We start from the raw sequence: 56,702 nt of genomic DNA, 5'->3' as shown, positions 1-56,702 counted from the left end.
GCGGCGGTCGCCACCCCCACCTGCAGCCCGGACCCGTCCGCCGCCACCGTCAGGCTCCCGGTCGCCTGCCCCAGCCGCACCATCCACAGCACGGTGAAGCCGAGGACGACGACCCCCGCGCACGCGACCAGCAGCCGAGACCGGAGCACCACACCCACCACCGTCACGGCCGCGGCGAAGAGAAGCGGCAGCCAGACCGACCCCCACAGTCCCGGCCGCGCACCGCCGATGCCGTTGAAGAGGTCCACGATCCGGTACTGCCGCCCGAGGCGGCCGTCGTACCAGTCACGGAAGGGGCTCAGCACGGCGGCCGCCGCTCCTGCGAGAGCGACGATCGAGCCGAGGATGTTGCGGATCATCATCGGCCTCCTGCGGTCGTGCGGACCGGCATCGCGCATCAGCACCGCTCTCGGCGTCGACGCTACGCCGGGCCCCTGACCCCCGCCACCAGGGGCGCACCGGCCGGACGGCCCTTCCCGTGCGCCATGCGTTACGGTGTCGCGCGATCGTTCGACAGCAACATGACAACAACACAAGGGGGGCTGCATCGATGATGCGGCAGCATCTGAAACTCTCGGCGGTCCTGGTGGCGGTGGTGCTCGCACTCACCGGCTTCTCGACCTCGACCCACGGCAAGAGCCGTGGCGGCAAGAGCCGTGGCGGCAAGAGCCACGGTTCGAGCAGTAGCGGCGGCGGCTGCTCCAACTCCAAGAAGAGCAACGGCAGCTACCACCACTACGACGACGATGACTACGACGACTCGTCGAGCAGCTCGTCCGGCGGCTCCACCTACGAGACCGAGACCCCCGGCGCCACGGCGACCGACGCGCCCCAGGTGACCGTGATCCGCTGCGCCCAGCCCCGCAAGGGCAAGCGGCGGGCCGTGACGTCCTCCACCGTCCGGGTCAGTTCGAGCGAGCTCGGCACGCATATGTACAAGGTCGATGTCACCTTCCTCGACGCGCTCGGCAACACCGTCGACACCGGCGAAGCGAACGTGGAGCTGACGGGCGTCGACAGCGCGACCGTCTTTGTGCGGATGGACAGCCCGAGCAAGGTGTCCCGGGTGAAGAAGTGCCGGGCCGAGGCCGAACTCAGCTACTGACTTCTGCTGGCGGGGGGTTCCGGTTCACCGCAGCCGGAACCCCCCGCTGCCCCGCCCCCGCCCCTTGAACAGCTCGCCCTGCCGCTCCGCCGGCAGGTTTCCGAGTGCGATCAGGTGCGGGGCGTGGGCCAGTGCCTGGGTGCGCGCCGCTTCCTTGGCGGACCACACCGCCCGCACCGTTCCCTGCACCGCCCCGGTCGGGTACGAGGCGATGACGGCCGCCGCACGCACCGCCGCCGCCACCGCGCCGCCGGGCGCCGTCACCTCGCTGACCAGCCCGGTCTCGTACGCACGACGGGCCGTCACCTGTTCGGCCGTACCCATCAGGGACATCCGGGCGACCTCCCCGAACGGCATCCGCTGCGCCATGTGAATCGCCTCGTACGCGCTGACCATGCCGTACGTCGTATGCGGGTCGAAGAACGTCGCTTCCTCCGACGCGATGACGAACTCCGCCTCGCCCAGCAGATAGAACGCCCCGCCGCACGCCATCCCCTCCACGGCGGCGATCACCGGCTTCCACAGGTCGTTCGCCTTCGGTCCGATCGCGAGCAGCGGATCGTCGATCGTGTACGGGGACGAGGGCTGCGGCACCTCCACGCCCCGGTCGATCCCCGTACAGAAGGCGCGCCCGCCCGCACCGGTGACGACGACGGCCCGCACCCCGTCGTCGAAACGGAACGCCCGCCACGCGGCGGCGAGTTCGTCCGCCGTCGCCAGGTCGATCGCGTTCAGCTTCTCCGGCCGGTCGAGGGTGACGACCGCGACCCCGGTCTCCTTGTCGGTCTCCGTCCGCAGCGCCATCGTCGTCCGCTCACCGTTCCAGCAGCCAGCGGACCACGGTCAGCTCCGGGCTCACCGGCGCGAAGACCGCCCGCACCGGTGCCCCGATCCGCAGCCTTGCCGGATCGACCGAGTTCAGCGGTGCTTCGGGGCCGCTGACCGCATTGCCGACCAGCCGGATGCGCGGGGCGTCGGCGAGCTCGACGACGACCGCGTTGTACGGGGCCTGGGCGGCGTACGCGGGCAGCAGCGGCGGATGCGGCAGCACGTACGACCAGATCCGGCCGCGCCCGCTCATCGGCCGCCACTCGCTCTCGAAGGACCGGCAGTGCGGGCAGCAGGGCCGCGGTGGGAAACGGAGGGCGCCGCACGCGGGGGCGGCGCAGGCCTGGACGCGGAGTTCGCCCCGGGCGGCGTACTCCCAGAAGGGGGCGCCGTCCTCGTCGGCGACGGGCAGCAGCAGCGATTCCATCCGTGGTCTCAGCTCCTCAGCAGTACGGCGGAGGTGGGCACGCCCTCGCCGGCGGTGACCAGGCAGGTGGCGGCGTCCGGCACCTGCGCGGTGGAGGTGCCGCGCAACTGCTTCACGCCCTCGTTGATGAGGTTGAACCCATGCACGTACGCCTCGCTGAGCCCGCCGCCCCCGGTGTTGATCGGCAGCCGGCCGCCGCTCTCCAGCGCCCCGCCCTCGGTGAACGTGGCACCCTCACCGCGTCCGCAGAAGCCGTACCCCTCCAGGGAGAGCGGGATGAGCGGGGTGAACGCGTCATAGATCTGTGCGACATCGACATCGTCCGGCCCGAAGTCGGCGTGCTTCCACAGCTGCCGGGCGGCCGTCCAGGCGGGGCCGGTGAGCGGGTCGTCGTTCCAGTAGTTGACCATCCCGTGGTGCTGGGCGGGCAGCCCCTGGGCGACGGAGTGGATGTAGACGGGCTTCCGGCGGCAGTCCCGGGCCCGCTCGGCGGAGACGACGACGCAGGCCAGTGCCCCGTCCGTCTCCAGACAGTTGTCGAAGAGACAGAGCGGCTCACTGATCCAGCGCGAGGTCATATACATGTCGCGGGTCAGCGGCCGTTCGTACATCACCGCGTCAGGGTTCTGGTTGGCGCGGTTGCGGCAGGCGAGCGCGACATTGAAGAGATGGTCGCGGGTGGCCCCGTACTCGTGCATGTACCGCCGCGCGAGCATCCCGATCTCGTCAGCGGGCCGCAGCAGACCGTACGGGCGGGTCCACTGGGCGGGGGTCGGCAGCTGGACGGTGGTGTTCTTCCAGGGCCTCGGCCCGGAGCCACGCTTCCGCGAGCGCCAGGCGACCCCGACGCTCGCCTGTCCGGTGGCGACGGCGGCGGCGAGATGCGCGATCGTCGCGCACGAACCACCGCCTCCGTAGCCGACCTTGGAGAAGAAGGTGACATCACCGGCCCCGATCGCCTTGGCGACCTCGACCTCGTCCGTCTCCTCCATCGTGTACGAGGCGAACCCGTCGACCTCCGACGCGGCGATGCCCGCGTCGTCGAGCGCCGCGACGATGGCCCGGCAGGCCAAGGTCTTCTCGGATTCCGGGAGTTGTTTCGCGAAGTCCGTCTGTCCGATCCCGGCTATCGCCGTCACGTCTTTGAGCGTCGCCACCCGCCACCTCCGCGATCGTCATGACTGCTGACAGCGGCAGACGCTACAGCTAATCTGACGGATAGTCAGCTATTGCGGTTCGGCGGGAGGGCATGCGATGCGCGGCGACGAGGAATGGGGCAGCATCCCGAGGCTGGTGCGGGCGGCAGCGCAGCGGTACGGGGACCGGGAGGCGGTCGTCGAGGGCCGCACCCGCATCTCGTACGCCGAACTCGGCGACCGCGTCGAACGCGCCGCCGCCGCGTGCATGGCCTCGGGCGTGGAGCCCGGCGACCGGGTCGCCGTCTGGGCGCCGAACACCCTGGACTGGATCGTCTCCGCCCTCGGCGCGGTCACGGCGGGCGCGGTCCTGGTCCCTCTCAACACGCGCTTCAAGGGCCCCGAGGCGGCGTACATCCTGGAACGAAGCCGGGCGAAGCTGCTCTTCATCACCGGCACCTTCCTGGGCGCGTCGTACGTGGCGTCGTTGCGCAGGGCGGAGGCGGAACTTCCGTACCTGGAAAGGGTGGTGGTGCTCGCGGACACGGCACCCGAGTCCTACGTCACCTGGAAGGACTTCCTGGCGACGGGTGAGCGGATATCGCCCGCGTCGGTACGGGAACGTGCCGACGCGATCACCCCCGCCGTCCCCTCCGACATCATCTACACCTCGGGTACCACGGGCCGCCCCAAGGGTGCGGTCATCACCCACGCCCAGACCTTGCGCTGCTATGCGATCTGGAGCGAGCTGGCCGGCCTGCGCGAGGGCGACCGCTATCTGATCGTGAACTCGTTCTTCCACACCTTCGGCTACAAGGCGGGCATCATCGCGTGCCTGATGCGGGGCGCGACGATGATCCCGCAGCCGGTGTTCAACGTGGACACCGTCCTCGCGAACATCGCCGCCGAACGCATCTCGGTCCTCCCCGGCCCGCCCACCCTCCACCAGTCGCTCCTGGACCACCCGGCGCGGGCGACGCACGACCTCTCCGCCCTGCGCCTGGTCGTCACGGGCGCGGCGGTCGTCCCCCTCCAACTGGTGGAACGCCTGCGCACGGAGCTGGGCATCGAGACCATCCTCACGGCATACGGCCTCTCCGAGGCGAGCGGCATCGTCACGATGTGCCGAAGGGGCGACCCGCCCGAGACGATCTCCTCCACCTCGGGCCGCGCGATCCCCGGTACGGAGATCCGCGTCCTGGCGGACCCCGGCACCCCCGGCGAGATCCTGGTCCGCGGCTTCCATGTGATGCAGGGCTATTTCGAGGACCCGGACGCCACGGCGGCCACGATCACCGAGGACGGCTGGCTCCGCACCGGCGACATCGGCGTCCTGGACGCGGCGGGCAACCTGCGCATCACGGACCGGATCAAGGACATGTTCATCGTCGGCGGCTTCAACGCGTACCCGGCCGAGATCGAGCAACTCCTGGGCCTGCACCCGGACGTGGCGGACGTGGCGGTGATCGGCATCCCGGACCCGAGACTCGGCGAGGTCGGCAAGGCGTACGCGGTCCGCCGGGCGGGCGCGACGCTCACGGCGGACGACCTGATCGCCTGGTCGAGGCGCGAGATGGCGAACTACAAGGTGCCGAGGGCGGTGGAGTTCGTGGGGGAGCTGCCGCGGAACGCGAGCGGGAAGGTGGTGAAGGGGGAGCTGCGGGGGCGGGGGTAGGGGCCGCTCAGGCCGAAGGCCAAGGAGTCACCTGGAGCACGTAGACGCACTAGTGCCGGATGACGGTGAGGTAGAGGAACAGCCCGCCCGGCACGAACGTGGTCTGCATGCCGTCACCAGCCCCCCGGAAGGATGCCCCGTCGAGATGCAGCGCGGACGCGGCCCGCACGAGCTCATCGGCGCGCTTCTCGACCTCGGCGACAAAGACGGGCGGCGGTGGCGTCGCTCCGCCGATGACGTGGGTCTCGTCCGGGTCGTACTCCCAACGCCATTCACTCACGGGTGAGGGATTCCCTTGCGGACGCGAGCACGTGACGGATCTCGTCCATGGCTGCCCGCCAGGCAGGGTCATCCCTGTCGAGGTTCTGCACCGCGTACTCGGCAGAGTGCAGGCGGGCGGCGGCAACAGGCAGCCGGGCGATCTCCACAGCGACGGCCCACGACTCCAGGAACTGCATGATCGGCCCCAGGCTGCCGGTCTCCGCGGCCAGGGCGATGGCCGCGTCCTTCTGCTGCTCCATCTCTCCCAGCCGGTGCGGAGCCAGCTGTGCGAGGGCGATTCGGAGCGCCGCCGGGGTCCGCTGCGGGCGGGGGATGAGGGGCCCCGCGGGGTCGATGTGCTGTGCGGTCATTCCGGTCCCTTCGCGCGGCTTCACAGCCACGGTACGGGAGAGGCGTGCAGCGGCGCATGCGCTTCACCGGATGGGGTGAATAGGGTGATGCGGGCACGATCGCGGCAGTATGGTGATTGGTATGGCAACCAAGAAGTACACGGTCACCCTGCCGGAGGAGCTGGCGGAGGAGATCCGCAGCGAGGTCGGTCCGGGCGCCTTCAGTGCGTACGTCACAAGGGCCATCGAGCGCCAGCGCGAGCATGATCGGCTGGGGGAGCTGGTCACGTGGATGCAGGAAGAGGGCGGACCGCTCACCGAGGAGGAGCAGGCCGCGGCTGCGGCGGAGCTCCGCGACATCGAGCGGTGGTTCGAGGAGCGGGAATCCGGGGCGCAGGACGGGGTTCAGGGCGGGGCGGAGGCGGCGTGATGCTGGACATGTCGTTCGTGCTGGACAGCGAGGCCTTGTCCAGGGCCGTACTTCGGGACCGGGCGATGACCGGCATTCTCACCAAGGCGCACCAGTCCGGAATCCGCGTGGTGACGAGTTCCATGACACTCATCGAGGCGTACCACAGCAGGATCCGGCGGCCTGTGTGGAACTGGGCGATGTCCCGGGTCGTCGTGGAGCCGGTGACAAGAGACGTCGCGGACGAGGCGATCGGGCTCCTGGGGGCGACCGGGCTGCACGGCCATAAGTACGCCATCGATGCGGCGCTCGCGGTGATCGCTGGGCGTCAGCCGGGCCGGGCGGTGGTCTTCACCTCGGACGAGGACGACATGGGGAAGCTGTGTGGGGCGGGGGTGCAGGTGCGGGGGCTGTAGGCCGCCGGACGCGGAAGTGGCCCGAGCTGTTGGCTCGGGCCAATCTCGTGTGCGGGTGGGCTCAGCTGGCGTGGTTGCCCTGCGGGGTCACCACGGTGGCGTGGTTGTCCGCCAGCGCCGGGGTGGCCGCGCCGAGGCCGAGGGTCAGGGCGAACGCGGCGGCGACGAGCGTCTTCTTCGTGCGGGTCGTTCCAACTCCTGTGTGTGGAGCGAGCTTCCGGACGTGAAGTAACGGTAGGACAGGGGGCGATGGGGGAACCCCGTTGGTGCGAAGCGGTCGAACGGTGACGCGATTACGCTGACCGGTGCGCGGACATGCAGCGGCCGCGACGGCTCCCCCTCCGCGCCGCCGCGGCCGCTTCCCCCGTGCGGGCTAGGTCTTAGTTGGCAGGCTCGCTGGTGGCGTGCGTGTCCTGAGGCTTGATGTCGCCGCCGGTGGCGTGGGTGTCGAGGGTTGTCACCGCGTCGGATTCCGCACCTGTGGCGTGGGTGTCCTGCGGCTTGATGACGGGCTCTGTCTTCTTTGCTTCACCCATGATGGTCATCTCCATTACTGGCTTGCGTGCTGGGTTGGTGAGGCCCGCCCGGCTGTTCCCCCGTGGACTGCCGGACGGGCCTCTCAGGGCCGCTCACCTTAGTGGTGTGGCCGAGTGTCGCCCCTGTCTGCCCCCCGACGCGACGGATCGACAGGCATGAGCATGCCGCTCGGCGATAAACGAACGATGAACGCCCTGGCGCGGATCCCGTCTTAAGGACGGTGTCATGCCCGCGTGACTGTGATGCGGCTCAGGAGGTCACGAACCTCGACCGCTTCGTCTGAGCCCAGTTCGTCGTAGATGCCCAAGGCTTCGCGCCAGCAGACCAGTGCCCGGCCTGACTGCCCTATTCCGTTGAGGGCGTGCCCGAGGGTGGTGAGCACATTGCCTCGGCGCCATGCCCCGCCGATGCCGCGCAGGACGGCCAGTGCCATCTCCGCGTTGGAGGCGGCCTGTGCCGCACGGTTGCCTGCGAGGTCGGCTTCTGCGAGGCGGAACAGCGTCATGCCTTCCCAAAGCCGCTGGCGGCTGTCACGGAAAACCTCCAGTGCCTCGTGGAACCGGGTTGTGGCGTCGGCCAGATTTCCGCTCTCTGTCAGAGCTATCCCGAGGGCATATCGGGCGTTCGCTCCCCGAAGCGCGTGGCCCATGCTGTCGTAGATGTCGATTCCCTTCTGGGCCAGGGCGACAGCGCTGGATGTGCGGCCCATCGCCAGATGGACGCGCGACAGATTGCACAGTGAGGAGGCCTCTCCCGGCAGGTTCTCGCCAGCACGGAAGTCGTCGATGGCCTGGGTCAGGTACTTTTCGCCGTCCTCATGGCGGTGCTGGTAAATGGCAATCACGCCACGGTGGTTGTATGCCCAGCAACCGGCCAGCGGGTCGCGAGCATCGTGCGACAGTTCCAGCACTTGCTGCGCTTCGCGGTCTGCCTGATCGAAACGCCCTGCGACGAGGTGAGCATTGCTCAATGTGACGAGGGCACGCCGCTCGGCCCGGACATCGGCGCACGAACGGGCATTGTCCAGCATGAACGCGGCAGCCGCCTCGTACTGCTTGGAGTTTGCCCCGGATTCGGCGAGGTCAAGCGCGGCCCACAGCAGATCGACGGCCCGCCGGAGTGTGCCCGAACCTGGCGACTGGCACACACAAGCCAGAAGCGCTCCCGCCTCCGTGTAGAGCCAATCCTGCGCGTCGTGCCGATTCGTGAACTGGAGGCCGGGGTGTTCCGTCGGCTCCAGTTCGTCCACCAGCCGATCCCCCGGCCGCTCCAGCGCATACACCCCCGCCGCCGTGGCCAGGTAGAAGTCCAGCAGCCGCGACAGCGCAAACTCCCGCTCCTCCGGCGGCTGTTCGTCCCGTTCCGCGCACGCTCGCGCGTAGAGCCGCACCAGGTCGTGGTAGCGGTACCTGCCCGGCGCCGCCGACTCCAGCAGCGACGTGTCGACCAGGGACTCCAGCAGGTCCTCCGCCGCATGCACCTCCAGGTTCAGCAGCGCTGCCGCTGCCGCCAGGGAGATGTCCGGGCCGTCCGCCAGGCCCAGCAGGCGGAACGCGCGGGCCTGGGCCGGTTCCAGCTGGCCGTAGCCGAGTTCGAAGGTGGCCTTCACCGCCAGGTCGCCCGCCTGGAGCTCGTCCAGGCGGCGTCGCTCGTCCGCGAGTTTGGCCGCGAGGACCGAGACCGTCCAGGTGCGGCGGGCGGCCAGGCGGGAGGCGGCGATGCGGATCGCCAGGGGGAGGAAGCCGCACGCGGCGACCACGTCCAGGGCCGCCTCACGCTCCGAGCCGACCCGTTCCTCGCCGACGATCCGGGTGAAGAGCTGGAGTGCCTCCTCGGGGGACATCACGTCCAGGTCCACCAGGTGCGCGCCCGCCAGGTCGACCATCCGGACGCGGCTTGTCACCAGGGCCGCGCAGCCGGCCGTGCCGGGTAGCAGGGGGCGGATCTGCGCCGCGTCGTGCGCGTTGTCCAGGAGGACCAGGATGCGGCGGCCGTCGAGCGTGGAGCGGTACAGCGCCGCCCGTTCGTCGAGGGAGTCGGGGATCGCCGAGTCGGCGGTGCCCAGAGCGCGCAGGAAGGCACCCAGCACCGTCTCCGGCTCCGCCGCCCGTGCGCCGGCGCCCTGCAGGTCGACGTAGAGCTGGCCGTCCGGGAAGTGCGGGCGGGCCTGGTGGGCGACGTGCACGGCCAGCGTCGTCTTGCCGACGCCGCCGATGCCCGCGAGCGCCGACACGGCCATGACCGAACCCTCCGCCGTCGCCAGCCGGTCGCCCAGTTCGCGTACGAAGGAGGCGCGGCCGGTGAAGTCCGGGACCGTCGCCGGGAGTTGGGCCGGGCGGACGACGGCGGGTGCGGGCGCCGCCTCGTCGGCCGGGTGGGCCAGTTCCTCGTCGGCCTGCAGGATCCGCTGCTGGAGCTGAGAGAGCTCCGGGCGCGGGTCGACGCCCAGCTCGTCGGCGAGCAGCCGGCGCGTGTCGGCGTACACCGCGAGCGCTTCCGCCTGACGGCCGCTGCGGTACAGGGCGATCATCAGCAGTTCGCGCAGCCGCTCCCGCAGCGGGTGCGCCGCGGTGAGTGCGGTGAGTTCGGAGACCGCCTCCGCGTGGCAGCCGACCTCCAGATCCAGGTCGAGCCGGGTCTCGGTGAGCTGGAGCCGCCACTCGGCGAGTCTGGTGCGCTGGTTCTCGGCGTAGGGGCCCGGGACGGAGGCCAGCGTTTCGCCGTCCCACAGCGCCAGCGCCTCGTTGAGCAGGGTGCGGGCCCGGCGCCGGTCCCCGCCCGCCCGCGCCTTCTCCGCGTCGGCGGCCAACTCCTGGGCCGTCGTGAGGTCGAGCGCTTCGGGGCTGGTCCGTATCGCGTATCCGCCGGCGTTGCTGATCAGCGTGGACGGGTCGAGGATCTTGCGCAGCCGGGACGCGTACGTCCGTACGGCGGCGAGCGCCTGTGACGGGGGCTCGTCGCCCCAGATGGCGTCGATGAGTTCGGCGGCGGTGGCCGTGCGTCCGTCGCGCAGCAGCAGCGCGACCAGCAGGGCCCGCTGCTGTGGCGAGCCGGACGCCAGCGGTTCGTCGTCGCGCCAGGCGCGTACGGGGCCGAGCACGGCGAACCGCAGGCCGGTCCCGGTCGTCTGCTGCTGAGCAGCGCGCTGCTCCGGAACGCGCACACGTGGCCCGTGGTCACGGTCCATTGATGCCCCCTGTCCTGCTCGCCCCGCCAGTCCTGTCGGTCGCGTTGATCCCGCTGGTGCTGCTGATCCTGATGGTCCCGCTGGTGTCTCTGCCCGGAACAACCGCCGCTGCACCGATGTGGTCCGGGTGGATCCGGATGACGACCTACCGCTGGTATCGCGGTCAACAGTCTGCCTTGTTATGGGCGGACACGTCAGCAGTGGGTGACGCTCTGCAGCGAGCCCTCGACAACGATTTGGAACCGAGGCCCGGTCCGGAGAGCTGACGGTACGTCAGATCGACGCTACCGTGGTGCACATGGAGACCTTCCCGAAGATCATCTCGGTGGACGACCACACGGTGGAGCCCGCACATGTCTGGCGGGACCGGCTCCCGTCCAAGTACCTCGACCGCGGCCCGCGCATCGTCCGCGCCCCCCTGAAGGAAATGACCTTCATGGGCGGCAGGTTCGCACCGGTGATGGGTGCAAAGGGTGACGAGGGGCCGATCGGCGACTGGTGGGTGTACGAGGATCTGCACCGGCCGCTCACCCGGCTCGACACCTCCGTCGGCTACGACCGGGACGAGATCAAGCTCGAAGTCATCACGTATGAGCAGATGCGCCCCGGTTCGTACGCGGTCCCGGACCGGCTCGCCGACATGGACATCAACCACGTCCAGTCCGCGCTCTGTTTCCCGACGTTCCCGCGGTTCTGCGGTCAGACGTTCACGGAGGCGAAGGACCGTGAACTCGGACTGCTCGGCGTGCGCGCGTACAACGACTGGATGGTGGAGGAGTGGTGCGGCCCCGATGCGCAGGGTCGGCTGATCCCGCTGACCCTCGTCCCGCTCTGGGACGCGCAGCTCGCCGCCGACGAGGTCCGGCGGAACGCCGCGCGCGGGGTGCGGGCCGTCGCGTTCTCCGAGATACCCCCACATCTGGGACTCCCGTCGATACATACGGACGAGTGGGATCCGTTTCTGCGGGCCTGCGACGAGACGGGCACCGTGATCGCGATGCACATCGGCTCGTCCTCGAAGATGCCGTCCACCTCGGCCGACGCCCCGCCCGCGGTCGGCTCCACCATCACCTTCGCCAACTGCTGCTTCTCGATGGTCGACTGGCTGATGAGCGGCACGTTCGAACGGTTCCCGAACCTCCGGATCATGTACGCGGAGGGCCAGATCGGCTGGATCCCGTACATCCTGGAACGGGCCGACGTGGTCTGGGAGGAGAACCGGGCCTGGGGCGGTGTCGCCGACAAGGTGCACCGGCCGCCGTCGGAGCTCTTCGCCGAGCATGTGTACGGGTGCTTCTTCGATGACGCGTTCGGGCTGAAGAACCTGGACGCGATCGGCGTCGGAAACGTCCTGTACGAGACCGACTACCCGCACTCGGACTCGACCTGGCCCAAGTCGCGCGAGGTCGGCGAGGCACAGATGGGGCACCTGGACCCCGACGTGGTGGACCGGATCGTGCGCCGCAACGCCATCGATCTGCTGGGGCTCACGGACGAGGGGCTGTGGGCGGGGCCGGGGGCCGTGAGGCCGTAGGCCCCGCCGGCGGGCGGTACGGCACGGGGCCCACCGTCTCCGGCGGGCCCCGCGGGCCGTGGTCAGGCCCTCGTCACCGGCTCCTGGAGCTCCGTCACCCACATGTCCTTGTCCCCCGGGCACTCCAGGTTGATCTCCCGGGTGTACCCCAGTGACCGGTATCCGTTGGTGTCCAGCCAGCGGGCCAGCGTCTGCTCGGTGGTGAGGACCCCGTCCATCGAACCGCGGTGGACGATGGTCGCCGCCTCGAACGCGGGCAGGTCGACCACCGTGACGCCGGTGTCACCGACCGGGCCGACCTGGGCGGAGACCGTCACCCCCGCATGCACGGTGATCGCGCCGTCGCCCGCCGGGGCGTCCTCGTAGCGCGCGATGCCCGGGCCGGTGGCGCTGATTCCGGCCGCCTCCAGCAGCGGGAACAGCCGGTCGTACAGCGGTCCGATCACCGGAGTGATGGCCTGCGGCTCGTAGCCGGCCGCGGTCCCCGTCAGCTCCGCCACCCGTACCGCGGGAACGTTCTTGATCACAACGTCGTCCGTGGGCATGTGCCCCTCGCTCTCGATCGACCGGAGCCTCGCCTCGACCTGCGCCAGCCGCGCCGCCGCTGCGGCCATGGCCGCCTCCAGCTCCGCCTGCCGCAGCCGCAGCATTCCGCGGAGCTCCTCGGGTCCGACCTGTTCGTCCAGGACGGCCTGCACCTGCTGGAGCGTGAAGCCGAGATCTTTGAGAGCGATGATGCGGTTGAGGCGGGCGAGCTGAGCGGCGCCGTAGAAGCGGTAGCCGGTCGCGGGGTCGGTGCGGTCGGGAGGCAGGAGTCCGATGGCGTCGTAGTGACGCAGCATCCGGGCCGACACCCGTCCGTACCTGGCGAAATCTCCGATGGTGAACATGTGCCTCCCAGTGCACGCCCTCACACGGTGTCAAGGTCAAGCTCCCGTCCGCGGCGGCACCGGGGCGGGGCACCACAAGGCAGGAGCCCCGCTCCCCCGCCGAGGCGGGGGAGCGGGGCTCCTTGGGTACTGCATGCCGGCCGCGATCGGCCGACCCGGGCAACTAGGCCGGGCTGACGTTCTCAGCCTGCGGGCCCTTCGGCCCCTGAGTGACGTCGAAGTTCACGACCTGGTTCTCCTCGAGGGAGCGGAACCCGGACGCGTTGATCGCGGAGTAGTGGACGAAGACATCCGGGCCGCCGCCGTCCTGGGCGATGAAGCCGAAGCCCTTTTCAGCGTTGAACCACTTGACGGTTCCGGTAGCCATAAGCCCTCCTTGGGCCAAAGGGTTGCCCTGCTCCAGAACCTGCAAAGAAGTCTGAAAACTACAAAAGCCTGCGGGTTACATGCTCCGCAGGCTCTGTACTGCAAGGGAAACCAAACTGCAACTTGCGTCGAGCCTAGCACGCAGCGTGTGCGGAACGGTAGAGGGAAAGATCACTTCACCCGGATGTTTGATTGCCCTGCCGAGAGGCTGACGGAGATAGCGGCAGGAAGGGGGCCCGGGGGTGTCGTTCGGGTGGTGCGGAGGCGCGCCGGGGCGCGGACCGGCAGGCACGGAGGGGCGGGACCGGGCGAGCCCCCGAGCCCCGGTGGCGGCCCGATGCCCGCACGGGTCTAGCCTCGCGATGTGGACAATTCAACCGTCTCCCCCGCAGCAGGCGACGACCGTCGCACCAGGCCGCGCGTCGGCCACATCCAGTTCCTCAACTGCCTCCCCCTCTACTGGGGCCTCGCACGGACCGGAACCCTGCTCGACCTGGAGCTGTCGAAGGACACCCCGGAGAAGCTCAGTGAGCAGCTGGTGCGCGGTGACCTCGACATCGGCCCCATCACCCTCGTCGAGTACCTGCGCAACGCCGATCAGCTCGTCGCCTTCCCCGATATCGCGGTCGGCTGCGACGGGCCCGTCATGTCGTGCGTGATCGTGTCGCAGCTGCCCCTGGAGCAGCTCGACGGGGCCCGGGTGGCACTCGGTTCGACCTCGCGCACCTCCGTACGCCTCGCTCAGCTGCTGCTCGCCGAGCGGTACGAGGTGACGCCCGACTACTACACCTGCCCGCCCGACCTCGGCCTGATGATGCAGGAGGCGGACGCCGCCGTGCTGATCGGCGACGCCGCGCTGCGCGCCTCGCTGCACGACGCGCCGCGCCTCGGTCTGCAGGTCCATGACCTGGGGCAGATGTGGAAGGAGTGGACGGGGCTGCCGTTCGTCTTCGCGGTCTGGGCGGCTCGCAAGGACTATCTGGCCGCGCACCCGGCCGTGGTGGAGGAGGTGCACCGGGCGTTCCTCGCCTCGCGGGACCTGTCGCTGGAAGAGGTCACCAAGGTCGCCGAGACGGCGGCGCGGTGGGAGGTCTTCGACGCGGAGCTGCTGGAGCGGTACTTCACGACGCTGGACTTCCGCTTCGGTCCGGACCAGCTGTCGGGCGTACGTGAGTTCGCCCGCCGGACCGGGGCGACGACCGGTTTCCCGGTGGATGTGAAGGTCGAGCTGCTCGACCACTGATCCGGCACCGGCCACTGCGCGGGGGAATGGGCCCGGGCAATAGGTGAATGCTGAACCTTCTTCTGGCTTCCCCGTTCCCTCCCGTGCTGTTTATCGCACCGCCCTGCGGATTCCTTTCCGGCGAATGCCACGAATGCCGCGGCCGGACAGCTCGCACGTCCTATCCCGACTATCCCGAATAGCGGACCGCGTACGGGGTGAGTCCAGGTCGAGTCCCGGATTCGATCGGGTGAACGACTCATTCGCGCCTTTTGCTGTGTCGAAAACCGCGGTTCGTTCCCATAGGGGCGAAATCGGCCGATGGTTTCTCTGTGATCGCACGACCTCCGACCTCTAGGCTTCGGTCGGAGGTCCGGCCGGCCCACAGGGGGAGTCCATATGCAGCCGCTGGAAGCCGGCGAACCGCCCACCATCGGCGGCTACCGGTTGCTCGGCAGACTCGGTGCGGGCGGCATGGGCCGGGTGTATCTGGGACGCAGCGCGGGCGGACGCACCGTCGCGGTCAAGGTCGTCCATCCGCACTTCGCACTCGACGAACAGTTCCGTGCCCGGTTCCGGCGCGAGGTCGACGCGGCGCGGCGGATCGGCGCCCAGTGGACGGCGCCCGTCCTGGACGCCGACCCGGACGCACCCGTGCCGTGGGTCGCCACCGGTTATGTCGCCGGGCCCCCGCTGTCGGCCGCGGTCACCGAGCACGGGCCACTGCCCGAGCAGGCGGTACGGACCCTGGGCGCCGGACTCGCGGAGGCCCTGGCTGCCGTGCACGGGCAGGGGCTCATCCACCGCGACGTGAAGCCGTCCAACGTCCTGCTCGCCCTCGACGGCCCCCGCCTCATCGACTTCGGCATCGCCCGCGCGATCGACGCCACTGCCTCGCTCACCTCCACCGGGGTCTCGGTCGGCTCGCCCGGCTACATGGCGCCGGAGCAGATCCGGGGTCTGGAGATCTCGGGTGCCGCCGATGTCTTCTCGCTCGGCGCGGTGCTCGCGTACGCGGCGACGGGCGACGCCCCCTTCCTCGGCGACTCCTCGGCGGTGCTCCTCTACAAGGTGGTGCACGAGGAGCCGGAGCTGGGTGAGATCGAGGGCGAGTTGCGGGACGTGATCGCCACGTGCCTGGCGAAGGACCCGGCGCGACGGCCCACCCCGACGGAGCTCGCCCGGCAGCTGGTACCCGGCGGGGCGGCGGCAGCGGTGGCGGCGGGCTGGCTGCCCGGACCGCTGGTGCGCGAGGTCAGCCGCTCGGCAGTGGCGCTGCTGGACCTGGAGCCGCAGGACGGGCCCGTGCAGTCGGGACCGGTGCCGTTCAGCAACGCCTCCCTCACCGCCCACGGCTCCGCCGACAGCAACGGCGCGCTCGGAGTGTTCGGGCCGCCGGTCGAGCCGACCCACCCGCCCCGGATGTTCCCGTCGGCCGAGGCCGGGGACCACAACTCGGGCGGGCTGCCCGGCCCCCGTACCCCCGACGCCCGGTTCTCCGTCACCGTCGGCGCCGACTCCGGACCCGGCCCCACCGACCGGAACCGCGGCCGCAGGCTCAGCTGCACCGTCGCCCTCGCCGTGGCGGGCGCGCTCGCCGCCGTGACCGTCGGCAGCGCCCTCCTCTTCGACCTGCTGCCGGGCACCGGTGACAGCGACGCCGAGCACGGCACCGTCGCCCAACCCCCTGCCACGTCCTCCAGCGGGTCGCCGACCCCGGCGGACGAGGGCACCGGCGGTGCGGGCCGGGTCACCGCGCTGCCCAAGACGTTCGTCGGTACCTGGAAGGGGCCGCTGACCGAGAAGACGACCGGACAGCCGCACGGCACCCTCACCGCGGTGTTCACCGAGGGGAAGAAGGGCACGGACGTCGTCCGTATGAACACCACCCTCTCCACCCTCGGAGTGACCGTCAGCTGCAACAGCATCGCGAAGCTCTCCTCCGGCACCGCCGAGGAACTGACGCTCCGGGAGCGCGCCGACCCGGACCGGCCCGGCACCGCCGGGCTCTGCACGGACACCACGACCGACGTCACCTTCACCCTCGCCGAAGACGGCACACTCCGCTTCCGGTCCGAGGAGCGGGGCGCGGGGCTTCCGTACGGCACGCTCGCCCGGTCCGGCAACTGACCCCGGGAGGGGCTGGCGTAGGCTGAACCGGTCCGTAGATCCGTTGAAAAACCGCCGAAAGGTGACAGCCCGGTGACCGAGAAGGCCGACCTCCAGCCCATCCTCGACCGAGCCGCCGAAGGCGGCCGGATCACTCCGGAGGAGGCCCTCGACCTCTACCGGTCGGCGCCCCTGCACGCGCTGGGCGCGGCCGCCGACGCCGTGCGCCGACGCCGCTACGCCGGTACGGAGCACATCGCGACGTACATCATCGAGCGCAACATCAACTACACCAACGTGTGCGTCACGGCCTGCAAGTTCTGCGCCTTCTACGCCGCGCCGAAGGACACCGCCAAGGGCTGGTCCCGCGACCTCGACGACATCCTGCGCCGCTGCGCGGAGACCGTCGAGCTCGGCGGCACGCAGATCATGTTCCAGGGCGGACACCACCCGGACTACGGCGTCGAGTACTACGAGGAGCACTTCTCCGCGATCAAGAAGGCGTTCCCGCAGCTGGTCATCCACTCGCTGGGCGCCTCCGAGGTCGAGCACATGGCCCGGATCTCCAAGGTCTCCGTGGAGGAGGCCATCCAGCGGATCCACGCTGCCGGTCTCGACTCCTTCGCGGGCGCCGGCGCCGAGCTGCTGCCGGCCCGGCCGCGCAAGGCGATCGCCCCGCTCAAGGAGTCCGGCGAGCGCTGGCTGGAGATCATGGAGGCGGCGCACCGGCTCGGTGTCGAGTCCACCTCCACGATGCTGATGGGCACCGGCGAGACCAACGCCGAGCGCATCGAGCACCTGCGGATGATCCGCGACGTACAGGACCGGACCGGTGGCTTCCGCGCGTTCATCCCGTACACGTACCAGCCGGAGAACAACCACCTGAAGGGCCGGACGCAGGCCACGCTCTTCGAGTACCTGCGGATGATCGCCATCGCCCGGCTCTTCCTCGACAACGTCGCCCACATCCAGGGCTCCTGGCTGACCACCGGCAAGGAGGTCGGCCAGCTGTCGCTGCACTACGGCGCCGACGACCTCGGCTCGATCATGCTGGAGGAGAACGTCGTCTCCTCCGCCGGTGCCAAGCACCGCTCCAACCGGCTGGAGATCATCGACCTGATCCGCAAGGCGGGCCGGGTCCCGGCGCAGCGCGCCACGACGTACGAGCACCTCGTCGTCCACGACGACCCGGCGAACGACCCGGTCGACGAGCGCGTCGTCTCGCACATCTCGTCCACCGCGATCGAGGGCGGCACCGCACACCCGGAGCTCAAGCTCCTCAGCGCCAACTGAGGCTGTCTTGCTAACCGTTCACGCCGCGCCGCTGGTTCTTCCGGTCGGCGCGGCTGCCGTCGCGCAGGGCGCGGTCGCCGTGGACGGCGACCGGATCGCCGCCCTCGGACCGTACGACGAGGTCGTCGCCGACCGTCCGACGGCCCGGGTCCGTACCTGGCCGGGCGTCATCACACCGGGACTGCGGCAGTGGCACGGGCTGTGGCTGCTCACCCGCTGCTACCACCCCGACCCGCGCGAGGCGGACGCGCTCGGCGACCAGCCGCTGTGGGGCGAGGAATTCGAGCGGCTGGCCGCCGGGATGGACGCGACGCGGCGGGCGGGCAGCGTACGGCGCGGACTGCAGCAGATGCTGCGGTACGGCACCACGCATCTCGCGGGCCGGTTCCACGACCCGGTCGTCCGCACCGCCGTGGACCGTTCGGGACTGACGGAGGTCTCGCCCGTGGGCGCCCCCGGCATCCTGCTCGGTGAACCGAGCCTGGACCCGTTCGCGGAGGGCTACGACCTGCCGGGCTCCGTGCACGGCCCGCTCACCGTCGGCGGCCGCGCCGACCTCGCCGTATTCGACGTAGAGGACGAGGACGCGCTCTGTGCGGCGGGCGCGGGGCCGTGCATCGCGACGGTGCTGGGCGGGCGGCTGGTGTACCGGCGGCGGTAGGCGCTCCGGAGCCCGTCAGGGAACGGACGGGCCACCTAGGTACCCGCCCGTGGCCGTGTACGGCCAGGCGTTGGCGACGCACCCCCGCAACCCGTCGATCTGCTGCATCATCGCGGGCGCGGGGTGTCCCGGTCCCGGGCAGGTCTCGTGCCCGTGGCCCAGCCAGTGCCCGACCTCGTGGTTGATGATCAGCGCCCGGTACTCGGCGAGCGGCCCGCCGAACTGCGGCGACCCCTGCATCCACCGCTTCAGGTTCACCACGACCGTGCTGCCGACGCGGCAGTTGACCTCGCCCCGCGTGTGCAGCCCGTATGCCCCGCAGAGCCGGTCGACGGTTTCCGGCGTCGCAACCGACTGCGGTCCGCGGTCATCTGTTCCCCTCTCCGGTTTCTCGGTGGTCTCTCACCGTTCCTATCCAGTGCGCATGAGTGAGTCCTGGACCCACTGCTGCGTACTGGGCGCATCCCGAACGGTGTTGGATGCGCTGGGTTCCCGCTTTCGCTTCCCGTTCGGTGACGGCTCTCCAGGGGGCCGGTCCGTTGTGGGTGGGCGGGTTCCTTCACGTCCTCGGGTGCCTGGTCCGGCCTGGGCGGTCCGATGCCCCGCACGATCACTCCGGTCGTGTGGGGGCGGTGCCGTCCGACGCCGGACCGGGTGTCCGAGGGCGCGTCGTCCGATCGCGATACCGGCGGCATCGTGATGGGACATGGTGCGGTGGGAGGTGACCAGTGGCTTCTGCCAGTGCTGGGCACCCCACAGGGAGGTGTAGGCGGGGTCGACCGCGACGATCGCAAGGCCCTGTTCGGCGGCCATGGAGACGAGCCGGGCCTTGAGCCTGCCGGTCGGGATGCCGGAGATGAGCTGCCGGAACCGCTTGCGGCGGCCGTGCTTCTCCCGGGTCTTCTCCGTGGTGAAGTCGAGGTCTTCGATGCCGATCGCGGCGACACCGGCCTGCTTGGCCCAGTGGATCAGCCGGGTCAGCGCGTGGCGGATCTGAGCGTCGCGGTGATCGGCGGTGCCGGACAGGTCGAAGCCGAAGCGGTGCGGGTCGCCCACGGGGTTGCCGTGCCGGTCGAGCCGGTAGGCGGCGAAGTGGTCGGCGTTGGTGTCGACGCCGATCATGCCCCGGGCGCGGGCGGTCTCCAGCGGGATGGTCTTCACGACGGGGCGTTGCCAGGATGCGGTGAGGTACCAGCGGTCGCGCTCCGTATCGAGGTGGATGCGGTAGGCGACGGCCCGGTTCGCGGCGATGTGGTCGGCCCACTCCGCGCCCCGGTGCGCGAACGCCACGGTGGAGGTGAGGGCGTACCGGCCGTGCTGGGCGTTGGCCAGGTGCGCGAGCGGGGCAGGCAGCTTGATGCTGACCTCGCCGTCCGGGGTGACACGGATCGTCTCGTTCCCGAACCGCTTCCCCGACTCACCGTCGGCAGCGATGAACCAGCGTTCCGCCTCCCAGCGTTCCCGCCACTGGTCTTCGGTGAGCCGGGCCTGCGTGAGGTGGTGGCGGGTGTTGAGGAGACGTTTGCCGCCCCGCACCACACGAACCCGTCCGGCCTGCCGGTCGGCGACAACGGCCGCATGCCGTGCCTCCAGTGCAGCGAGGCGGCGGGACTTGTGGAACCACTCACTCCGGGAGCGGTAGCCTCCTGCGGCCCGCTTCGTTCCGGGTTCACCGATCGGGAGGGACAGGCGGTGCCGCAGCGTTCTGATCCCGGTTTCCAGTGTCTGGATGTGTGCTGCCTGGCAACGGCGCGCGAGCGCCCATTGATCGTGTGTGGCCGTGGTGATCGCACCGGCGATCCGCGACGACGACAGCGACGTCAGGTCCCGCTTGCGCAACGCCCAGGCGTCCGCACTGTGCTCCAGACCATCCGCGCAGCGAGCCTTGAGATCACGGGAAGCGAGCGCACCCTGATGCTCACCGACCGCACGCAGGACTTTCTCGTCCTGGGGCGTGAGGTGCTTGAGACGGTCCCGGATCGCCACCCCGCAAGGCCCAGGCACCACGAAGGACCCGGCCAACTTCCTCAAACCACCCACCGCGTCAACCCCTCCCACCAGGCCGGGTACCTGCCATCCAGCCCAACGAGCAGCAGCCGCCAAGGTCACCCATTCGGCCCCAAAACCTCCGTTCCCACCCCACCAACCCGCCGACAGGACTCACTTCTGCTCACCACAACTCACTTCAGTGCAGCAAACCGGCAGCAGCTCGCGCTCCCTGTACCGAATGGCGTCGCGCCCAAAAGGTTGAAACCGGCTTCCGAGCGGCTCCGGGCGCCGACGCACGACCGGCGCGAGGCGTCCGCGGCCGGGCTGCTTGAATGGGTGGGTGACCCGAGCATCCCTGGACAAGCAGCCGCACGAAGTCGCCTCGATGTTCGACGACGTGGCGGCGAACTACGACCTCACCAACGATGTGCTGTCGCTCGGCCAGGCCCGGCTGTGGCGCAAGGAAGTAGCGAAGGCGGTGCACGCCCGCCCCGCGGAGAAGGTCCTCGACCTGGCCGCGGGCACGGCGACGTCCTCGCAGCCGTTCGCCCACGCCGGGGCCTACGTCGTGCCGTGCGACTTCTCGATCGGCATGCTCCAGGTCGGCAAGAAGCGGCACCCGTGGATGCCGTTCACGGCGGGCGACGGGACGAAACTGCCCTTCCGTGACGATGTCTTCGATGCGGTCACGATCTCCTTCGGCCTGCGCAACATCCAGGACACCGAGGCGGCGCTGCGCGAGTTGTACCGGGTGACGAAGCCCGGCGGTCGTGTCGTGATCTGCGAGTTCTCGCATCCGACGTGGGCGCCGTTCCGCACGGTGTACGAGGAGTATCTGATGCGCGCGCTGCCGCCGGTGGCGCGAGCCGTTTCCTCCAACCCGGACGCGTACGTCTATCTCGCTGAGTCCATTCAGTCCTGGCCCGACCAGCCGACCCTCGCGGACATGCTCCAGAAGGCCGGCTGGTCGACGGTGGCCTGGCGGAACCTCACCGGCGGCATCGTCGCGCTCCACCGGGGTTCCAAGGCTGTCTGAAGCCCCAGGCCCTACTTCGCGTACATGCCGTAGCCGCCGACACCCGTGTACACCGCGTCGGCGACCCGCCGGTGGACGTACTTCGGTCCGCCCGGATTCTTGCCGGCGTCCGTCGGCGGCGTCTGCACCGCCGTACCCGTCAGGAGCGTCGTGGAGCCGCCGCCGTCGAGGTTGAGCACGTCGACCAGCGCCAACTCCGACGAGTCGAGCAGCCGCGCGAACGCCTGGAGATAGTCGCCGTCCTCATGCGTGACCAAGGGGTCGGTCTGCGGCTTCCCGGTGAGGGTGATGAGCACCGGGTGGCCCTTTATGTTGGTGCCGAGCGCGGTGCGGGAGTCCGTGCAGATCAGGGTCGTGCTGTTGGCCCCGGTTTCCTGTCCGCTGCATGAGTTGGGTAGTTCGGCAGGGATCGTGCCGGCCCGCAGCAACTGGTGGAAGGAGCTCACGACGTCGACTGAGCTGTCCAGCGGTATGTCCCGGTCCAGCGTCACGTCATGGAGCGTCTGGTCGACCGCAGGGCGGTCGTCGCGAGTGAGGTTGCGGCGCAGCCACTCCCCTCCAGCGCCGATGCCCTGCAGGATGCGGCCCCCGGCCGGCACGTGGACCTGCTCGGCTGCAGCCTGGCCGCCCCGGCGCTCCCGGGCATCGGTGACGACACCGTTCGCATCGAGAACGACCTCGAAGCCGGGGTCGTCGTCAGCGGTGATGTTCGGCTCGATGCCGGGCTTGGGGACGGGGAACGCGTAGTCGTCCGTGAACAGGACGATCTCGTCCGGGTCGGTGTAGAGCCCGGACTGGCCCGTCACGGCCACGTCCTCGGCGTCGCGTGCGCAGCCCCGGGCGAGGCCCGGATCCCGGTTGATGTCGTCGATCCGTACGGTCGCGCCGGAGGCGGCGGTCAGCTTCAGGTCCGTACGGAGCTTGGTGATGTACGGGATGCCGTACTGGAGGACCGCCCCGGTGCTGCCGTTGCCGTTCACCCAGCAGCTGGAGCTGTGCAGGACGCCGGCGGTGGCCGAGACGCCCAGGTGCATCAGGGTCGTGCCCTCGGCGTCGGCCGGCAGGACGTGGTCGGGGTGCTTGGGCCCGGACTTGAACAGGCCGCCGTTGACGCCCGCGTACGGATGGCGGGCGGCGACCGAGGAGACGCCGGCGAGCTGGTCGGCGACCGTTTCGGTCAGCCCGTCGCCCTTGCCGACGACGCTTTCCAGGGTGAGCGCGGCGGCGTTCGGGTCGATCTCCACGATGTTGAGGATCCGGCCCTGGCTCCGGTTGTCGAGGACGCGCTCGGTGTAGCGGATGTGGGTGACACCGGGGGCGAGCGTCCTAGGGGCCTCCTGCGTCCAGTTGGCGGCCAGCGGGCTCGGCGGCGCGTCTGCGGCGGGGGCGGTGGGGGCGGCGAGGGCGAGGGTGCTCAGCGCTGTGGTCACGGCCACCCAGGTACGAGTGAGGGCTCTGGTCATGGTTACTGGCACTCCGAGGTTCCGTTGACGAGTTCGTGCGAGCGGAAGGTTCCGGCGAAGGGGGCCGGGACGGTGGTGCTGTCGCCGCGTAGCACGACATAGGCGCCGTAGGTCGTGGCTGGGGAGGCCGGGTCGGTCCAGGTGCCGGTGAATGTTTTGGTCGGGTAGAAGCAGACGTGCCGTTTGGTGCGGTTCCAGACGGACACGGGCGCGGCCTCGGCGCCGTACGTGTTGCCATAGTTCTTCGTGGTCGGGTCGGTCGCAGGGACGTGGACCGTCATGGCCCCGCGGCCGGCCGGCTCGGTGAAGGTGCAGACACGGTTGTCGGGGCAGCGCTCGTACCCGGTGAAGCAGTGCGCCCGGGACGGAACCAGCTTGTGGGAACTGATGGTTCCGGCGAAACGCGGGTCACTGCCGTACTCGTCGGAGTTGCCCGGCTTGATCGTCTGGAGCAGTCCGCCGTACTCGGTGTCGACGTACACGCAGGCCCAGTAGGCGGTGTTGTTCTTGGCGGAGAGCGTCCTGTTGTCCCAGGAGGCGTCGTAGCGCTGTCCGTCGTCTTGCGGGGTGAAGGTCCGCTTCTCGCCGACGCCGCCCGACGCGCTGTACAGGCAGAGCTGCCCGGCCGGGCAGTCGTCAAAGGCTTCGGCGCTTGCGGGCAGTACGAGAAACGCCGAGCAGAGCAGGGCGAGGGTGGCGGCTATGAGGGAGCCGCGCAAGGTGTTGATCTTCTTGACTGTCACGGACGATGATCGTGCCAGCACCGTCCGCGAGGGAGCAACGGGTATCCGGACCGGGCCGGCCGCGACTCACCCGCACCCACCCGCCCTCCGGCTCCAGGTGGCCCCCCATAGACTGCACGGGACAGGTGCCGCGCGGCACGCGATTTCGAGTCTTCGGGAGATCCGACCGTGACCGAGCCCCTCTCCGAACACAGCGCGGATGTGATCGTCGTCGGGGCAGGCCCAGCCGGCTCCACGACCGCGCACTACCTCGCCAAGGCCGGACTCGACGTTCTCCTTCTGGAGAAGACCGCCTTCCCGCGCGAGAAGGTCTGCGGCGACGGTCTCACCCCGCGCGCCACCAAGCAGCTCGTCGCCATGGGCATCGACATCTCCGAAGAGGCCGGCTGGCTGCGCAACAAGGGTCTGCGCATCATCGGCGGCGGCGTCCGGCTGCAGCTGGACTGGCCGGATCTCGCCTCGTACCCGGACTACGGACTGGTCCGCAAGCGCGACGACTTCGACGAGCAGCTGGCCCGCCAGGCGCAGAAGGCGGGCGCCCAGCTGTACGAGCGGTGCAACGTCGGCGCCCCGATCATCGACGAGCGCACCGGCCGCATCACCGGCGTGAACGCGAAGCTCGGCGAGGAGAAGACCCCGGTCACCTTCCACGCCCCGCTCGTCGTCGCCGCCGACGGCAACTCCACCCGGCTGTCGCTCGCCATGGGCCTGCACCGCCGCGAGGACCGCCCGATGGGCGTCGCGGTCCGTACGTACTTCACCTCCCCGCGCCACGACGACGACTACCTGGAGTCCTGGCTGGAGCTGTGGGACCGGCGCGGTCCCCAGGACCGGCTGCTGCCCGGCTACGGCTGGATCTTCGGCATGGGCGACGGCACGTCCAACGTCGGCCTCGGCATCCTCAACTCATCGTCCGCCTTCAAGGAGCTGGACTGGCGCGAGGTCCTCAAGGCGTGGTGCGCGTCCATGCCGGAGGACTGGGGCTACACCCCGGAGAACATGACGATGCCGATCCGCGGCGCCGCGCTCCCCATGGCGTTCAACCGCCAGCCGCACTACACCAAGGGGCTGCTGCTCGTCGGTGACGCGGGCGGCATGGTCAACCCGTTCAACGGCGAAGGCATCGCGTACGCCATGGAGTCGGGCCAGATCGCCGCGGACGTCATCGTCCAGGCCCATGCCCGTGCGACGCCCGCCCAGCGCGAACTGGCGCTGCACAACTACCCGAAGATCCTCAAGGAGACCTACGGCGGCTACTACACGATGGGCCGCGCCTTCGTGAAGCTGATCGGCAACCCGAAGGTCATGAAGATCGCCACCCAGCGCGGTCTGACGCACCCGCTGCTGATGAAGTTCACGCTGAAGATGCTCGCCAACCTCACCGACCCGACGGGCGGCGACGCGATGGACCGCATCATCAACGGCCTCTCGAAGGTGGCCCCGAAGGCCTGACCACCACTCCCGTTCGCATCCTCGCTCAGTTCATGGGCGAGGCGCCGGCGATCTCTGTGATGCGTGTGAGGCATTGAGCCCGTTGTCCTGCTGCACGGAGCCGGGGGCGAGCGGCGCCCCGGCCGGGTCAGTAGTAGCCCTTCCGCTACCCCGACCGGGCCTGCGTGCGCAGGCGGATCCGGGAACGGAAAAGGTACCGGGGCGCCGGCGACACCACCGGGCACACCGTTCCACGACGAAGGGCCGTCGCTCCCGAGCGGGGGAGTGACGGCCCTTCGCCGTGTTCGCGCGCTTGTGAATCAGAGAACGCGGACCGCGCCCGACGGCGGGTCGTAGCTCAGCGGGCGCTGCACCACACCGGTGCTGGAATTCTGCGCACCGACGAACTGGCCGCCGCCCACGTAGACGCCGACGTGGTACGCGGAGCCCGCGCCGCCCCAGTACAGGATGTCGCCCGGCTGGAGGTTGCTCAGCGAGACCTGGGTGCCGGCGGTCGACTGGGCCTGCGAGACGCGCGGCAGGTCGACGCCCACCGTGCGGAACGCGGCCTGGACCAGGCCGGAACAGTCCCAGGAGTTGGGGCCGGTGCCGCCGGACACGTACGCGTCGCCGACCTGGGCCTTGACGAACGCGATGACGGACGCGGCGGAGCCGGTGGCGCTCGACGAGGAGGCCACGGCAGTGGAGCCGGATGCGCTGAGCGTCGTACGGGCCTCGGAGCGGGAGGCGCGCAGGGCGGCCTCCGCCTTGGCCTTGGCGGCCGCCTCTGCCTTCTGCTTGGCCTCTGCCTTCTGCTTGGCCTCTGCCTTGCGGACCGCCTCGGCCTTGGCCTTCGTGGCGGCCTTGGCCGCGCTGGTGGCTGCGGCGTCCTCCTGGGCCTGCGTCTCCAGGTCCAGGGCGACCTGCTGCGTGGCCTCGGCGGACGCGGCGACGGCGGTGGAGAGCCCGGAGGTGAGGGTGGGCATCTCGATGGTCTGGGTCACCGGCTCGGCCTGGGCCGGACCGGCAGCGCCTGCGACCGCGATGGTGCTGAGGACGCCACCGGCAACTCCGGCCCGCAGCGCCGATTTCGGGGCGCTTCGACGGGGCTTCCGGTGGCTGGGTATGTGAGCGGTGAGGGACATGAGTACTAGCGCTATCAGGGCTCCTGGGTTCCCTTCAAGAAACGTGTGTTGCGACACAGTTACGTTCGGAATCTGTGAATCCGCTTTCCGGTGGCCCTTATTGACGCCGTAACGGGCAAATCGGTCATGCGTGATCACCGCTGTGATCACGGGCTTTCAGTAATTCGCCCGAATTGCCCGCCGCTTACCATCCGTTCACACCGATGGCCAAGCCCGCTTTTATTGAAGGCCTGGCGTGGTGACGCAGGTCACAGCATGACTGTTGCGTAGTGGGCATGCGAGCGGTCGGCGCGCGCGGCGGCGTCGACGGCGGGGTGGCCGGCGCGGTGGGCAGCACGGCGGCCGGCGCGGCGGGCGCCGTTTCGTCCGGAAGATCGTGAATGTGCGCACGCGTCCACATCGCTCCTCGTGAGCCCCTCGCGCGGGTGACCCCGGAGTGGGGTGGGCCCTCTTATCACCCCTCTGCCGTCCATTGCCAATTTGCTGGTCGAGGAGTCTGATTGTTAGAGGAGCATCGCCTTGACCAGCAACAACAACACCAGATGTCACGTCTCGTGGTCGCGCGGCCGCTTTGCGTACGAAGATCACTCCTCATCCGGCTTCATGATCCTTCGCCGGGTGGTGGAGATCACAAAGTCGGTGTAGCACCCCGTGTCGCAGATCACAGGACTGCAGGCATAGGATGCGGGGCAGTCGGGCTTGTGAACTGCCTCACATGTGCACGATCTTGGTGAGGTGGCGAGCTGGTCGCCCGATGCGGTCCAACGGTCAAGGACGACTGGAAGGAGCGAGGAGCGTGAATGCCTACGCGCCCATCCTCGTGCTCGGCGCCCTCGGGGCAGGGTTTGCGATCTTCTCCGTGGTCATGGCCACGCTTATCGGCCCGAAGCGGTACAACCGAGCAAAGCTCGAAGCGTACGAGTGCGGTATTGAACCCACCCCCACTCCAGCCGGAGGCGGCCGCTTCCCCATCAAGTACTACCTGACGGCGATGCTCTTCATCGTCTTCGACATCGAGATCGTCTTCCTCTATCCCTGGGCGGTCACCTTCGACGCCCTGGGGATCTTCGGGCTCGTCGAGATGCTGCTCTTCGTGCTCACCGTCTTCGTCGCCTATGCGTATGTATGGCGTCGCGGCGGCCTGGAATGGGACTGAGGGGCTGAGGGGCACACCATGGGACTCGAAGAGAAGCTGCCCAGCGGCTTCGTGCTGACCACTGTCGAGCAGGCGGCCGGCTGGGTGCGGAAATCCTCCGTCTTCCCTGCCACGTTCGGTCTCGCCTGCTGCGCCATCGAGATGATGACGACCGGAGCCGGGCGCTACGACCTGGCCCGATTCGGGATGGAGGTCTTCCGCGGATCGCCGCGGCAGGCGGATCTGATGATCGTGGCGGGGCGGGTCAGCCAGAAGATGGCGCCCGTCCTGCGGCAGGTCTACGACCAGATGCCGAACCCCAAGTGGGTTATCTCCATGGGGGTTTGCGCATCCTCGGGTGGGATGTTCAACAATTACGCCATTGTGCAGGGTGTTGATCATATTGTCCCGGTCGACATCTATTTGCCGGGCTGCCCGCCGCGCCCCGAGATGCTGTTGGACGCCATTCTCAAGCTCCACCAGAAGATCCAGGGCTCCAAGCTCGGGGTCAACGCGGAGGAGGCCGCCCGCGAGGCGGAGGACGCGGCACTCAAGGCGCTTCCCCTGATCGAGATGAAGGGGCTGCTGCGGTGAGCGACGAGCAGAACAACAACGGCGTACCCGCGCCGCGCGACGAGACCGGCGAGGTCATCGGCGTACGCAAGGGCATGTTCGGCGCCAACAACGGCGGCGACACCTCCGGCTACGGCGGTCTCGTCCGTACGGTGACGCTGCCGGGCGCCACGTCCCGGCCGTACGGCGGCTGGTTCGACGAGGTGGCCGACGAGCTCGAAGGGGCACTGGAGGAGCAGGATCTGCTTCCCGACAACGCCATCGAGAAGACCGTCGTCGACCGCGGTGAGCTCACCTTCCACATCGCCCGTGAGCACCTGCTCGCCGTGGCTCGAACCCTGCGCGACGACCCGGCCCTGCGCTTCGAGCTCTGTACCGGGGTGAGCGGTGTCCACTTCCTCGGCGACAAGGGCCGCGAGCTGCACGCCGTCTACCATCTGCGGTCGATCACCCACGGCCGGCTGATCCGGCTGGAGGTCTCTGCCCCGGACAGCGACCCGCACATCCCGTCGCTCGTCGCGGTCTATCCGACCAACGACTGGCACGAGCGCGAGACCTACGACTTCTTCGGGCTCGTCTTCGACGGGCACCCGGCCCTCACCCGGATCATGATGCCGGACGACTGGCAGGGCTTCCCGCAGCGCAAGGACTACCCGCTCGGTGGCATCGCCATCGAGTACAAGGGCGCCCAGATCCCGGCTCCGGACCAGCGGAGGTCGTACTCCTGATGACTACTCCCCATGCCCACCCGTCGCCCGGCCACCACCCCTCATCGGGTCCCTCCGGGACGCACCTCTCGAATGCCAGGGCCACGACCGAGGGGACTGTATATACAGTCACCGGCGGCGACTGGGACGAGGTTGCCGAGTCGGCGGTCAAGTCCGACGACGAGCGCATCATCGTCAACATGGGTCCCCAGCACCCGTCCACGCACGGCGTCCTGCGGCTGATCCTGGAGATCGACGGCGAGACCGTCACCGAGGCCCGCTGCGGCATCGGCTACCTCCACACCGGCATCGAGAAGAACCTCGAATTCCGGAACTGGACGCAGGGCACCACGTTCGTCACGCGCATGGACTACCTGACGCCGTTCTTCAACGAGACGGCGTACTGCCTGGGCGTCGAGAAGCTCCTCGGCATCGAGGACCAGATCCCCGACCGGGCGACGGTCCTGCGCGTGCTCCTGATGGAGCTCAACCGGATCTCCTCGCACCTGGTGTGCATCGCCACGGGCGGCATGGAACTCGGCGCGACCACGATCATGATCTACGGGTTCCGCGATCGTGAACTCGTTCTCGATCTCTTCGAGCTGATCACCGGGCTCCGGATGAACCACGCGTTCGTCCGGCCCGGCGGACTCGCCCAGGACCTGCCGCCGGGCGCGGTCGACCAGCTGCGCGAGTTCGTGAAAACCATGAAGAAGAACTTGCCGGAGTACGACAAGCTCGCCACCGGCAACCCCATCTTCAAGGCCCGCATGCAGGACGTCGGCTATCTCGACCTGACCGGCTGCATGGCGCTCGGCGCCACCGGCCCGATCCTGCGCTCCGCCGGACTCCCGCACGACCTGCGCAAGACCGATCCCTACTGCGGCTACGAGACCTACGAATTCGACGTCCCCACCGCCGACAGCTGCGACGCCTACGGCCGCTTCCTCATCCGTCTGGAAGAGATGCGGCAGTCGCTGCGGATCATCGAGCAGTGCATCGACCGGCTCGCCCCCGGACCGGTCATGGTCGCCGACAAGAAGATCGCCTGGCCCGCTCAGCTCGCGCTGGGACCCGACGGGCTCGGCAACTCGCTCGACCACATCAAGAAGATCATGGGGACCTCCATGGAGGCCCTGATCCACCACTTCAAGCTGGTGACCGAGGGCTTCCGGGTCCCGGCCGGACAGACGTACACCGCCGTCGAATCGCCCAAGGGCGAGCTCGGCGTACACGTCGTCTCGGACGGCGGAACCCGCCCCTACCGGGTCCACTTCCGCGACCCGTCCTTCACCAATCTGCAGGCCATGGCGGCGATGTGCGAGGGCGGCCAGGTCGCCGATGTCATCGTCGCCGTCGCGTCCATCGACCCCGTGATGGGAGGCGTCGACCGGTGACCGAAGCACGTCAGGAAGTCAGTCTGGGGATGCCGCAGCTCCCCGCCCCCGCCTACCCGGCCGAGGTGCGCGCCAGGCTCGAAGCGGATGCGAAGGGGGTGATCGCCCGCTACCCCGACAGCCGCTCCGCGCTGCTGCCGCTGCTGCACCTGGTGCAGTCCGAGGAGGGATACGTCTCCCGTACCGGCATGGCACTCTGCGCCGAACTGCTCGGCCTCACCACCGCCGAGGTCACCGCGGTCGCCACCTTCTACACGATGTACCGGCGCAAGCCGAGCGGCGACTACCAGGTGGGTGTCTGCACCAACACGCTGTGTGCGGTGATGGGCGGCGACGCCATCTTCGACCAGCTCAAGCAGCATCTCGGCGTCGGCAACAACGAGACGACCGAGGACGGCAAGGTCACCCTCGAACACATCGAGTGCAACGCGGCCTGCGACTTCGCCCCCGTGGTGATGGTCAACTGGGAGTTCTTCGACAACCAGACGCCCGAGAGCGCGACGCAGCTCGTCGACGACCTGATCGCCGGGCGCACCGTCGAACCCACCCGCGGCGCCCCGCTCTGCTCGTACAAGGAGACCGCGCGGATCCTGGCCGGCTTCCCCGACCAGCGCCCAGGCGCCGTCGAGGCGACCGGCGGAGCGGGCCCCGCCTCGCTCGTCGGCCTCCGGCTGGCGAAGGGCGAGGAGCTGCACCCGAAGGTCGTCGCCCCGCGCGGCGAGTCGGCCCGCACCGACGCCCCGCAGGACCCGGACCACTCGGCCGGTCCCGCAGCAAAGGAGGGGGAGTGATGACGTTGGCAGCCGAAATCAACGACGGGGGCGGCAACGGCAGCGGGGCCAGCCCCGAGAAGCTGCTCTCGCCCGTCCTCTCCGCCTTCTGGGACGAGCCCGAGTCCTGGACCCTGGACACGTACAAGCGGCACGGCGGCTACGAGGGGCTGCGCAAGGCCCTCGCCATGTCTCCGGACGACCTCATCGCGTACGTCAAGGACTCCGGCCTGCGCGGCCGCGGCGGCGCGGGCTTCCCCACCGGCATGAAGTGGCAGTTCATCCCGCAGGGCGACGGCAAGCCGCACTACCTGGTGGTCAACGCCGACGAGTCGGAGCCCGGGACCTGCAAGGACATCCCGCTCCTCTTCGCCAACCCGCACAGCCTCATCGAAGGCATCGTGATCGCCTGCTACGCGATCCGCTCCTCGCATGCCTTCATCTATCTGCGCGGTGAAGTCGTCCCCGTGCTGCGGCGCCTGCACGAGGCCGTACGCGAGGCGTATGAGGCGGGCTACCTCGGGACGAGCATCCGGGGCTCGGGGCTCGACCTGGAGCTCACCGTGCACGCGGGCGCGGGCGCGTACATCTGTGGTGAGGAGACCGCACTGCTCGACTCGCTCGAAGGGCGACGCGGCCAGCCCCGGCTGCGGCCCCCCTTCCCCGCGGTCGCCGGTCTGTACGCCTGCCCCACTGTGGTGAACAACGTCGAGTCCATCGCCTCGGTTCCCGCGATCCTGAACAAGGGCAAGGACTGGTTCAAGTCGATGGGCAGCGAGAAGTCCCCGGGCTTCACGCTGTACTCGCTCAGCGGGCACGTCGCCAGCCCAGGACAGTACGAGGCCCCGCTCGGCATCACGCTGCGCCAGCTGCTCGACATGAGCGGCGGCATGCGCGCCGGCCACCGGCTGAAGTTCTGGACCCCGGGCGGCTCCTCCACCCCGATGTTCACCGACGAGCACCTCGATGTGCCCCTCGACTACGAGGGCGTCGGCGCCGCCGGTTCCATGCTCGGCACCAAGGCGCTCCAGTGCTTCGACGAGACGACCTGCGTCGTGCGGGCCGTCACCCGATGGACCGAGTTCTACGCCCATGAGTCCTGCGGCAAGTGCACGCCATGCCGTGAAGGTACCTACTGGCTCGTCCAGTTGCTCCGCGACATCGAAGCCGGCAAGGGGCAGATGGCCGACCTCGACAAGCTGAACGACATCGCCGACAACATCAACGGCAAGTCCTTCTGCGCCCTCGGCGACGGCGCCGCCTCGCCGATCTTCTCCTCGCTGAAGTACTTCCGCGAGGAGTACGAGCGGCACATCACCGGCAGGGGCTGCCCCTTCGATCCCGCCAAGTCGACCGCCTGGGCCGACGACAAGAACGCTCACCAGGGGGTGAACGCATGACAGTCACCACAAGTGCGCCCTCCGGGGGCGGCGAGGCGGCGGTCCCGCCCGAGGACCTTGTCACGCTGACGATCGACGGCATCGAGATCAGCGTGCCCAAGGGCACCCTGGTCATCCGCGCCGCCGAACTCCTCGGCATCGAGATCCCGCGCTTCTGCGACCACCCGCTCCTCGACCCGGCCGGCGCCTGCCGCCAGTGCATCGTCGAGGTCGAGGGCCAGCGCAAGCCGATGGCGTCCTGCACCATCACGTGCACCGACGGCATGGTGGTCAAGTCGCAGCTCACCTCGCCGGTCGCCGACAAGGCGCAGCGCGGGGTGATGGAGCTGCTGCTCATCAACCACCCGCTGGACTGCCCGGTCTGCGACAAGGGCGGCGAGTGCCCGCTGCAGAACCAGGCGATGTCGCACGGCGACCCGGACTCCCGGTTCGACGGGAAGAAACGGACGTACGAGAAGCCCGTCGCGATCTCCACCCAGGTGCTGCTGGACCGTGAGCGGTGTGTGCTCTGCGCGCGCTGCACCCGGTTCTCCAACCAGGTGGCGGGCGACCCGATGATCGAGCTGATCGAGCGCGGCGCGCTCCAGCAGGTCGGCACGGGCGAGGGCGACCCGTTCGAGTCGTACTTCTCCGGCAACACCATCCAGATCTGCCCGGTCGGCGCGCTCACCTCGGCGGCGTACCGGTTCCGCTCCCGCCCCTTCGACCTGGTGTCGTCGCCGTCGGTGTGCGAGCACTGCGCGGGCGGCTGCGCGACCCGCACCGATCACCGGCGCGGCAAGGTCATGCGGCGGCTCGCCGCCAACGACCCCGAGGTCAACGAGGAGTGGGTCTGCGACAAGGGCCGCTTCGGGTTCCGTTACGCGCAGCAGCGGGACCGGCTCACCACGCCGCTGGTACGGAACGCGGACGGTGTCCTCGAACCGGCGAGCTGGCCCGAGGCACTGGCTACCGCGGCCGCCGGGCTCGCCGCCGCACGCGGCAGGACCGGCGTCCTCACCGGCGGCCGGCTGACCGTCGAGGACGCGTACGCGTACAGCAAGTTCGCCCGGATCGCCCTCGATACGAACGACATCGACTTCCGGGCCCGGGTGCACAGCAGCGAGGAGGCCGACTTCCTGGCCGCCCGCGTCGCCGGTCGCGGACGCGACCTGGACGGCAGCGGAATCACGTACACCTCGCTGGAGAAGGCCCCGACCGTCCTGCTGGTCGGCTTCGAGTCCGAGGAGGAGGCGCCCGGCGTCTTCCTGCGGCTGCGCAAGGCCCACCGCAAGCACGGCCAGCGCACCTTCGCCGTCGCCTCGCACGCCACCCGCGGTCTGGAGAAGGCGGGCGGCACGCTGCTGCCCGCCGCGCCCGGCACCGAGACCGAGTGGCTGGACGCGATCGCGGGCGGCGTCGGACTCGACGGCGACGGAGCCGCGGCGGCCGAGGCGCTGCGCGGCGAGGGCGCCGTGATCGTGGTGGGCGAGCGGCTGGCCGGAGTACCGGGCGGGCTGACCGCCGCGGTACGGGCGGCCACCGCGACCGGGGCCCGGCTGGTGTGGATCCCGCGCCGGGCCGGCGAGCGCGGTGCGGTGGAGGCGGGCGCGCTCCCGTCGCTGCTGCCCGGCGGCCGCCCGGCCACCGACCCGCGTGCCAGGGACGAGGTGGCGGCCGTGTGGGGCGTCGCCGAACTCCCCTCCCGGTTCGGCCGCGACACCGGCCAGATCGTCGAGGCCGCCGCCACCGGCGAACTGGGCGCGCTGCTCGTCGCCGGCGTGGAGACTGCCGATCTGCCGGACCCGGCCCGCGCCCTGGAGGCGCTGGACCAGGTCGGCTTCCTCGTCTCGCTGGAGCTGCGGCCCAGCGAGATCACCGAGCGGGCCGACGTCGTCTTCCCGGTCGCCGCGGTGGCCGAGAAGCCCGGCACCTTCCTCAACTGGGAGGGCAGGGCCCGGATGTTCGAGGCGGCGCTGAAGCCCGAGCAGATGACGCGGACACTCGCGCCGGCCGATGCCCGGGTGCTGCACATGCTCGCCGACGCGCTCGCCCGCGCCGGAGGCGCTGATGAACCCAGTCACTTCGCGCTGCCGGATCTGAAGTCCGTGCGCCGTGAGCTGGACCGGCTCGGCGGCTGGACCGGTACGCACGCCGCCGACCCGCACGGGTCGGCGCAGCCGCTGCCGCGGCCCGGCGACGGTGAGGCGGTCCTCGCGGGCCACCGGCTGCTGCTCGACCAGGGGCGGCTCCAGGAGGGCGACGCGGCGCTGGCCGGAACTCGGCACGCCGCGGTGGCCCGGCTCTCCGCCGTCACCGCCGCCGAGACGGGTGTGAAGGACGGCGATCTGCTGGCCGTCACCGGACCGTCCGGCAGCGTCGAACTCCCGCTGCAGGTCACCGACATGCCGGACCGGGTGGTCTGGGTGCCGCTGAACTCCGTCGGGCGGGGCGTACCGGCCGACACCGGCGCCCACCCCGGCGGTCTGGTCCGGATCGGCCCCGCCGCACCGGGTACTCCCGACGTCACACCGGAGGTGCGAGCGTGACTGCCCTCGCTCAACTGGCCGCGGCACCCGAGCGTGCCGTACTCGCCGCCGAGGATCTGTCGATGTTCGGCACCGACCCCTGGTGGCTCGTCGTCATCAAGGCGGTGTTCTGCTTCGCGTTCCTGATGGTGACCGTGCTCTTCTCCATCGTGTGGGAGCGCAAGGTCGTCGCCTGGATGCAGCTGCGCATCGGCCCCAACCGGCACGGCCCCTGGGGCATGCTCCAGTCGCTCGCCGACGGCATCAAGCTGATGCTGAAGGAAGACGTCATCGTCAAGCGGGCGGACAAGGTCGTCTACGTCCTCGCGCCGATCGTCGCCGCCGTACCGGCGTTCATGGCGATCGCCGTGATCCCGTTCGGGCCGTCCGGCAACGAGGTCTCGATCTTCGGCCACCGTACGGCGATGCAGCTCACCGACCTGCCGATCGCGATGCTCTACGTCCTCGCGGTCGCTTCGGTCGGGATCTACGGCATCGTGCTGGCCGGCTGGTCCTCCGGATCGACGTACCCGCTGCTCGGCGGATTGCGCTCCTGCGCGCAGATGATCTCGTACGAGATCGCGATGGGCGCCGCGTTCGCCTCCGTCTTCCTCTACTCCGGGTCGATGTCGACCTCGAAGATCGTGGAGGCGCAGCAGGATCGCTGGTTCATCATCCTGCTGCCGGTCTCGTTCATCATCTACATCGTCACGATGGTCGGTGAGACCAACCGCGCCCCGTTCGACATGCCGGAGTCCGAGGGCGACCTCGTCGGCGGCTTCAACACCGAGTACTCGTCGATCAAGTTCGCGATGTTCATGCTCGCCGAGTACGTCAACATGGTCACCGTCTCCGCCGTCTCCACGACGCTGTTCCTGGGCGGCTGGCGGGCCCCGTGGCCGATCAGCACCTTCTGGGAGGGCGCGAACCACGGCTGGTGGCCGATGCTCTGGTTCGTCCTCAAGGTCCAGCTGCTGCTGTTCTTCTTCATCTGGCTGCGCGGCACGCTGCCCCGCGTCCGCTACGACCAGCTGATGAAGCTCGGCTGGAAGGTCCTGATCCCGGTCTCCGTGGTCTGGCTGATGCTGGTCGCAACCGTGCGGGCGCTGCGCAACGAGGGCTACGACTTCTCGAAGATCGTGCTGTACGTCGCCGGGGCCGTGATCGCGATCCTGCTGATCTCCTTCGTCGCCGACATCTTCCGGGACCGCTCGGCCAAGGCGGCCGGGGAGACCGGGACGGAAGCCGGACCCGAGCCGGAGTTCGACCCGATGGCGGGCGGATTCCCGGTGCCGCCGCTGCCAGGACAGACCCTGCCGCCGGTACCGCGCCGCAGGCCACGGCACGAGCGGGAGCTCGTTGTCAGTGGCGGGCCGGACACTCAGGGTGACGGCAGTCAGATTGGTGGAAGTCCGAGTGACGGAAAGGAGGCTGACGGTGTCTGAGCCATCGGAGTCCACTGGGGACAAGTTCCAGAATCCTGTGGCCGGCTTCGGCGTGACCTTCAAGGCCATGTTCAAGAAGCGGCTGACCGAGCAGTACCCCGAACAGCAGAAGGTGACGGCGCCGCGCTTCCACGGCAGGCACCAGCTCAACCGTCACCCGGACGGGCTGGAGAAGTGCGTCGGCTGCGAGCTGTGCGCCTGGGCCTGTCCCGCTGATGCCATCTATGTGGAGGGCGCGGACAACACCGACGAGGAGCGCTACTCCCCGGGTGAGCGCTACGGCCGCGTCTACCAGATCAACTACGCGCGCTGCATTCTCTGCGGACTCTGCATCGAGGCGTGCCCGACCCGGGCGCTCACGATGACCAATGAGTTCGAGCTCGCCAACACCACCCGCGAAAGCCTCATCTACACCAAGGACGAGCTGCTCGCGGGTCTGGAGGAGGGCATGGTCGACACTCCACACGCGATCTTCCCGGGCATGGACGAGCAGGACTACTACCGGGGACTGGTCACCGAGGCGGCGCCGGGCGCGGAGCGTCAGGTCGCCATCTCCAAGGGCGAGTCCAAGGAGCAGGCGGCCAAGGACGAGGAGGTGGACGCATGACCGGCCTGGCCGCAGCGGCCTCCACCACATCGATCGGCGAGGCCGTCCAGTTCTGGGTGCTCGGCACGGTCGCCGTGATTGGCGCGCTGTCCACCGTGCTGATGAAGAAAGCCGTGCACAGCGCGCTGAGCCTCGCCGGGACCATGATCGTCCTGGCGGTGTTCTACCTGGCCAACGGCGCCTACTTCCTCGGCGTCGTCCAGATCGTCGTCTACACCGGCGCGATCATGATGCTGTTCCTCTTCGTGGTCATGCTCGTCGGTGTCACGGCGGCGGACTCGCTGAAGGAGACCCTCAAGGGCCAGCGCTGGCTGGCCGCGGGCTGCGGACTCGGCTTCGGCGTCCTGCTGATCGCGAGCATCGGCCACGCCTCGCTGAACAGCTTCAACGGACTCGGTACCGCGAACGCCGCGCACGGCGGAAACGTCGAGGGGCTGGCCAGCCTCATCTTCACCAAGTACGTCTTCGCCTTCGAGATCACCGGCGCCCTGCTGATCACGGCGACGGTCGGCGCGATGGTGCTCACCCACCGGGAGCGCACGGAACGGGCCAAGACCCAGCGGGAGATGTCGGAGGAGCGGGTACGCGGCAAGCACCTGCCGCCGCTGCCCGCCCCCGGTGTCTACGCCCGGCACAACGCCGTCGACATCGCCGGTCTGCTCCCGGACGGCACCCCGTCCGAGCTCACCGTCATGCAGACGCTGCGGCAGCGCGGCCAGATCCGCGACGTGTCGAACGAGTCGCTGGCCGACCTCAAGGCGCTGGAGCAGCGCTCCGAGGAGCGGCTCGGCCGTGACCAGGACGAAGAGGAGGTCACCAAGTGAACCCGGTCAACTACCTCTATCTCGCCGCCCTGCTGTTCACCATCGGCGCGTCCGGGGTGCTGATCAGGCGGAACGCGATCGTGGTGTTCATGTGCGTGGAGCTGATGCTCAACGCCTGCAACCTCGCGTTCGTCACCTTCTCCCGGATGCACGGCAACCTCGACGGCCAGATCATCGCCTTCTTCACGATGGTCGTCGCCGCCGCCGAGGTCGTGGTCGGGCTCGCGATCATCGTGTCGCTGTTCCGTTCCCGCCACTCGGCCTCGGTCGACGACGCCAGCCTGATGAAGCTGTAAGGGGACGCTGAATCGTGGACAACCTCATTGCGCTGCTCGTCGCGGCGCCCCTGCTCGGAGCGGCCGTGCTGCTCTGCGGCGGCCGACGACTGGACCGCTCCGGCCACTGGCTCGGCACCCTGCTCGCCGCCGCGTCGTTCGTCATCGGCGCGGTGCTCTTCCTCGACATGCTCGGAGAGGGCGTCAAGGACCGGGCGATGCACCAGAAGCTGTTCAGCTGGATCCCGGTCGAGGGCTTCCAGGCCGATGTGGCCTTCCAGCTCGACCAGTTGTCGATGACGTTCGTGCTGCTGATCACCGGTGTGGGCACCCTGATCCACATCTACTCGATCGGCTACATGGAGCACGACGAGCGCCGGCGCCGTTTCTTCGGCTATCTGAACCTGTTCCTCGCCGCGATGCTCCTGCTGGTCATCGCCGACAACTACCTGCTGCTGTACGTCGGGTGGGAGGGCGTCGGTCTGGCGTCGTACCTGCTGATCGGCTTCTGGCAGCACAAGCCCAGCGCGGCCACCGCCGCCAAGAAGGCGTTCCTGGTCAACCGGGTCGGCGACATGGGCCTGTCGATCGCGATCATGCTGATGTTCACCACGTTCGGCACGTTCGCCTTCGGCCCTGTCCTGGCCTCGACCGGGGAGACCGGCGAGGGCAAGCTGACGGCGATCGGCCTGATGCTGCTGCTCGCCGCCTGCGGCAAGTCGGCCCAGGTGCCGCTGCAGTCCTGGCTCGGTGACGCGATGGAGGGCCCGACCCCGGTCTCGGCCCTCATCCACGCCGCCACCATGGTGACCGCGGGCGTCTACCTGATCGTCCGTTCCGGCGCGATCTTCAACGCAGCCCCGGACGCGCAGGTGGTCGTCGTGGTCGTCGGTGGCGTCACGCTCCTGTTCGGTGCGATCGTCGGTTGCGCGAAGGACGACATCAAGAAGGCCCTCGCCGGGTCGACGATGTCGCAGATCGGCTACATGATCCTGGCCGCCGGGCTCGGCCCGATCGGCTATGTCTTCGCGATCATGCACCTGGTGACGCACGGTTTCTTCAAGGCCGGGCTCTTCCTCGGCGCCGGTTCGGTCATGCACGGCATGAACGACGAGGTCGACATGCGGAAGTTCGGCGGCCTGCGGACGTACATGCCGGTCACCTTCATCACCTTCGGCCTCGGCTATCTGGCGATCATCGGCTTCCCCGGACTTTCCGGCTTCTTCTCCAAGGACAAGATCATCGAGGCGGCGTTCGCCAAGGGCGGCACCGAGGGCTGGATCCTCGGCGCCGTCACGCTGCTGGGCGCCGCGATCACCGCGTTCTACATGACGCGCGTGATGCTGCTGACGTTCTTCGGCGAGAAGCGCTGGCAGCCCGACGCCGAGGGCCACGATCCGCACCCGCACGAGTCCCCGAAGTCGATGACCATCCCCATGATCGTCCTGGCGTTCGGTTCGGTCTTCGCCGGAGGGTTCTTCTCCATCGGCGACCGCTTCCTGAACTGGCTGGAGCCGGTCACCGGACACACTCACGGAGACTCCCCCGTCAGCGCCATGACGGTCACCGCCGCCACCATGGTGGTGCTCGTCATCGGCGTCGCCATCGCCTGGGCGATGTACGGGCGCGGACCGGTCCCGGTGGTCGCCCCGCGCGGCTCGCTGCTCACCCGGGCCGCCCGCCGTGATCTCCTCCAGGACGACTTCAACCACGTGGTCCTGGTCCGCGGCGGCGAGCACCTCACCCGCTCCCTGGTGTACGTCGACCACACCCTGGTCGACGGCGTGGTCAACGGCACGGCCGCATCGATGGGCGGGCTCTCCAGCCGGCTGCGCAAGCTGCAGAACGGCTACGCCCGCTCCTACGCGGTCTCGATGTTCGGCGGTACGGCGATCGTCATCGCCGCGACCCTGCTGATGAGGGCGGTCTGATCACCATGTCCTTTCCCCTCCTGACAGCGACGGCGGCGCTCCCGGCGATCGGCGCGATCGCCACCGCCGCCGTCCCGGCCGCCCGGCGCACCGCCGCCAAATGGCTGGCGCTGCTCTTCTCGCTGGCCACCCTCGTGCTGGCGGGCATCGTGCTTGCCCGCTTCGAGCCCGGCGGCGCCCGCTACCAGCTCACCGAATCGCACGCCTGGATCAAGGACTTCGGCGTCCGATACGAACTGGGTGTGGACGGCATCGGGGTGGCGCTCCTGGCGCTCACCGCCCTGCTGATCCCGTTCGTCATCCTGGCCGGCTGGAACGACGCCGATCCCCTGGAGACGAAGTCCTCGCGCTGGCGTCCCACCCAGGGCTTCTTCGCCCTGATCCTGATGGTCGAAGCGATGGTGATCCTCTCCTTCGAGGCCACCGACGTCTTCGTCTTCTACATCCTCTTCGAAGCCATGCTCATCCCGATGTACTTCCTCATCGGCGGCTTCGGGGACCGGGCACACTCCGGCAGCGACGAGAACGCCGCGGCGCAACGCTCGTACGCCGCGGTCAAGTTCCTCCTCTACAACCTGGTCGGCGGGCTCATCATGCTGGCCGCCGTCATCGGCCTGTACGTTGTCGCGGGCACCTTCTCGCTCTCCGAGATCGCCGAGGCCCGCGCGGGCGGCTCGCTCTCCATGGCGACCGGCACCGAACGCTGGCTGTTCCTCGGGTTCTTCTTCGCCTTTGCGGTGAAGGCCCCGCTCTGGCCGCTGCACACCTGGCTGCCCAACGCCATGGGCGAGGCGACCTCCCCGGTCGCCGTCCTGATCACCGCGGTCGTCGACAAGGTCGGCACCTTCGCGATGCTCCGCTTCTGCCTCCAGCTGTTCCCGGAGGCCAGCAAGTGGGCGACGCCGGTGATCCTGGTCCTCGCGCTGATCAGCATCGTGTACGGGGCGCTGCTCGCCGTCGGCCAGCGCGACATCAAGCGCCTGATCGCCTACGCGTCGATCTCGCACTTCGGCTTCATCATCCTGGGCATCTTCGCGATGACCAGCCAGGGCCAGTCGGGCGCCACGCTCTACATGGTCAACCACGGCATCTCGACGGCAGCGCTGATGCTGGTGGCCGGCTTCCTGATCACCCGGCGCGGTTCGCGGCTCATCGCCGACTACGGCGGGGTGCAGAAGGTGGCGCCGGTGCTGGCCGGCACGTTCCTGATCGGCGGGCTCGCCACCCTGTCGCTCCCCGGCCTCTCCCCGTTCGTCAGCGAATTCCTGGTCCTGGTCGGCACGTTCAGTGCATACCCGGCGGCCGGCATCATCGCCACCACCGGCATCGTGCTCGCCGCGCTCTATGTCCTCGTCCTCTACCAGCGGACGATGACCGGCCCGGTGAAGGCCGAGGTCCGGGGCATGCCCGACCTGAAGGTCCGGGAGCTGGTGGTGGTCCTCCCGCTCATCGCGCTGCTGATCTTCCTGGGCGTCTATCCGAAGCCGCTCACGGAGATCGTCAACCCGGCGGTGCAGCACACCATGTCGGACGTACACAAGAAGGACCCCCAGCCTGAGGTGGAGGCCGCCAAGTGAGCGCAACAGCTGTCCACAGCCTGTGGACAATGGCGGGCGGGGTGACAGCGGCCGCCCCGGACGAGAAGTTCAAGGCGCCGGTCATCGAGTACGCCCAGCTGACCCCGGTCCTCATTGTGATCGGTGTCGCCGTCGTCGGCGTACTCGTCGAGGCCTTCGTGCCGCGCCGGGCCCGCTACTACACACAGGTCTTCCTGACCGTCATCGCCCTCGCCGCCGCGTTCGCCGCGGTCATCGGCCTCGCGGCCGGTGGGTACGGCACGACGAAGGCGCACATCGCCGCGATGGGTGCCATCGCCGTCGACGGACCCGCCCTGTTCCTGCAGGGCACCATCCTGCTGACGTCGCTGGTCGCCGTCTTCACCTTCGCCGAGCGGCGGCTCGACCCCGAGTCGCACGGCAACCGCGTCGACTCGTTCGCCGCACAGGCCGCCTCGGTGCCCGGCAGCGAGAGCGAGCAGGCCGCGGTCAAGGCGGGCTTCACCACCACCGAGGTCTTCCCGCTGCTCCTCTTCTCGGTGGCGGGCATGCTGGTCTTCCCGGCGGCCAACGATCTGCTGACGCTCTTCGTGGCCCTGGAAGTCTTCTCCCTCCCGCTCTACCTGCTGTGCGCCGTCGCCCGCCGCAAGCGGCTGATGTCGCAGGAGGCGGCGGTGAAGTACTTCCTGCTCGGCGCCTTCTCGTCGGCGTTCCTGCTCTTCGGGATCGCCCTGCTGTACGGGTACGCGGGCTCCGTCTCGTACGCGGCCATCGCCAACGTGGTCGACGGCTCCGTCACCCAGATCGACCCGGCGCTCGCCGACACCATGGGCAACGACGTGCTGCTGCTGATCGGCGGCGCGATGATCCTGACCGGGCTGCTCTTCAAGGTCGGCGCCGTCCCGTTCCACATGTGGACCCCGGACGTCTATCAGGGCGCCCCGACCCCGGTCACCGGCTTCATGGCCGCGGCCACGAAGGTCGCCGCGTTCGGTGCGCTGCTGCGCCTGCTGTACGTGGTGCTGCCGGGCCTCAGCTGGGACTGGCGGCCGGTCCTGTGGGCCGTCGCGATCGTCACGATGCTGGGCGGTGCGATCGTCGCCATCACCCAGACCGACATCAAGCGGCTGCTGGCCTACTCGTCCATCGCGCACGCCGGCTTCATCCTCGCCGGTGTCATCGCGACGACCCCCAGCGGCATCTCCTCGGTGCTCTTCTACCTGGGCGCGTACTCCTTCGTGACGGTCGGCGCATTCGCCGTCGTCACGCTGGTGCGCGACGCGGGTGGCGAGGCGACCCACCTGTCGAAGTGGGCCGGGCTGGGCCGGCGCTCGCCGTTGGTTGCCGCGGTCTTCGCGGTGTATCTGCTGGCCTTCGCCGGTATCCCGCTGACCTCCGGCTTCGCCGGAAAGTTCGCGGTCTTCAAGGCGGCGGCGGAGGGCGGCGCGGGCGGCCTGGTCGTGGTCGGTGTGATTTCGTCCGCCATTGCCGCGTTCTTCTACATCCGGGTCATCGTGCTCATGTTCTTCAGCGAGCCGAAGGCGGACGGCCCGACGGTCGCCGTCCCGTCCCCGCTGACGATGACGACGATCGCGGTCGGCGTCGCCGTCACGCTGGTGCTGGGCCTGGCCCCGCAGTACTTCCTCGACCTGGCGAGCCAGGCGGGAGTGTTCGTGAGGTGACGCGGAGCGGCCGACCGGTGTCCCGGTTGCCGTTCTGCTCCCGATCGCCGGGCGGGCTCGATTCCGAGCCCGGCCGGCGATCGGCTTTTCCGGGACCGGCAGGCAGTGTGGTCTGTCAAGCGTGGCGGGCGTTGTCACCGGCGGCGCTTATCGTGGCAGGGGACGGCGCAGGACAGAACGGGACGGACCCCGGGGGACAGAGCGATGAGCGGGACGGGCGGGACCATGGATGTGACCGAGAGCGCCGAGACCGAAGCGCAGCAGACGCTGCACCGGGTGTTCGGGTACGAGACGTTCCGCGGCGAACAGGAAGCGGTCGTCGACCACGTGGTGGCGGGCGGTGACGCCGTCGTCCTCATGCCCACCGGTGGCGGAAAGTCCCTCTGCTACCAGATCCCGGCCCTGGTCAGACCCGGTACGGGCATCGTCGTCTCACCGCTGATCGCGCTCATGCAGGACCAGGTCGACGCGCTGCGGGCGCTCGGTGTGCGCGCCGGGTTCATCAACTCCACGCAGGACTTCGACGAGCGCCGGGTCATGGAAGCGGAATTCCTCGCCGGTGAGCTCGACCTGCTGTACCTGGCGCCGGAGCGGCTCCGCCTGGACTCCACCCTCCAGCTGCTCGCCCGCGGAAAGATCTCCGTCTTCGCCATCGACGAGGCGCACTGCGTCGCCCAGTGGGGCCACGACTTCCGGCCGGACTATCTGGCCCTGTCCGTGCTCGGCGAGCGCTGGCCCGACGTGCCCCGGATCGCCCTGACGGCCACGGCGACGAACGCCACGCACCAGGAGATCACCCAGCGTCTGGGCATGCCCGACGCGAAGCAATTCGTCGCCAGCTTCGACCGGCCCAACATCCAGTACCGGATCGTGCCGAAGTCCGACCCGAAGAAGCAGCTGCTCTCCTTCCTGAAGGAGGAGCACGCCGGGGACGTCGGCATCGTCTACTGCCTGTCGCGCAACTCGACGGAGAAGACCGCCGAGTATCTCTGCCGCAACGGCATCGAGGCGGTTCCGTACCACGCGGGTCTGGATGCCGGGACGCGTGCGCGCCACCAGGCGCGGTTCCTGCGCGAGGACGGTCTGGTCGTCGTGGCGACGATCGCGTTCGGCATGGGCATCGACAAGCCGGACGTACGGTTCGTCGCCCACCTCGACCTGCCGAAGTCGGTCGAGGGCTACTACCAGGAGACCGGCCGCGCGGGCCGCGACGGGCTGCCGTCCACGGCCTGGATGGCGTACGGCCTCCAGGACGTCGTCCAGCAGCGCAAGATGATCCAGGGCGGCGACGGCGACGAGGCGTTCCGCCGCCGCGCGGCCGCCCACCTCGACGCGATGCTCGCCCTGTGCGAAACCGCCGACTGCCGCCGCGCCCGGCTGCTCACGTACTTCGGCCAGGAGCCGCAGACCGCGGCCTGCGGCAACTGCGACACCTGCCTCACCCCGCCCGAGACCTGGGACGGCACGGTGGCCGCGCAGAAGCTGCTGTCCACCGTGGTCCGGCTGAAGCGTGAGCGCCGCCAGAAGTTCGGCGCCGGCCAGATCATCGACATCCTGCTGGGCCGCAAGACCGCGAAGGTCATCCAGTTCGACCACGACCAGCTGTCGGTCTTCGGCATCGGCGAGGAGCTGTCCGAGGCGGAATGGCGGGGCGTGGTCCGGCAGTTGCTGGCCCAGGGCCTGCTGGAGGTCGAGGGCGAGTACGGCACGCTGGTGCTGACGGAGGACAGCGGCTCGGTGCTCGGCCGCGAGCGCGAGGTACGGCTGCGCAAGGAGGCGGCGAAGCCCGCGTCGCGCTCCTCGAAGGGCGAACGCAAGGCGAAGACCTCGGCGGCCGTCGCCGAACTGGCCCCGGAGGCCGTACCGGTCTTCGAGGCGCTGCGGGCCTGGCGCGGCACCCGGGCGAAGGACCAGGGCGTCCCGGCGTACGTCATCTTCCACGACGCGACGCTGCGCGAGATCGCGACGGTGCGGCCGGCTTCCCTGGTCGAGCTGGGCGGCGTCGGCGGTTTCGGCGAGAAGAAGCTGGCGACGTACGGGGAAGGGGTGCTGGAGGTGCTGGGGTCGTTCGGGGACGCAGGGCCCGAGGCGCCGGACGCGGGACCCGCACCGGACCCGCACCACGTTCCGGACCCGCACCACGTTCCGGACCCGGCCCCGGTTCCGGACCCGCACCACGTTCCGGACCCGGCCCCGGTTCCGGACCCGCACCACGTTCCGGAATCGGCCCCGGTTCCGGCCCCGGTTCCGGGACCGCCGGTGGCCCCGGACGCAGACCCGGAGTTCGGCTGGGACGAGGAACCGCCCGAGTACGAGTGAGTGCCGGGCCGGGCGGCGGGGCCCGACTACTCGGGGTCGGCCGCCCGGCGCCGGGCGGTGATCGCGGTGAGATCGAGGTCGACCGGAAAGGGCACGGAGACCTTCATCCGGTCGTGGAAGATGCCGGTGGAGGTGTAGGCGCCGGTGGCCGGCTCCAGCTCGAAGACGTAGACCACGGCTCGGCCGCCCTGGTTCTCCACCCGCCAGAAGTGCGGGATCTTGACCCGGGCGTACTTCACCGGCTTGGTCTCCCGGTCCCGCGACCGCGACTCCGGAGACACGACCTCGATCGCCAGCTGCACCGACTCGGCGGGGAAACGGGTCTGGTCCGGGTCCTGGACGATCTCGCCGTCGACGACGATCACATCGGGTTCGGGCCGGTTGTAGCGGTCGATGTCGATGGTGAACTCGCGCACGACCTCCAGCTCGGGGGGCACCAGCGACTGCAGCTGCCACTCGAAGAAGCTGACCGCTCGCGTATGAAAGAGGGTCTGCGGACTCACGAAAACCAGGCTCCCGTCGATCAGCTCCGTGTGCGGAGGCAGATTCGGAAGCCGGTCCAGGTCATCGGCGGTCCAGCCGCCCACGGGCGGAACCGCCCACCGCGGCTCGGGGGCCTCGGGTTCGACGCTCATCAGTGCTCCCATGCGTCGGAGTCTCGCGGGACTTTCCAGCGTATCCGCCGGGAACCCGGTGAGGCTCCCCCGAACGTGTGAACGCCTCACACGTCGCTGACCGTCACACCCCCGCCGCCCCCGCCGCCCCCTTTCCGCGGCGTGGGTCCAGCGCCAGCAGCAGAAGCTCCTCGGGGAGAGTGAGCGCGGGCGGCGTCATGGCGTGGGCACGATCCGCCCCGTCACCTCACCGAGACCGATCCGTGTGCCGTCCGGTCCCGGCGCCCAGGCGGTCATCGTCACCGTGTCGCCGTCCTCCAGGAAGGTCCGCTTGCCCTCGGGGAGTTCCAGGGGTTCGCTGCCGTTCCAGGTGAGTTCCAGGAGCGAGCCGCGCTGTCCGGGCTCGGCGCCGCTGACCGTGCCGGAGCCGTACAGGTCGCCGGTGCGCAGCGAGGCGCCGTTCACCGTCATGTGGGCCAGCATCTGGGCCGCCGTCCAGTACATGGTGGCGAACGGCGGCTCGGCGACCAGCTGCCCGTTGATCGCGACCGCGATCCGCAGGTCGAGGCCGCCGGGCTCCTCCTCGCCCGTGTCGTCGAGGTAGGGGAGCAGCGGGAAGTCCCGGGCGGGCGGGGCGATCCGGGCAGCTTCCAGGGCTTCGAGCGGCGTCACCCACGCCGATACGGACGTGGCGAAGGATTTGCCGAGGAACGGGCCCAGGGGGACGTACTCCCACGCCTGGATGTCCCGCGCCGACCAGTCGTTGAGCAGCGAGAGACCGAAAACATGGTCGCGGAACTCGCCGAGCGCGACCGGCCGCCCCTGCTCCGAGGGGACACCCACCACGAAGCCGACCTCGGCCTCGATGTCCAGCTTGACCGAGGGGCCGAAGACCGGGGCGGCGTCGGAGGGCGCCTTGCGCTGGCCGGAGGGGCGCACCACATCCGTGCCGGAGACGACGACGGTGCCGGACCGGCCGTGGTAACCGATCGGGAGGTGCTTCCAGTTCGGCGTCAGTGCGACGCCATCCGGCCGGAAGATCTTTCCGACGTTGGTGGCGTGGTTCTCGCTGGCGTAGAAGTCGACGTAGTCCGCGACCGCGTACGGCATATGGAGCGTCACCGACCCGACCGGGTGCAGCAGCGGCTCGATGTCCGGGCGGTGCGCCGGGACCGTCACCCACGCGGTCAACGCCCGCCGGACGTCCCGCCACGCCGTGCGGCCCGCCGACAGCAGCGCGGTCAGGTCCGGCTGGGCGAGAAGCTGGGCGTAGGGCGAGCCGAGCGCGTGCGCCGCGGCTCCGGCGTCCAGCACGTGGTTGCCGATGCGGACGCCGACCCGGCGGTCCTCGGGGTGGTCGTGGGTGGAGAACACCCCGTACGGAAGGTTGTGCGGACCGAAGGGGTCGCCCTCGGCCAGATCGAGCGGGCTGCTCTGCTCGGGCATCTGTTGCTGCCTCGCTTTCCAGGTCGCTTGGGGGACACGTTACCGATCATGTTGCGTGAAAGCCTCGGCCTTCAGGCCGGGGATGAAACGCATCTCTGGGTTGCTCTGACCCGCAGATCGGAGCGGACGTTGTTGCTGCACGATGTACTGGCGGATGGCCGCGAGTGGAGCGCCGCCGCAGGAGGCGGAGAAGTGGGACGGCGACCACAGGTGTCCGTGCATGATGGTCCGGTTCATGATCTCGGTGTGTTCGCGTCGCAGGTGGCGGGCGGAGCACTTGAGGCTGTTGACGGGCTTGGACACGGCGACCTTGGGCGGTAGTGCACGTGGTCGCGTTGGCCGTTGAACTCCTTGGGTTCCGCCTCGAAGTCCCGGCACACGTCCCGCATGATCTCAGACGGTGACGATCGCCTTCAGCGGCTCCGGGGCGAGCGCGGCGATCTGGAGCGAGTTGAAGCCGCCCCAGGAGATGCCGAACATGCCGACCCGGCCCGAGCACCACTTCTGCTCGGCCAGCCAGTGGATGACGGCGACCCCGTCGGCGAGCTCGGTCGCGTCGTACTCGTCGCCCGGCATCCCCTCGCTGTTGCCGTGCCCGCGGACGCCCACGCGTACGGAGGTGTAGCCGTGGCCGGCGTACCAGGGGTGGCGCTGCCAGTCGCGCGGCGCCGTCCAGTCGCTCAGCCGGTACGGCAGGTACTCCAGAAGCGCCGGCACGGGGCCGTCGGTGACCGGCCGCCAGATCCGCGCGTACAGCAGTGTGCCGTCCGGCAGCGGGATGCGGACGTTTTCATGGGAGGTGCCGTACGGGAACCTGGTCCGGATGTGCATGGCGGTATTTCAGTGGACGGGGTGCATGGTGCGCCTGAGCCAGGGGCCGGCCGCGATGCCGGCCACACCGGCCGGCGTCACGGTGCCGTTCGCCACGGTGGCGGTTCACCGCCGTGCCGGCGAAATGGAGGACCGGGACGGCCTGCGTGCCGAGGAACGAGAACCGCTCCCGGACCGCTGGGCCGGACAGGGTCATCAGCCCCGTGGCCGGCCGAAAAAGACGTGGTCATCGGCGGATGGCGGCTCTGTCGGATCGCGGACGGCAGTGCTGTGGGACAAAGGGGCTACTCCTGATCGTATGAGCTGATCACGAACATACCGGCGGCGGCGGGAAGGCGCCCACGGTGATCCAAACGGGACCGGATACGCTGACTTGAGTGATGACAGCGACACATCGACATTCCGTGTGATCGTCAGCAGACAGGAGATCCCCTCGTGACCGTCGTCGGGCCGTTCGGACTGAGCGTGCGGGACCAGGCTCTTGAGGCCGATGTCCAGACCGGTTTGGCCGCTGTCGAGGCGGGGCTGCTGGATGCCACCAAGAGCGACGTCCCGTTCATCACAGAGGCCGCGCAGCATCTCGTACGGGCCGGGGGCAAGCGTTTCCGGCCGTTGCTGGCGATGCTGGCGTCCCAGTTCGGCGACGCGGACGCGCCGGGTGTCGTGCCGTCCGCCGTGGTCGTCGAGCTGACGCATCTCGCGACGCTCTACCACGACGACGTGATGGACGAGGCGGACGTACGCCGCGGCGTCGACAGCGCCAACACCCGCTGGGGCAACTCGGTGGCCGTGCTGACCGGCGACTTCCTCTTCGCGCGCGCCTCGCACATCCTGGCCGACCTCGGCCCGGAGGCAGTACGCATCCAGGCCGAGGCGTTCGAACGCCTGGTCACCGGACAGATCCTGGAGACCGCGGGCCCGCGCGACGGCCGCGACCCGGTCGACCACTACCTCGACGTGATGCGCGGCAAGACCGGCTCGCTGATCGCCGTGGCCTGCCGGTTCGGCGCGATGATGGCCGGCGCCGACGAGTTCGCCGTGGACATCCTCACCCAGTACGGGGAACGGCTCGGCGTCGCCTTCCAACTCGCCGACGACGTGCTCGACATCGCCTCCGACAGCCACGAGTCCGGCAAGACCCCCGGCACCGATCTGCGCGAAGGAATCCCGACGCTTCCTGTCCTGCACCTGCGGGCGCAGGCGGCGGCCGGCGGCAAGCCGGACGACCTGGATCTCCTTGAGCTGCTGGACGGCGACCTGAGTGACGACGACCGGCTGGCCGAGGCGCTCTGCCGGCTGCGGGCGCACCCGGCGCTGGAGCAGGCCCGGCGCGACACCGTCCGGTACGCGGAGGAGGCACGGGCGGCCTTGAAGCCGCTTCCCGAGTGCTACGCGAAGGCCGCACTGGAAGAGCTGTGCGACGCCGTGGTGCACCGCGCGGGCTAGGGCCTTTCGTGCGGAAGCCCCGGCGGCGTTCGCCGGTCCGACCCCTACGGGTCGGGGGGAGGGACGACCGTGTTGTGTCATACCGAAGAGGTATGCGCAGTTGCGTCCGCAGGCTGATGATTCCGTCCGGTGATTTTGGTCAGATGGAGAACAACCACTCCTGACCACATCGGGTGAGAACGGCGGCATGGAGTGGACGAGTGCATCCGGACGGAAGCCGCCGACCACGGAGGTAGGGCACACATGGCACCGAACGACAGCGCAGAGACGACCGGCAGCGTCACGAGCACCACGGCCGCCCGCAGAAAGGCGGCCCGCTACGTTGTCCCGGTCGCGGTGGCGGGGGTGGCGGCCGCGACGATCGGTCTGGTCCCGGCGCTCGCGGACTCCGGTGACCCCGAGCTGCCGAAGATCAGCGCACAGCAGCTCATCGAGAAGATCGCGGCCTCGGACACCCAGCAGCTCTCCGGCACGGTGCGGGTCAGCACCGACCTCGGCATCCCGTCGCTGGGCGGCCTGGCCGAGTCGTTCGCCCGGAGCGCCGGCGGCGAGCAGGGCGGTTCGAGCGCCGCCCCGAAGGACAGGCTGACGGAGCTCGCCTCCGGCACGCACACGCTGCGGGTGGCCGCCGACGGCCCCGACAAGCAGCGCGTCTCCATTCTGGACAGCGCCGCCGAGTACAGCGTGATCCGCAACGGGGACCAGCTCTGGGCATACGACAGCAAGTCCGACGAGGCGTACCACGCGACCACCGACAAGGCCCCGGACGCCGAGAAGCACGAGGGGCACACCACCCCGGAGGGCGTGCCGACCACACCGAGGGCGCTGGCCGAGCAGGCGCTGAAGGCGGCGGACTCCACCACCTCCGTCACGGTCGACGGCACGGCGCAGGTCGCCGGGCGTGATGCGTACAGGCTGGTCATCAAGCCCAAGCAGGGTGGCTCGACGATCGGCGCGATCACCGTCGCGGTCGACGCGAAGAACGGCGTACCGCTGAAGTTCACCCTCTCCCCGAGCGGCGGCGGCAAGGCGGTGATCGACGCCGGGTTCACCAGCGTCGACTTCGCGAGGCCCGCAGCGTCCTCGTTCACGTTCACCCCGCCCAAGGGCACCAAGGTGACCGAGGCGGACGAGGCGAAGGCGGAGAAGCAGGCGGAGAAGCAGGCGGAGAAGAACGTCGAGAAGGGGCCGGAGGGCCTGACCGGCCTGGACGGGTTCGCCGGCGGCGAGGGCGCGAAGGTCATCGGCGAGGGCTGGGGCGCGATCTACGCGATCGAGTCACCGGGCGCCAAGGGACTCCCCACTGCGGAGAAGAACGCGGATGTTCCGCCCGCAGCCCAGCAGTTCCTGGACTCGTTCGGCGACAAGGTCACCGGAAAGTTCGGCTCCGGAACGGTCTTCAAGACCCGCCTGGTCAACGCCCTGATGACGGACGACGGCAAGGTCTACGTCGGTGCGGTCACCAAGGACGCGCTCGTCAAGGCAGCCGACAGCGCCGCCAACTGACGTCCCCGTCCTTCCCGCACCGCACCACCGCACCACCGCCCCGCCGTACCCTCCGTACGGCGGGGCGTTCCGTTACCCGAACCATGGGGGAGTTGCGCATGACAGAGCCCGGTGCCGTGACCGAGTCCTTGGTGGTGCCCCGGACCGGAACGGCCGTGATCGAGACCCGGGGTCTCACCAAGCGGTACCGCGGCGGCCAACTCGCTGTCGACGGACTCGACCTCAGCGTCCCCGAAGGCAGCGTCTTCGGCTTCCTCGGGCCCAACGGCTCCGGGAAGACCACCACGATCCGGATGCTGATGGGGCTGATCGCCCCGACGTCCGGCACCGCCCGGATCCTCGGCGACCCCATGCCGGGCGCTGCCCGCACCGTACTCCCGCAGGTCGGAACGCTGATCGAAGGACCCGCGCTGTACGCGTTCCTGACCGGCCGGGACAACCTCGTACGGTACGACTCCGCCGACCCGACCGCCGATCCGCGCACCCGCCACGCCCGGGTCGCCGCCGCCCTGGACCGGGTGGGGCTCGCCGCCGCGGCGGGCAAGAAGGCGAAGGCGTACTCGCTGGGCATGAAGCAGCGCCTCGGGCTCGCCGCCGCCCTGCTGCAGCCGCGCCGCCTCCTCGTCCTGGACGAGCCGACCAACGGACTCGACCCGCAGGGCATGCGCGAGATCCGCACCCTGGTCCGGGAACTGGCGGCGGACGGTACCACCGTCTTCCTCTCCTCCCACCTCCTCGACGAGATCGAACAGGTCTGCACGCACGCCGCGGTCATGGCCCGGGGGCGGCTGATCACCCAGGGGCCGGTCGCCGACCTCGCGGCCGGCACCCGCGGCCGGCTCGCCGTCACCACCCCCGACCCCGCCGACGCCGCCCGTATCCTCAAGGAACACGGCGTCACCGGCGTCACCGTCGACGGCGACCGGGTCACCGCCGAACCCCCGCCGCGCGAGGTCGAGCTCGCCGACCTGAGCGGGGCGCTGGTCCACGGCGGTGTACGCGTACGGTCCTTCGGCGTCGAGCGGGCCTCGCTGGAGGACGCCTTCGTCGCACTCACCGGAGAGGGTTTCGATGTCGCAGGCTGAAGTCGCACCCGTACGGGCGGGCCGCTCCCGCAACCCGCTGTGGACGTTCGGGATCCTCCGCTCCGAACTGGCCACGACCCTGCGCCGCGGGCGCACGCTCGCGCTGCTCGGGGTGCTGGCCGCCGTCCCCGTACTGATCGGGATCGCGGTGAGGATCCAGACGAGCGACGGCTCGCCCGCCGGGGGACCGGCGTTCCTCTCCCAGGTGACCAACAACGGCCTGTTCCTGGTGTTCGCAGCCCTCGCGGTGACGCTTCCGGTCTTCCTGCCGCTGACCGTCGGCGTCGTCGCGGGCGACGCGATCGCTGGCGAGGCCAGTGCGGGCACCCTGCGCTATCTGCTGGTCGCACCCGCGGGCCGGACCCGGCTGCTGCTCACCAAGTACACCGCCACCCTCGCGTTCTGCCTGACCGCGACCCTCGTCGTGGCGATATCGGCGCTCGCCGTCGGGGCGCTGCTCTTCCCGGTCGGGGAGGTCACGACGATCTCCGGGACCCGGATCGGCGTCGGCGAGGGGCTGCTGCGGGCCGGCCTGATCGCGGTGACGGTGGCGGCGTCACTCATCGGGTTCGCGGCGCTCGGGCTGTTCGTCTCGACGCTCGCCGGCAGCGGGATCGCGGCGATGGCCGCGACGGTCGGGGTGCTGATCACCGTACAGATCCTGGACACGATCCCGCAGTTGAGCGGCATCCATCCGTATCTCTTCCCGCACTACTGGATGTCCTTCGCGGACCTGCTGCGCGATCCCGTCTACTGGGACGAGATCGTCAAGAACCTGGGGCTGCAGGGGATGTACGCGGCGGTGTTCGGCTCGGCGGCCTGGGCGCGCTTCACGGCGAAGGACATCACGGCCTGAGCGGGCGGGCTTTCGCCGGGTCCGCCCGCGCCGTCGGCCGGGCGAGCCGTCCCCCGATCGGCTCGTCGTGGCACGTACGGCACGAACGGTGCGAACAGCTGGAACGGCACGACACGGCACGTTCCGTTTCCGCCTGAACATTGTTCGACTTTTGACGACGGACTGTCAACAAGGGTCAGGTCAAACACGCCCATGCTCACCGAATGATCACCTCGTCGAGTTCCCTGCGCCGCAGCGAGCGATCGCGACGGGCGACGAGCGTCGCGTCCAGCAGGGTGGCGGCGTTCCCGGTGGGCGCGCGGTAGCCGCCGTCGCCCTCGTGCCGCAGGTCCTCGAAGTCGGGGAGTGTCAGCTCGTTCAGGTTCAGCCAGCGCTGCTCGGTCCCGGGCGGCAGCTGCTCGGCGGCGAGCCGGGCGAGCTCCTCGGTGTTGCCGTCGGTACGGCTGCTGCCGAGCAGGAACGGGGCGCCCGGGAGCATGGGCGCCGCCGGGAGCATGCGCACGGACGGGAGCATGCGCACGGCCGGGATCAGTCGAACAGCCGCTCCAGCACCACCGCGACCCCGTTCCCCTCGTTCGTCAGCGTCACCTCGTCCGCTGCCGCCTTCAGCTCGGGGTGGGCGTTGGCCATCGCGACGCCGTGCCCGGACCGGCGGAACATCGGCAGGTCGTTGGGCATGTCGCCGAAGGCGATCGTGGCCGCCGGATCCACCCCCAGGGTCTCGGCGGCCAGGGCCAGCCCGGTGCCCTTGTCGACGCCGTACGGCTGGAGTTCGACGGTGCCGGGGCCGGACAGGGTGACGGTCGCCAGGTCGCCGACAACCGCGCGGGCCGCGTCCGCGAGTGCGTCGTCCGTCAGGTCGGGGTGGCGGACGAGGACCTTGATGATCGGCGCCGCCCATAGTTCCTCGCGGTGGCCGACCCGTACGGCGGGCAATGCGGGGTGGGGCATCAGGTACCCCGGCTCGATCAGAGTCCGCCCGTCGGTTCCGTCCTGGTCCACGGCCGCGAAGACCGGCCCGACCTGGGCCTCGATCTTGCCGAGCGCGGTGTCGGCCAGGTCCCGGTCCAGGGTCGCCGCGCGAATGATCTGCCCGGCCCCGGCGTCGTACAGCTGCGCGCCCTGCCCGCAGACCACCGGACCCCGGTATTCCAGCCGCGCGAGCAGGTCCCGTATGCCGGGCACGGGCCGTCCGGTGACCACGATGTGCCGCGCTCCTGCCGCGGCGGCCCGGGCGAGTGCGGCGCGGGAGCGGGGGCTCACGGTGTCGTCGCGGCGCAGCAGCGTGCCGTCCAGGTCCGTGGCGACGAGGGCATATATGGGTGGGGTGGGCATGCCACAACCCTAGGGAGATCCGCTTCCGGGCGTACGGCCCTGACCTGCGCGGACGGTCGGGGTTCGGGGTGCGGCGGACACCCCGGCAGGGGCATACGCACAGGAACTACGCAGAGCGAGCGAGTTGCCGTGGCCGACCGTGCCTCGGCGCGTGTCCTGTAGTCATTAGACGTACGCTTCTAAGGAATCCAGGGGGTTGGCAGCTGCTTGGCTGGGAGTATGCGCGAGGTCGTTTAGCTCGATCGTGTGACGGTCGGTTGATGGGCTTGGGGTGGGCCGGGTTGGTCGGGCTAGCCTGACTGGGCGAGCTGGGACACCGGGTGCGGTGCCGGCGTGCGGGGCCCCTGCTCCACCAGCGAGATGGTTCAGGGCCTCCCCGTCGCCACTGACCGCACCCATCTGGCCAGGTCGTGAGGGACTCCGCCCTTCCGGGACCGGACCACGGACAGGATCCGTGTCGCCGCCCGGAGGTGAAAGCGGACGACCAGTGCGCCCAAGACCGTTCGGGGCGCGCCAGTGCGCGGACTCACTTCCGCTCACTGCCAAGGAACGGTCCGAATGGCCCGGCCAGCAGCACGGAACCTCCCCAAACCGGCGGATTTGTTCGACCAATGACGGTGCCGTCGCTTTGCCGGACTACCAGCGACTGATGACCGTCGGTGTGGCCAGGGGTTGGGTGATCCATACTCCCGGCCAGACCTCTGCTTCTCCAGAGATCTCCTTGTATGTTGCACCGGGGAAGTCGACGAGCGCGTCGACGGTGTAGTCGCCTTGACGCGCGGCGGCCAGCTCCACGTCCTGCACCAGGATCGGCTTGCCACCCAGCAATCTGTTGCCCCCGCAGAGGTCGAAGTGGAGGTGGCAGTTCACCACCAAGGAGACGTCCGAGAGAGAAGCTCCGGCGTTTGCGATGGCGCTCTCCAGCCTGCGGCGCAGCCCGTGCAGGGCTCCCGCAGGCAACGGAACGCCCCGGCTGCGTTACTGCACGCAGAACTCGTTGCCCTCCGGATCGGCCAGCAGCCACCACGTACCCCCCGGTTCCTCCACCTTGCGCAACCTCGTCGCGCCGAGCCCCTCCAGCCGCGCCGCCTCGGCGTCGCGCTGCTCCGGGCCCGCGTGCACGTCCAGATGGAGCCGGTTCTTGCCCGTCTTCGGCTCCGGTACGCGCTGGAACAGCAGCCGGCGCCCGAAACCCGTGCCGCTCTCCTCCTCGTACGGATCGTCCGGGTGCCGTACCGCCGCGAGGTCCCGAAAGGCCCGGCGGCCGTGCGCCTCGACCGTCGCCGCCTCCGGTACGGCTTCGAGGGCCAGCAGTCGCTCGATCAGTGCGCTGTTGTCCTCCACCAGATAGCCGAGGGTCTCGGCCCAGAAGTCGGCCTGGGCGTGCGGGTCGGTGGCGTCGACGACGAGCTTCCAGTGGAGAGTCATGGAAACCGTTTATAGTGGTTACATGAGTGAGTCGGCAACGGGCGCGCCGGGACTGGTCCTTCACACCTCGCAGGGGCGCCCGTACCGCTTCGATCCCGGCGCCCTGTGCCTGGAGCTGCTGCCCACCGGCGGGCACAGCACATATACGCGGTACGAGGTGCTGCACACGCCCGCCGATCTGGTGCGGTGGGCGGGGGAGAGCCGGTTGGCGTCCGGACTGGATCTCGCGGATCTCGCGGTGAGCGATGGTGAACTGGCCCGCGCTCATGAACTCCGCGCCGCACTCTGGCGGTTGACCACGGCCCTGGCGCACGGACAGGCGGCGGACCCGGCGGACATCGAGGTCGTGAACGCCGTGGCCGCCGCTCCGCCGCTCGTGCCCCGTATTGCCGCCGGGTCCGGCAGGGAGTGGGCGCCCGGGGCCACCGGCAGCGCACTCCTGTCGACCGTCGCCCGCGATGCGGTGGAGCTCTTCACCGGGCCGTACGCCCACCGAATCCGCGAATGCGGCGCCCACAACTGCCTGTTGCTGTTCGTCGACACCTCGCGTCCCGGCAAGCGGCGTTGGTGCGCGATGGAGCGGTGCGGAAACCGTCAGAAGGTACGCGCGCACCGCGCCCGCCATCTCGAAGGGGACGTGTGATGCCCACAGGGGCTCGGTTCAGGTTTCGGCGTCGAGCGCTCTCGGGCTGCTGACTGGAAGTTCTTTCCAGGTGCCCCTGAGCCTGGATCCACCGGCTTGATGTCTGTGGACAGTTTCTCGGGGAACGAAGAAGTGCCTTGTGACCTGCGATGATGGGGTTTCTCTAGGACC

Annotated in this window: 50 protein-coding genes and 4 pseudogenes (1 of these 54 running past the window's edge); 31 read left to right on the top strand and 23 right to left on the bottom strand. The window is 69.7% G+C overall.

The window, feature by feature from the left end; genetic code table 11:
* Positions 1-359, bottom strand: partial view of a hypothetical protein gene (locus ACWD6R_RS00270; RefSeq protein ID WP_451816609.1) — the 5' portion only. Its footprint begins 253 nt before the window's first position; 359 of the gene's 612 nt are visible here — the first part of the coding sequence; its start codon is at positions 357-359; its stop codon lies off the left edge, out of view.
* Positions 360-550: 191 nt separating this feature from the next.
* Here ACWD6R_RS00270 and ACWD6R_RS00265 point away from each other — a divergent pair, with 191 nt between their 5' ends.
* Complete coding sequence (locus ACWD6R_RS00265; protein WP_451816608.1) at positions 551-1,105, top strand: hypothetical protein; 555 nt, start codon at positions 551-553, stop codon at positions 1,103-1,105.
* Between the two features lie 24 nt (positions 1,106-1,129).
* Here ACWD6R_RS00265 and ACWD6R_RS00260 read toward each other — a convergent pair whose 3' ends face one another.
* From ACWD6R_RS00260 to ACWD6R_RS00250, 3 genes are read right to left on the bottom strand one after another with little or no spacing between them, the layout of a single operon-like run.
* Positions 1,130-1,909, bottom strand: coding sequence for an enoyl-CoA hydratase/isomerase family protein (locus ACWD6R_RS00260; protein WP_451816607.1), 780 nt, complete (start codon positions 1,907-1,909; stop codon positions 1,130-1,132).
* A 10-nt stretch (positions 1,910-1,919) separates the two neighbouring features.
* Positions 1,920-2,360, bottom strand: coding sequence for a Zn-ribbon domain-containing OB-fold protein (locus tag ACWD6R_RS00255; protein ID WP_451816606.1), 441 nt, complete (start codon positions 2,358-2,360; stop codon positions 1,920-1,922).
* Between the two features lie 8 nt (positions 2,361-2,368).
* The gene (locus ACWD6R_RS00250) at positions 2,369-3,517 is read right to left on the bottom strand and encodes a lipid-transfer protein (RefSeq protein ID WP_451816605.1); all 1,149 of its coding nucleotides are present in this window, start codon (positions 3,515-3,517) and stop codon (positions 2,369-2,371) included.
* A gap of 97 nt (positions 3,518-3,614) precedes the next feature.
* Between ACWD6R_RS00250 and ACWD6R_RS00245 the strand changes: the two genes are divergently transcribed.
* Positions 3,615-5,171: a FadD3 family acyl-CoA ligase gene (locus ACWD6R_RS00245; RefSeq protein ID WP_451816604.1), complete on the top strand. Its 1,557-nt coding sequence runs from the start codon at positions 3,615-3,617 to the stop codon at positions 5,169-5,171.
* 49 nt (positions 5,172-5,220) lie between these two features.
* Here ACWD6R_RS00245 and ACWD6R_RS00240 read toward each other — a convergent pair whose 3' ends face one another.
* Both ACWD6R_RS00240 and ACWD6R_RS00235 read right to left on the bottom strand, forming a co-directional pair.
* Positions 5,221-5,451: a hypothetical protein gene (locus ACWD6R_RS00240; RefSeq protein WP_451816603.1), complete on the bottom strand. Its 231-nt coding sequence runs from the start codon at positions 5,449-5,451 to the stop codon at positions 5,221-5,223.
* On the bottom strand, positions 5,444-5,803 hold the full coding sequence (locus ACWD6R_RS00235; protein WP_451816602.1) for a DUF6247 family protein: 360 nt from the start codon (positions 5,801-5,803) through the stop codon (positions 5,444-5,446). The genes ACWD6R_RS00240 and ACWD6R_RS00235 overlap by 8 nt, the downstream gene beginning before the upstream one ends.
* Positions 5,804-5,924: 121 nt before the next feature.
* On the opposite strand from ACWD6R_RS00235, the gene ACWD6R_RS00230 reads away from it, so the two are divergent.
* Together ACWD6R_RS00230 and ACWD6R_RS00225 are read left to right on the top strand one after the other, a co-directional pair.
* Positions 5,925-6,212 carry a hypothetical protein gene (locus ACWD6R_RS00230; protein ID WP_451816601.1) on the top strand — a complete coding sequence of 96 codons (288 nt, stop codon included), beginning with the start codon at positions 5,925-5,927 and terminating at the stop codon, positions 6,210-6,212.
* Positions 6,212-6,607, top strand: coding sequence for a hypothetical protein (locus ACWD6R_RS00225; protein ID WP_451816600.1), 396 nt, complete (start codon positions 6,212-6,214; stop codon positions 6,605-6,607). Before ACWD6R_RS00230 ends, ACWD6R_RS00225 begins: the two co-directional genes overlap by 1 nt.
* 380 nt (positions 6,608-6,987) lie before the next feature.
* On the opposite strand, the gene ACWD6R_RS00220 is transcribed toward ACWD6R_RS00225, so the two are convergent.
* Positions 6,988-7,143: a hypothetical protein gene (locus ACWD6R_RS00220; RefSeq protein WP_451816599.1), complete on the bottom strand. Its 156-nt coding sequence runs from the start codon at positions 7,141-7,143 to the stop codon at positions 6,988-6,990.
* A gap of 224 nt (positions 7,144-7,367) precedes the next feature.
* Positions 7,368-10,331: an AfsR/SARP family transcriptional regulator gene (locus ACWD6R_RS00215; RefSeq protein WP_451816598.1), complete on the bottom strand. Its 2,964-nt coding sequence runs from the start codon at positions 10,329-10,331 to the stop codon at positions 7,368-7,370.
* A gap of 298 nt (positions 10,332-10,629) precedes the next feature.
* On the opposite strand from ACWD6R_RS00215, the gene ACWD6R_RS00210 reads away from it, so the two are divergent.
* Positions 10,630-11,865: an amidohydrolase family protein gene (locus ACWD6R_RS00210; RefSeq protein WP_451816597.1), complete on the top strand. Its 1,236-nt coding sequence runs from the start codon at positions 10,630-10,632 to the stop codon at positions 11,863-11,865.
* Between the two features lie 62 nt (positions 11,866-11,927).
* Here the strand turns inward: ACWD6R_RS00210 and ACWD6R_RS00205 are convergent, their stop codons facing one another.
* Together ACWD6R_RS00205 and ACWD6R_RS00200 are read right to left on the bottom strand one after the other, a co-directional pair.
* Positions 11,928-12,755 carry a MerR family transcriptional regulator gene (locus ACWD6R_RS00205; protein WP_451816596.1) on the bottom strand — a complete coding sequence of 276 codons (828 nt, stop codon included), beginning with the start codon at positions 12,753-12,755 and terminating at the stop codon, positions 11,928-11,930.
* A 163-nt stretch (positions 12,756-12,918) separates the two neighbouring features.
* Positions 12,919-13,122 carry a cold-shock protein gene (locus tag ACWD6R_RS00200; RefSeq protein WP_037693088.1) on the bottom strand — a complete coding sequence of 68 codons (204 nt, stop codon included), beginning with the start codon at positions 13,120-13,122 and terminating at the stop codon, positions 12,919-12,921.
* A 363-nt stretch (positions 13,123-13,485) separates the two neighbouring features.
* Between ACWD6R_RS00200 and ACWD6R_RS00195 the strand changes: the two genes are divergently transcribed.
* From ACWD6R_RS00195 to ACWD6R_RS00180, 4 genes are all read left to right on the top strand, one after another.
* The gene (locus ACWD6R_RS00195; RefSeq protein WP_451816595.1) at positions 13,486-14,364 is read left to right on the top strand and encodes a menaquinone biosynthetic enzyme MqnA/MqnD family protein; all 879 of its coding nucleotides are present in this window, start codon (positions 13,486-13,488) and stop codon (positions 14,362-14,364) included.
* A gap of 378 nt (positions 14,365-14,742) precedes the next feature.
* A complete protein-coding gene (locus tag ACWD6R_RS00190; protein ID WP_451816594.1) occupies positions 14,743-16,473 on the top strand; it encodes a serine/threonine-protein kinase in 1,731 nt (576 codons plus the stop codon).
* A gap of 72 nt (positions 16,474-16,545) precedes the next feature.
* Positions 16,546-17,745 carry a cyclic dehypoxanthinyl futalosine synthase gene (gene mqnC / locus ACWD6R_RS00185; protein WP_359106458.1) on the top strand — a complete coding sequence of 400 codons (1,200 nt, stop codon included), beginning with the start codon at positions 16,546-16,548 and terminating at the stop codon, positions 17,743-17,745.
* Between the two features lie 7 nt (positions 17,746-17,752).
* Positions 17,753-18,406, top strand: coding sequence for an imidazolonepropionase-like domain-containing protein (locus ACWD6R_RS00180; RefSeq protein WP_451816593.1), 654 nt, complete (start codon positions 17,753-17,755; stop codon positions 18,404-18,406).
* A gap of 15 nt (positions 18,407-18,421) precedes the next feature.
* Here ACWD6R_RS00180 and ACWD6R_RS00175 read toward each other — a convergent pair.
* Positions 18,422-18,757 (bottom strand): annotated as a pseudogene (locus ACWD6R_RS00175) (DUF3152 domain-containing protein); the annotation flags it as partial.
* A 60-nt stretch (positions 18,758-18,817) separates the two neighbouring features.
* On the bottom strand, positions 18,818-20,446 hold the full coding sequence (locus ACWD6R_RS00170) for an IS200/IS605 family accessory protein TnpB-related protein (protein ID WP_451816592.1): 1,629 nt from the start codon (positions 20,444-20,446) through the stop codon (positions 18,818-18,820).
* A gap of 289 nt (positions 20,447-20,735) precedes the next feature.
* Here ACWD6R_RS00170 and ACWD6R_RS00165 point away from each other — a divergent pair, with 289 nt between their 5' ends.
* A complete protein-coding gene (locus ACWD6R_RS00165; protein WP_451816591.1) occupies positions 20,736-21,431 on the top strand; it encodes a demethylmenaquinone methyltransferase in 696 nt (231 codons plus the stop codon).
* 11 nt (positions 21,432-21,442) lie between these two features.
* Here ACWD6R_RS00165 and ACWD6R_RS00160 read toward each other — a convergent pair whose 3' ends face one another.
* Together ACWD6R_RS00160 and ACWD6R_RS00155 are read right to left on the bottom strand one after the other, a co-directional pair.
* The gene (locus tag ACWD6R_RS00160) at positions 21,443-22,894 is read right to left on the bottom strand and encodes a phosphodiester glycosidase family protein (RefSeq protein WP_451816590.1); all 1,452 of its coding nucleotides are present in this window, start codon (positions 22,892-22,894) and stop codon (positions 21,443-21,445) included.
* A gap of 2 nt (positions 22,895-22,896) precedes the next feature.
* Complete coding sequence (locus tag ACWD6R_RS00155; protein WP_451816589.1) at positions 22,897-23,637, bottom strand: peptidase inhibitor family I36 protein; 741 nt, start codon at positions 23,635-23,637, stop codon at positions 22,897-22,899.
* Positions 23,638-23,805: 168 nt separating this feature from the next.
* Between ACWD6R_RS00155 and ACWD6R_RS00150 the strand changes: the two genes are divergently transcribed.
* On the top strand, positions 23,806-25,089 hold the full coding sequence (locus tag ACWD6R_RS00150; RefSeq protein WP_451816588.1) for a geranylgeranyl reductase family protein: 1,284 nt from the start codon (positions 23,806-23,808) through the stop codon (positions 25,087-25,089).
* 299 nt (positions 25,090-25,388) lie between these two features.
* Here the strand turns inward: ACWD6R_RS00150 and ACWD6R_RS00145 are convergent, their stop codons facing one another.
* Positions 25,389-26,213, bottom strand: a complete 825-nt coding sequence (locus ACWD6R_RS00145) for a C40 family peptidase (protein ID WP_451816587.1) — start codon at positions 26,211-26,213, stop codon at positions 25,389-25,391.
* Between the two features lie 796 nt (positions 26,214-27,009).
* Here ACWD6R_RS00145 and ACWD6R_RS00140 point away from each other — a divergent pair.
* From ACWD6R_RS00140 to recQ, 15 genes are all read left to right on the top strand, one after another.
* A complete protein-coding gene (locus ACWD6R_RS00140; RefSeq protein WP_003992243.1) occupies positions 27,010-27,369 on the top strand; it encodes an NADH-quinone oxidoreductase subunit A in 360 nt (119 codons plus the stop codon).
* An 18-nt stretch (positions 27,370-27,387) separates the two neighbouring features.
* Positions 27,388-27,942, top strand: a complete 555-nt coding sequence (locus ACWD6R_RS00135) for a NuoB/complex I 20 kDa subunit family protein (protein ID WP_326767142.1) — start codon at positions 27,388-27,390, stop codon at positions 27,940-27,942.
* A complete protein-coding gene (locus ACWD6R_RS00130) occupies positions 27,939-28,649 on the top strand; it encodes an NADH-quinone oxidoreductase subunit C (RefSeq protein WP_451816586.1) in 711 nt (236 codons plus the stop codon). The genes ACWD6R_RS00135 and ACWD6R_RS00130 overlap by 4 nt, the downstream gene beginning before the upstream one ends.
* Positions 28,649-30,025, top strand: coding sequence for an NADH-quinone oxidoreductase subunit D (locus tag ACWD6R_RS00125; protein WP_451816585.1), 1,377 nt, complete (start codon positions 28,649-28,651; stop codon positions 30,023-30,025). The genes ACWD6R_RS00130 and ACWD6R_RS00125 overlap by 1 nt, the downstream gene beginning before the upstream one ends.
* 29 nt (positions 30,026-30,054) lie before the next feature.
* Positions 30,055-30,816, top strand: a complete 762-nt coding sequence (gene nuoE, locus ACWD6R_RS00120) for an NADH-quinone oxidoreductase subunit NuoE (RefSeq protein WP_451816817.1) — start codon at positions 30,055-30,057, stop codon at positions 30,814-30,816.
* On the top strand, positions 30,813-32,195 hold the full coding sequence (gene nuoF / locus ACWD6R_RS00115; protein ID WP_451816584.1) for an NADH-quinone oxidoreductase subunit NuoF: 1,383 nt from the start codon (positions 30,813-30,815) through the stop codon (positions 32,193-32,195). Before nuoE ends, nuoF begins: the two co-directional genes overlap by 4 nt.
* Complete coding sequence (locus tag ACWD6R_RS00110; protein WP_451816583.1) at positions 32,192-34,723, top strand: NADH-quinone oxidoreductase subunit G; 2,532 nt, start codon at positions 32,192-32,194, stop codon at positions 34,721-34,723. Before nuoF ends, ACWD6R_RS00110 begins: the two co-directional genes overlap by 4 nt.
* Entirely contained in the window at positions 34,720-36,147 is a 1,428-nt protein-coding gene (nuoH, locus tag ACWD6R_RS00105) for an NADH-quinone oxidoreductase subunit NuoH (RefSeq protein ID WP_451816582.1), read from the top strand. The genes ACWD6R_RS00110 and nuoH overlap by 4 nt, the downstream gene beginning before the upstream one ends.
* On the top strand, positions 36,140-36,754 hold the full coding sequence (gene nuoI / locus ACWD6R_RS00100; RefSeq protein ID WP_451816581.1) for an NADH-quinone oxidoreductase subunit NuoI: 615 nt from the start codon (positions 36,140-36,142) through the stop codon (positions 36,752-36,754). Before nuoH ends, nuoI begins: the two co-directional genes overlap by 8 nt.
* The gene (locus ACWD6R_RS00095; RefSeq protein WP_451816580.1) at positions 36,751-37,578 is read left to right on the top strand and encodes an NADH-quinone oxidoreductase subunit J; all 828 of its coding nucleotides are present in this window, start codon (positions 36,751-36,753) and stop codon (positions 37,576-37,578) included. Before nuoI ends, ACWD6R_RS00095 begins: the two co-directional genes overlap by 4 nt.
* The gene (nuoK, locus tag ACWD6R_RS00090; RefSeq protein ID WP_024493678.1) at positions 37,575-37,874 is read left to right on the top strand and encodes an NADH-quinone oxidoreductase subunit NuoK; all 300 of its coding nucleotides are present in this window, start codon (positions 37,575-37,577) and stop codon (positions 37,872-37,874) included. The genes ACWD6R_RS00095 and nuoK overlap by 4 nt, the downstream gene beginning before the upstream one ends.
* A gap of 14 nt (positions 37,875-37,888) precedes the next feature.
* Positions 37,889-39,784: an NADH-quinone oxidoreductase subunit L gene (gene nuoL / locus ACWD6R_RS00085; protein WP_451816579.1), complete on the top strand. Its 1,896-nt coding sequence runs from the start codon at positions 37,889-37,891 to the stop codon at positions 39,782-39,784.
* Between the two features lie 5 nt (positions 39,785-39,789).
* Entirely contained in the window at positions 39,790-41,361 is a 1,572-nt protein-coding gene (locus tag ACWD6R_RS00080) for an NADH-quinone oxidoreductase subunit M (RefSeq protein ID WP_451816578.1), read from the top strand.
* Positions 41,358-43,022 (top strand): NADH-quinone oxidoreductase subunit NuoN, encoded by a 1,665-nt coding sequence (gene nuoN, locus ACWD6R_RS00075; RefSeq protein ID WP_451816577.1) that lies wholly within the window; start codon positions 41,358-41,360, stop codon positions 43,020-43,022. Before ACWD6R_RS00080 ends, nuoN begins: the two co-directional genes overlap by 4 nt.
* A gap of 204 nt (positions 43,023-43,226) precedes the next feature.
* Positions 43,227-45,341 carry a DNA helicase RecQ gene (gene recQ / locus ACWD6R_RS00070; protein WP_451816576.1) on the top strand — a complete coding sequence of 705 codons (2,115 nt, stop codon included), beginning with the start codon at positions 43,227-43,229 and terminating at the stop codon, positions 45,339-45,341.
* A 26-nt stretch (positions 45,342-45,367) separates the two neighbouring features.
* Here the strand turns inward: recQ and ACWD6R_RS00065 are convergent, their stop codons facing one another.
* The 4 genes and pseudogenes from ACWD6R_RS00065 to ACWD6R_RS00050 all read right to left on the bottom strand — a co-directional run.
* Positions 45,368-45,976, bottom strand: coding sequence for a Uma2 family endonuclease (locus tag ACWD6R_RS00065; RefSeq protein WP_451816575.1), 609 nt, complete (start codon positions 45,974-45,976; stop codon positions 45,368-45,370).
* Between the two features lie 195 nt (positions 45,977-46,171).
* Positions 46,172-47,401, bottom strand: coding sequence for a fumarylacetoacetase (fahA, locus tag ACWD6R_RS00060; protein WP_451816574.1), 1,230 nt, complete (start codon positions 47,399-47,401; stop codon positions 46,172-46,174).
* A 123-nt stretch (positions 47,402-47,524) separates the two neighbouring features.
* Positions 47,525-47,781 (bottom strand): annotated as a pseudogene (gene tnpA, locus ACWD6R_RS00055) (IS200/IS605 family transposase); the annotation flags it as partial.
* Positions 47,782-47,797: 16 nt separating this feature from the next.
* Positions 47,798-48,232 (bottom strand): annotated as a pseudogene (locus ACWD6R_RS00050) (CocE/NonD family hydrolase); the annotation flags it as partial.
* A 435-nt stretch (positions 48,233-48,667) separates the two neighbouring features.
* On the opposite strand from ACWD6R_RS00050, the gene ACWD6R_RS00045 reads away from it, so the two are divergent.
* From ACWD6R_RS00045 to ACWD6R_RS00030, 4 genes are all read left to right on the top strand, one after another.
* Entirely contained in the window at positions 48,668-49,678 is a 1,011-nt protein-coding gene (locus ACWD6R_RS00045) for a polyprenyl synthetase family protein (protein ID WP_451816573.1), read from the top strand.
* 243 nt (positions 49,679-49,921) lie between these two features.
* Positions 49,922-51,184 (top strand): LolA family protein, encoded by a 1,263-nt coding sequence (locus tag ACWD6R_RS00040; RefSeq protein WP_451816572.1) that lies wholly within the window; start codon positions 49,922-49,924, stop codon positions 51,182-51,184.
* A gap of 98 nt (positions 51,185-51,282) precedes the next feature.
* Positions 51,283-52,269 (top strand): ATP-binding cassette domain-containing protein, encoded by a 987-nt coding sequence (locus ACWD6R_RS00035; RefSeq protein ID WP_451816571.1) that lies wholly within the window; start codon positions 51,283-51,285, stop codon positions 52,267-52,269.
* Positions 52,256-53,125, top strand: coding sequence for an ABC transporter permease (locus tag ACWD6R_RS00030; protein WP_451816570.1), 870 nt, complete (start codon positions 52,256-52,258; stop codon positions 53,123-53,125). The genes ACWD6R_RS00035 and ACWD6R_RS00030 overlap by 14 nt, the downstream gene beginning before the upstream one ends.
* 196 nt (positions 53,126-53,321) lie before the next feature.
* Here ACWD6R_RS00030 and ACWD6R_RS00025 read toward each other — a convergent pair whose 3' ends face one another.
* The 4 genes and pseudogenes from ACWD6R_RS00025 to ACWD6R_RS00010 form a co-directional block, all read right to left on the bottom strand.
* On the bottom strand, positions 53,322-53,627 hold the full coding sequence (locus ACWD6R_RS00025; protein ID WP_451816569.1) for a hypothetical protein: 306 nt from the start codon (positions 53,625-53,627) through the stop codon (positions 53,322-53,324).
* 26 nt (positions 53,628-53,653) lie between these two features.
* On the bottom strand, positions 53,654-54,460 hold the full coding sequence (locus tag ACWD6R_RS00020; protein WP_451816568.1) for an HAD family hydrolase: 807 nt from the start codon (positions 54,458-54,460) through the stop codon (positions 53,654-53,656).
* A 610-nt stretch (positions 54,461-55,070) separates the two neighbouring features.
* Positions 55,071-55,393, bottom strand: a pseudogene (locus ACWD6R_RS00015) (MBL fold metallo-hydrolase); the annotation flags it as partial.
* Positions 55,394-55,438: 45 nt separating this feature from the next.
* On the bottom strand, positions 55,439-55,888 hold the full coding sequence (locus tag ACWD6R_RS00010; protein WP_451816567.1) for a VOC family protein: 450 nt from the start codon (positions 55,886-55,888) through the stop codon (positions 55,439-55,441).
* Positions 55,889-55,910: 22 nt separating this feature from the next.
* Here ACWD6R_RS00010 and ACWD6R_RS00005 point away from each other — a divergent pair, with 22 nt between their 5' ends.
* Positions 55,911-56,531 (top strand): CGNR zinc finger domain-containing protein, encoded by a 621-nt coding sequence (locus ACWD6R_RS00005; protein WP_451816566.1) that lies wholly within the window; start codon positions 55,911-55,913, stop codon positions 56,529-56,531.
* The last annotated feature ends 171 nt before the right edge of the window (positions 56,532-56,702 follow it).

Source organism: Streptomyces sp. NPDC005151 (assembly GCF_053599875.1).
This window is presented reverse-complemented; position numbering and strand designations above follow the sequence as displayed.

What these genes read in the sequence shown, in the direction of transcription:
- ACWD6R_RS00265 (WP_451816608.1), top strand. Translation starts at nt 551, where the DNA reads ATGATGCGGCAGCATCTGAAACTCTCGGCGGTCCTGGTGGCGGTGGTG.
- ACWD6R_RS00260 (WP_451816607.1), bottom strand. Translation starts at nt 1,909, where the DNA reads ATGGCGCTGCGGACGGAGACCGACAAGGAGACCGGGGTCGCGGTCGTC.
- ACWD6R_RS00255 (WP_451816606.1), bottom strand. Translation starts at nt 2,360, where the DNA reads ATGGAATCGCTGCTGCTGCCCGTCGCCGACGAGGACGGCGCCCCCTTC.
- ACWD6R_RS00245 (WP_451816604.1), top strand. Translation starts at nt 3,615, where the DNA reads ATGCGCGGCGACGAGGAATGGGGCAGCATCCCGAGGCTGGTGCGGGCG.
- ACWD6R_RS00235 (WP_451816602.1), bottom strand. Translation starts at nt 5,803, where the DNA reads ATGACCGCACAGCACATCGACCCCGCGGGGCCCCTCATCCCCCGCCCG.
- ACWD6R_RS00230 (WP_451816601.1), top strand. Translation starts at nt 5,925, where the DNA reads ATGGCAACCAAGAAGTACACGGTCACCCTGCCGGAGGAGCTGGCGGAG.
- ACWD6R_RS00225 (WP_451816600.1), top strand. Translation starts at nt 6,212, where the DNA reads ATGCTGGACATGTCGTTCGTGCTGGACAGCGAGGCCTTGTCCAGGGCC.
- ACWD6R_RS00220 (WP_451816599.1), bottom strand. Translation starts at nt 7,143, where the DNA reads ATGGGTGAAGCAAAGAAGACAGAGCCCGTCATCAAGCCGCAGGACACC.
- ACWD6R_RS00215 (WP_451816598.1), bottom strand. Translation starts at nt 10,331, where the DNA reads ATGGACCGTGACCACGGGCCACGTGTGCGCGTTCCGGAGCAGCGCGCT.
- ACWD6R_RS00210 (WP_451816597.1), top strand. Translation starts at nt 10,630, where the DNA reads ATGGAGACCTTCCCGAAGATCATCTCGGTGGACGACCACACGGTGGAG.
- ACWD6R_RS00205 (WP_451816596.1), bottom strand. Translation starts at nt 12,755, where the DNA reads ATGTTCACCATCGGAGATTTCGCCAGGTACGGACGGGTGTCGGCCCGG.
- ACWD6R_RS00200 (WP_037693088.1), bottom strand. Translation starts at nt 13,122, where the DNA reads ATGGCTACCGGAACCGTCAAGTGGTTCAACGCTGAAAAGGGCTTCGGC.
- ACWD6R_RS00190 (WP_451816594.1), top strand. Translation starts at nt 14,743, where the DNA reads ATGCAGCCGCTGGAAGCCGGCGAACCGCCCACCATCGGCGGCTACCGG.
- ACWD6R_RS00160 (WP_451816590.1), bottom strand. Translation starts at nt 22,894, where the DNA reads ATGACCAGAGCCCTCACTCGTACCTGGGTGGCCGTGACCACAGCGCTG.
- ACWD6R_RS00145 (WP_451816587.1), bottom strand. Translation starts at nt 26,213, where the DNA reads ATGTCCCTCACCGCTCACATACCCAGCCACCGGAAGCCCCGTCGAAGC.
- ACWD6R_RS00135 (WP_326767142.1), top strand. Translation starts at nt 27,388, where the DNA reads ATGGGACTCGAAGAGAAGCTGCCCAGCGGCTTCGTGCTGACCACTGTC.
- ACWD6R_RS00125 (WP_451816585.1), top strand. Translation starts at nt 28,649, where the DNA reads ATGACTACTCCCCATGCCCACCCGTCGCCCGGCCACCACCCCTCATCG.
- nuoE (WP_451816817.1), top strand. Translation starts at nt 30,055, where the DNA reads ATGCCGCAGCTCCCCGCCCCCGCCTACCCGGCCGAGGTGCGCGCCAGG.
- ACWD6R_RS00110 (WP_451816583.1), top strand. Translation starts at nt 32,192, where the DNA reads ATGACAGTCACCACAAGTGCGCCCTCCGGGGGCGGCGAGGCGGCGGTC.
- ACWD6R_RS00095 (WP_451816580.1), top strand. Translation starts at nt 36,751, where the DNA reads ATGACCGGCCTGGCCGCAGCGGCCTCCACCACATCGATCGGCGAGGCC.
- ACWD6R_RS00080 (WP_451816578.1), top strand. Translation starts at nt 39,790, where the DNA reads ATGTCCTTTCCCCTCCTGACAGCGACGGCGGCGCTCCCGGCGATCGGC.
- recQ (WP_451816576.1), top strand. Translation starts at nt 43,227, where the DNA reads ATGAGCGGGACGGGCGGGACCATGGATGTGACCGAGAGCGCCGAGACC.
- ACWD6R_RS00065 (WP_451816575.1), bottom strand. Translation starts at nt 45,976, where the DNA reads ATGAGCGTCGAACCCGAGGCCCCCGAGCCGCGGTGGGCGGTTCCGCCC.
- fahA (WP_451816574.1), bottom strand. Translation starts at nt 47,401, where the DNA reads ATGCCCGAGCAGAGCAGCCCGCTCGATCTGGCCGAGGGCGACCCCTTC.
- ACWD6R_RS00040 (WP_451816572.1), top strand. Translation starts at nt 49,922, where the DNA reads ATGGCACCGAACGACAGCGCAGAGACGACCGGCAGCGTCACGAGCACC.
- ACWD6R_RS00035 (WP_451816571.1), top strand. Translation starts at nt 51,283, where the DNA reads ATGACAGAGCCCGGTGCCGTGACCGAGTCCTTGGTGGTGCCCCGGACC.
- ACWD6R_RS00030 (WP_451816570.1), top strand. Translation starts at nt 52,256, where the DNA reads ATGTCGCAGGCTGAAGTCGCACCCGTACGGGCGGGCCGCTCCCGCAAC.
- ACWD6R_RS00020 (WP_451816568.1), bottom strand. Translation starts at nt 54,460, where the DNA reads ATGCCCACCCCACCCATATATGCCCTCGTCGCCACGGACCTGGACGGC.
- ACWD6R_RS00010 (WP_451816567.1), bottom strand. Translation starts at nt 55,888, where the DNA reads ATGACTCTCCACTGGAAGCTCGTCGTCGACGCCACCGACCCGCACGCC.
- ACWD6R_RS00005 (WP_451816566.1), top strand. Translation starts at nt 55,911, where the DNA reads ATGAGTGAGTCGGCAACGGGCGCGCCGGGACTGGTCCTTCACACCTCG.